Here is a 51459-nt window from a genome sequence, read left to right on the forward strand (position 1 = left end):
GGCCTTGCGTGCCCGGCCGGGGAGCCCCCTCACCCAGGCGACCGCTTCGAGCGCCTTCTGGATCGTCGCGGCGCGGAACTTCAGCCACGCCTCGAGCGCGCGCACGCCGAGAGAGGTGGCGAGCGAGGACAGGGCGGCCTTCGCCCTGCCCGGCAGGCCTCCGATCCAGGTGATCAGGGCCCGGCCGGTGTTGACCGTGGCGCGGTAGGCGTTCGAGAACCCCCTGCTGATCATCTTCCAGTGGGTGACGATGTACGCGACCGCGATCCCGATGGGCCCCGTGAGCAGCGTCAGGAGCATCGGCCAGTGCGCCTTGACGAAGTCGACGACCCAGCCGATGGCGGTGGTGATCGCCTTGAAGGCCCCGTTGCAGAAGTTCCGGAACCAGCCGATCTTGTTGTACGCCAGGATCAGCGCCCCGACGAGCGCAGCGATCGCGAGGACGACGAGCATGATCGGGTTCGCGGACATCGCCGCGTTGAGGACCCACTGCACGGCAGCAGCAGTCCGCGTCGCGATCGTCGACGCGACGAGCCGCGCTTTCTGCACCGTCCAGGCGATCGCGGATCGGGCCGCGGCGAGCGTCGCCTGGCCGACGGACCGCGCCAGCGTGAGCGCGGCGGTGCCCGCCGTCCGCATCGCTGCACCGGCGCCGCGGACCGCGCCGACCAGACCGGCCCAGGCAGCACGGCCCGCACTGGCGGCGGCGCGGCCCGCACTGCGGCTGAGCGTCACCGCGGCGCTGCCAGCGGCGCGCATCGCGCGCCCGGCGCCCTGGGCCCCGGCGACTACGCCCGACCACGCCGCCCGGCCGCCGCGGCCGATCGCCAGGCCCGCGGTGCGCCCGAACGATACTGCTGCGCTCCCGGCGCTCTTGATGCCGCGTCCGGCGGCCTTCGCCCCGCTGATGCCGCTGTTCCACGCTCTGCGCAGCGCGCCGCCGAAGCTGCCCGCCCGGCCGGAGAAAACGGATCCTGCGACCTGGGCGGAGCGGAAGCCCTGGACGATCCGTCCGCCCGCCTTCACGCCGGCCACGCCGAGCTTGGCGAGCGAGCCGATCGGCTTGACCACCGACATGGTCAGCTTGGCGGCGTACGCGACGACGGCCAGGGCGAGGACGCCGCCGATCACGGAGGCGAGCGCGACGGCTACCTTCTGGTGGCGTGCGAACCAGTCGGCGGCGGCGGTGACGACCGGGATGAGCTTGGTGCCGATCTCGATCGCCAGGACCGAGACGGTCTGCTTGGCCTTCGCGAGGCGGACGTTGAAGAGCTTCTGGGTCGCGTCCCAGCCCTCGACGTCCTTCGTCGCGTGATTGTAGGACTCGCGGACTTTGTGGACGCGCTCGTTATAGCCGTCGGTGTTCTCCCCGGTGAGCTGCAGCGCCGTATTGAGGCCGATCGCGCCGCCGAGCATTTTGCGCATGGCCTCGGTATAGGTCTGCGCCGCCGGGCCGCCCTTTTTCAGCTCGTCAGCGAAGCCGTGCGAGTTTTTGAAGAGCGTCTTGAACTGCGCGCCTAGCACCTGCTGACTGGCAGGCATTTTGCCGATGGCCTTGGAGAACTGGTTCCCGGTGAGCGTCCCTTTCTCCAGGCCGTGGGCAAGCTCCTGGAGTTTGGGCGGCATCAGCGAAATCATTTTGCGCATGTTCTGCGCAGCGAATTTCGTGTTGTTGAAGCTGGACAGCAGGACCGTGCCCGACTTGCCCATCTTCCCGAGGACGGTCTTCGACAGCAGGTCGAACGTCCCTGCGAGACCCCGGCCACCGTGGTCGACGTCCTTCATCTTCGTCGCGACGTCCGTCGACGACAGCCCCAGCCTGGCCATCTCCTTCACGGCCACCTGGTTGGGAGATGCCAGCGAGCGGATTGTGGAGGCCAGCTCCTGCGTGCCCTCGCGCGCGCTGGTGCCGTGCTGCGTCAGGGTCGCGAGAGCGCCTGAGACCTCGGAGAACGAGATCTTGTTGGCCGAGGCGATCGGAAGGACTGTTGACAGGGAGGAAGCGAATTCCTCCATTGTCATCTTGCCTTCACCGGCGGCCGTCTTCATGGCGTTCATCACCTGAACGCTCTTGTCGGCCTTCAGGTGATAAGAAGCCATGACCGAAGTCATTGCGTTGGTGACAGATTCGAGCGACGCGTTCTCTTCGCGCGCGCCCTGGGCTGCCGCCTTCAGTACTTTTAGACCGTTGGAGCCGCGAATACCGGCCTTTTCGATCTGGTACATGCCCTCAGTGAGGTTATGCCAGTCGGTGCCCGTATCTTTCGCGACGTCAAGAATGCCCTTTCGAACGGTTTTCAGGTTGGAAAGGGTTTCTCCGGCGGCGGTGTGCAGCACCATCGTGCCGGCCTCGAAATCGCCGGCCATCTTCATGGAGGCGACCGCCGCACCGGCACCGACCAGACTGACCGAGCGGCCCATCCGGGCCATGCCCGCCGCCACGGTCCCACTGGCCTGCCGCATCCCTGCGGCCGTGCCGTTTACCTGCGCGCGGGCCTCCCGCATCGTGGCGCGGAGCTGGGTGATGTCACCCATGAACCGCGCGACAACGGGAGGCAGCAGTCCCCCGCCACCGCCACCGCCGCTCATCCGAAACCGCCCTCCGGGCACAGCGAGCGGCCCCGTCCGCCGTGCACCCGGGACGGGCACAGCGCAGGGGCCGCTCAGTCAGTGGTGGGCGGCGAGGGCGGTTCGCCAGGCGCGGTGGTACACGGCGCCGATCTGGCCGGTCGTCACGAGGCGCTCGTACGCGGGCTGCACGTACGGGCGCGGCGGTAGTTCGGCGCCGCGGCCGACGGGACCGCCGAGCTCCTGCACGCGGCCGTAGACGGCGGTCGGGCCGACCTGGGCGACCCAGCGGCCGAAGCCGGCCGGGACGGGGCCGACGACCTTGATGGACCTGCGCAGGGTGCCGGTGACGAGCGAGGGCGGGTCACCCGGCGCGGACGGCGTCGGGGTCCCCTTGGGGTGGCTGCTCGTGGTGAGCATCTGCTTGATCGCGGCCTCGGCCAGGTGCGCGGCGTGCGCGGTCGCGACGCGGGTCGCGCGCTGGAGATCCCGCTCGAGGCCCTGCATCGCGGCGTTGAACTGGGCGAGGCCGGTGATGTGCACGGATCCGGCCACCAGCGTTCACCCCCTCTCGGCGTCGCGCTGTGCCTTCTCCTGGGCGTCCGCGCGGATCTCGTCGACGAGTTCGGCGAGGTCGGGGAGGCTGTGGAACACCTCGAGAGGCAGGGCGTCGACCTGGTCGGGGGTCCAGTGGTAGCGCTCGGCGTACCAGAGGTAGTCGAGCGACCGGTCCCAGCGGGTCTCCGGGTACCGGGTGCTCGAGCGGGCGTTGGCGGGGTCCTCCAGCCGTGCTTTCAGCCGGCGGAGGGTTCGGTAGGGGACTCCGGGTCAGCCACCTGCTCCGGCGTCGCCTCCGCCTGCTCCGGGAAGATCAGCTTGTGCGCGGCCTTGATCTCCGGGAGCTTCTCGACGGCGGCGCTGTCCGCCAGGGACAGAAGCCCCAGGGAGTCCGCGGTGGCCGGCATCGGGAGCTCGAAAGACCAGGCGGCGATCATCATGCAGATGACGCCGTCCGCCATCTCGACCTCGGTCGCGAGGGTCAGCTCGGACTCTTCCGCGAGTCCGACCAGCTTCAGCGCCCGCTTCTTGTCGGCGCGGCGCAGATCGGCGGGGTCGCGGAGTTCGACCCAGTTCCCGGAGGGCAGGGCGTGACGCATCGGTACTCCTTGAGGTGAGGGTGTGAGGGTGGGGTGGGCCCGGTCGGTCAGTAGGTGCCGGGGGCCACGTTGCAGGTGACGGAGATCTTGCAGGGGCTGTAGGAGCCGCTGCCGCCCGCGTTCGTCGTGTTCAGCACCGCCTTGAAGCTGTTGCTGTACTCGACGGCGGTCTTCGACCCGTCCGGCTCGGCCTCGACGAAAGCGACCTTCGCGAAGTCGAAGACGATGGCGCCCGCGTTGAGGCCGGCCAGGCCGTTGTTGATGGCCAGTTGGAGCTGGGGCTGCGAGTTGTTCAGCATGTACAGCAGCGGGCTCTCGTCGGCGGCCACGAAGTTGAGCTTGCCCTCGACGGTCAGGCCGGCGCGCTGGATCACGTACGGGACCTGCGAGCCGTTCCCCGTGAAGTACGGGTTGATCTCCCTCTTCAGGGAGATCTCGCCGTCGGTGACCGTGGAGATGAGCGTGCCGCCGGTGGCCGGGCCGCCGATCCCGACGGACATCCGCCACGAGGCGATCGGTGCGACCGTGCCGGGGTTCGAGGTCGGCGCGGAGCCGAGGACCACGGACGGCCACGAGGTGGCCTTCCCGTCCCACGTGAACAGCTCGCTCTCCGAGTTCCACTTGAAGCCCATCTCGGAGAACACCGCGCCGGGGTACTGGCGGGCGCCGCTTGTCGCGGTTGGGCCGAGCATGTGGGTCAGGGTGTGCGTGATCGGCTGCCCCGTGCCGGAGTTGAGGAGCGCCCACGCGTAGGTGTACGGGCCGGTGACGGGCTGCACTGCCTGGCTTGAGGCATGCGGGTAGACGAGACCGCCCGTGGGCGTGGTGAGCGGGATCGTGTACGGGCCGGACCCTGACGGGGTGCCGGTGGTGAAAACTTCCGCCGTGGCACCGGACCCGATCTGCACGACCGTCCCGGACGGGATCGTCGCCGTGGTGGAGATCGACGCGGCGCCCGCGACGGCGGACGCCGCCAGGGTGGTGGCGCCGGAGCCGGTGGACGTGCCCGTCGTGGACAGGTCGCCCATCAGGTTGCGCAGGAAGTAGCTGATCCCGTCCAGGAAGACCGGGCCGCCGAGGTCGAGGTCGGCGGTCGCCACGCCGGGGATCTGCGCGAAGGAGTCGGTGCCCATCGCGCCCCTCCACGCCTTGTCCTCGAGGAACTTCGGCTGGTCCTTGGGCTTGAAGTTGTCGACGAGGACCGTGGAGGTCATGGGCACCGGCGTGCCGGCCGTCGTCTCGTTGGCGATGCCGACGAACTGCTTCGCGGGTGCGTACGTGGTGGGCATCGGCTACTCCTTGCTGCTCAGGAGGCCGCCGGCGTTGTCCGCGGCCTGGTTGGGCTTCTTGCGGGTCTTCGCCCACCGGCCGTCTGCAGGCGGCCCGTCGGGCCAGTCGAAGACCGTGGCGGCCTGCTCGGGGATCTCCGGGCTGGTGTCGGTGGCGGGTACGAGCGGCTGGTGGGCGTAGCAGGTGAGGGGGACGTGCGGGTACACGCAGCCGATGCCGTGCACGTACTCGTAGACGCCCGGCGTCAGCTCGGGGCCCTCGTCCTGCCCGGCGCCCTGGCCGTCCGTCTCGGTCCCGGGCGCAGATTTGCTCTCCTCGGTAGCCGGCTCGTCGGGGGCTTCGTCGGTGGACGTGCGCGTGCTGGTCTTGGCCATGCGGGCCTCCTGGTCGTGGAAAAGGTGGGCCCGCGCGGGGGCCTGGGTCAGGCTTCGATGTACTCGACGGCCGCGAAGCGCACCTCGAAGTAGCCCTTGGTGAGTCCGGCCTTGGTGGCGGGTTGCGAGTACTCGACGTCGATGCCGTCACCGCCGGCCTCGGTGACGTGCTCACCGGCCTGGAAGACACAGCCGCCGAGGGTGCGGTCCCGCCGCATGTAGGCCACGAGCGCGTCCCGCAGCGCGTACGCGTCGTCTTGGGCTTCCTCCGCGTACGGGGTGTTGCTGCGCAGGAACGCGTGCAGGAGCACGTCGTAGACGATCAGCTTCATCCCGCTGTGTTCGCCGCCGAGTGCGACCCGGCGCTCGTGCTGGCGCGGGATGGTGACGAGGAGGACGCAGCCGGTGCGGGCGCCTGCCGGGAGCCCGTTGACGTAGTCGGCGATCTTGTCGTCCGTGGGGATGCCGCGCCGCACGACGCCGATGCCGGGGACGGGCGAGCTTCGGTAGGTGCGGGTGACCGGGTCGTACTCTCCGCCGAAGTAGCTGGCGATGCCGTCGAGAACGCTGGTGATCGACATCGTTCACCTGACCCGGGCGTAGTTGGCCAGGGTCCGGCGGGCCTCCTTGAGCAGGCCCATGCCGGTGGGGCGCGAGTCCTCCGTGCGGGTCGACGAGCTGGCGTTGTCCGGGTACTCGTCCTCGTCTTTGGTGCCCGGGCGCATCAACTGGCTCATCGTGTGCAGGACGACCGCCCGGCGCAGGTCCGCCGGCACGCCGGAGAAGTCGTGGTCTTCGGCGTGCGCGTTCCGAAGGGGCTGAAGGAGCGACACGACGGTGGTGTCGGGCAGGGTGCTGGGGGCGGGCGGGATCCAGGCCGGGTCGACGGTGACGGTCTCCTCGAGACCCGGGTCCCAGATCCGGTAGCGGCCGCCGGGCATGATCCCGGTCGGGTCGGCGACGGACAGGGTCGTGTCCCCCGCCTCCGCGCTGTCGGCGAGGACCGTGGCGGTGTGCCCGGCGACGTAGACGGCCTGGGTGAAGAGGTCGCCGCCCACGCCCGGGCTGCCGAACTGGAGGCTGCCGGACCAGGCCACGGTGCCGGCTGTGGCGAGCGAGACGACGATGTTCGTGTCCTGCTCCACCCACACGGTCGGGGTGGTGAGGACGGTCAGGGCGGTCGGCGCGTACCCGTAGCCGAAGCTGACGACCTGGAGGACGGGCCCGTGGTCGGCATGCAGCTTGAGGAGTTGGTCGGAGCCGACGAAGATCCGCTCGGTCTGCGTGTGCAGGTGGGCGCCGAGGGGCTGGTCGAGTTCGCTGTCGGCCCAGTCGGATGCGGCGAGGAGCAGGTTGGTGAGCTCGGCGGTCTGCGCGTCCGGATTGGTGCTGTCGACGTTGAGGCCCTGGGTGTCCAGGTAGGTCGGGTGGGCGCGGAATGCGGCGGCGGACACGTAGGGGACGGCGGGCACGTCACCTCCAGGGGGGCGGGGGCGGGCGGTCAGTCGGTTGCCGGTCCAGCGGCAGTCCGGGTCCAGGAGCCGTGCTCACAGCCGACTGCGGTGGTTCCGGGCCCGGTCGGCCAGCCGCCGGGGAAGCAGGTCGTGCACGGGGCGGGGGCGTCGGCCGCCCTCGGGGTGCTGCTGCTCTCGTCCCGGGGGTCTCCGACGGCAGGGACGTCGCTGTCGCCCGGCCCCGGCAGGGTGTCGGCGCCCGCCACCGGGCCGTCGCCGCTGTCCGGGGTTACGCCGGTGCTGGGGGCGCCGTCGTCCGGCGCGGACTCCTGGCTGCTGGTGGTGTCGGCTGCCGGGCCCTGGGTGTCGTCCGGGTTCGCGGTGCTGGTCTTCGGCGTCGTGGTCTTACGCGCAGCCATGATTGCCCTTTCAGTTCTGGTCAGTTGTCGCGGCGGCAGGTGCCGCCGCAGCGGGAGCAGGTCGTGAAGAAGGCGCCGAACCCACAGTCGGAGCAGCGGTATCCGCCACGGGTGTGACCCCCGAGAGCGGAAGGGAACGCGCCGTACTCGCGCAGGGCGCGTTCGTGCTGGGGGTTGTCGACGGTGACGGTGCCGTCGCGGCCGGCGGTGTAGGAGGTGACGGTGCCGGTCTGAGCGCCCTGGATGTCGATGCCGCGGACGGCGCCGTCGGGCAGGCAGAGCTTGGGGGCCATGAGGAACTCCGGGTGAGGGTGGGGAGCAGCGCCGGGGCCGCTCAGCGGCCGTAGGGCCCCGGCGCACGCGGGGCTGGTCAGGCCCGCTTGATGCCGGTGATCGCGCCGTTCCAGGCGGGGGCGTAGCAGACGAGGGTGCCCATCCAGTACGAGCTGGACTCGAAGGCGAACTGGGTGACGGGCCAGTCGACGCCCATCATGTCCTGGACGTTGTAGACCGCCCAGACGTCGCTGACCTCGGAGTCCGGGAGCGGGAGGGTGTCGGAGATGATCGGGGCGTTGCCCTGCGGGAGCCAGGGGTGGACTTCGACGTTGACGCCCTTGCCGGTGACCTCGTTGATGATCGTGTTGACGACGTCGCCGAGGGTGACCCCGGTGAGCTGGTCCTGGGTGATCGTCATCCGGTAGTTGCTGGACGTCGACGTCTTCAGCGAGTCGCTGAGCTGCTTGCGGTCGGAGCCGTTGAGCAGCGTGCGGTCGGGGTCGGCCTTCACGTTGTCGTACAGGGCCGCGAAGGCGTCCTGCCACTCCGAGCCCGGGTTCGATGTCGACAGGGCCGCGTTCAGACGCTTGACGTAGCCGGAGTCCGCGCCGGTGCAGATCGGCAGGATGCCGTCGTAGCCCGCGGTGTACGCCGTGGTGTCCCCGGTGACTGCCGAGGCCGCCGTGCCGGACGTCGGGAGTGCCCCCTGGAGGGTGAAGGTGTTCGTCCCCGTCCGGCCGGCGTACCAGCGGGCGGAGTCGCCGGGGTCCGAGGAGCCGGTGGACACGTACACCCGCATGCCGGTGGCGCCGGCGGGGAGGGTGACGGTGACGTCGACGACCTGGCTCGAGGGGGCGACGGTCGCCGCGCTGGAGAGCACGGACTGTCCGAAGTCGCCGGCGTCGGCGGTGACCTTGACGTAGATGTTCGTGCTGACGCCGGACAGCGCGGTCTCGCCGGTCGCCGCCGAGCGGGCGGTCAGGGTCACGTTCGAGGGCGCGGCCAGGGCCCCGAGGAAGCCTCGCCCGCTGGTGCCGCGGCCCAGGAGCAGCATCCGCTCCTCCAGCAGCATGCTCGAGTAGAGCAGGCTGGTGCGGGAGAGCTGCCGGATGTCCTGGTAGCCCTGGCCTGCGTACTGCGCGGACCAGGTGACCGCGTCCGACACGGAGAACTGGCTGTAGGGGACGGTCTTGTCGTAGCCCGCGTACGTGATCTTCGGGCCGCGCGCGTAGTACAGCGAGTTCGCCGCCCCGGACGGGGCGAAGTTCGTCTGCGTCGTGTCCTGGATACCGGGGTGGATGTTGGCGACGCCGCCGGTCGCCGTACCCGTGAACCCGGAGATGACCTTGAACTGGTGGGCCAGGCCGATGCCCTTGCGGCGCGGCAGCCGGTTGCGGATCGGGGTCGGCCGCGGTGTGAGCATCTTCGCCGGGGCCTCGAGGTCGTACGCGACCAGGCCGCTGGAGAGCGGGGACGTGGTGGTGATGTCCTTCATCAGGTCCGGCTGGTCCGCCTTCAGGGCGTCCAGGGCGGACGTGACGGACGCCAGGGCGTCCGGGGAGAGAGCCTTGGCCATCTCCGGCGAGATGGCCTTCGACAGGGCGTCGAAGGCCGTCGCCGGGCCGCTGGTGTCGAAGGAGATGCCGCGGCCTTCACCGAACGACTGGGCGATGACTGCCTGGTCCACCACGCGGGTGGGCGCCTGGTCGAGAGCCGACATCAGCTCGTCGAACCGGCGGGAAACTTCGGCCTTGGTCAGTGCCGGCGCCTCCGGGGAGTCCCCGAACAGCACCTGCGCCTTGGGCAGAGCCATAGCCCTGCTCCTTCCATGGGAAAGGCCCCACGCTGGGGGCCGGTTGAACGTGAGGGGGGTGCCGCAGGGGTCAGGCGTCGGCCTTGACGAGCAGCTCGCGGCGGCGCTCGAGGTAGCCCTCGCGCAGATCGCGGTCCTGGCACGCGTCTGCCTTGGCGAGGAGCGCGGCGGCGTCGGCGCGCATCTGGTCGGAGTCCGACTTGCGGGCCGCGGACGTCTCGGCCGCGGTCCGGGTCAGGGCCGGACCGCCGGGGACCGGCTGCGCCTGGAGCGCCTCGATCGTCTGCGTCGCCTTCGTCAGCTCGCCCGTGAGCGCCTGGATGCGCTCCTCCTGGGCGGTGCCGGCCTCTGCGAGCGCGGACGTCACGAGCTCGGCCACGTCGGCCTTCGTGAGGGGTGCCTCTGCCGTCGCAGACGCGGTCTTCTCCGGGGAGGCGCCGGCCTCGGGGGCCTCTTCCTTCTTCCCGGTGTCGGGCGCGTCGGCCTTGGCGGTGTCGGCCAGGGCCATCTGGTCGGCAGCGTCCTGCTCCCGCTTGAACCACTTCAGGGAGCGGACGGCATCGAGGAGGAGGCCGATGCTGATGGCCTTGCGGAGGTCGCCACCGGCGAGGCACTCGGCCTCGGCGATGATCAGCTTGGCGATGCAGGCGACGGCGGCGTCCGCCCCGTTGATCTCCGCCTCGCCCTCCTCCTCACCGTCATCGCCGTCGGCCTTGGTGAGCGCCGGCACCAGCGCGCGAAGGTCCCGGAGGATGCTCTCCGCCTGCTCCACGACCGCCGGCTGCTCACCGGCAGCACCGGTCTCCGAGGTGTCGGCCTTCTCGCTCTCCTTGAGCGAGCCGTTGCCGTTCCAGTTCTCGGGCACCATGCCCTCCAATCCGAGGGCTCGCGCCCGCTTGATGATGTGCTTACGGATGGCGTCGTGGTCCGAGCCGCTCCGGCCGACCGCCTTGATCGCCTTGCGCAGCTCAGCCTTGCTGCGGATCGGGTACGAGCCGTCATCCATCGCCGCACCCGTCTGCGCCGCCCGGCGACGGGCGGCCGCGGAGAGGTCGGCCTTCCCCAGCTCGGACAGCCGCCGCTCGACCCGGGCGTCGACCAAGCCCTGCACCATCTCCTCGGTCACCGGCTGGCCCGCGACCTTGAGGAGGAAGGACGGCGCAGCGATCGCCACACCGGCCTCGTCGGCCTTGACGGTCTCGGTGGTCACCGAAGCACCGGCGGCGGCGAGGCTGTTGAGCGCGGCCTGCACCGGGGCGGGGAGCTGCGCGTACAGCTCGTCGGCGATCCCGAACGAGGCGGCGTCCGACTTCTCGACGACCGTCCCCTCCACGGCCTCCAGCTCGCCGGCGCCGTCCGCCTTCGCGATCTCGAAGAGCGTGGTCGGGTTGCAGGGCCGGTCGACGATCGAGACCTCGACGATGTCCCCGCCCACGACCTCGCCGCCCGGGGCGTCCGCCTTGCCCAGGCGGACCTTCGGCCCCTTGATCCCGACCGAGTAGCCCTTGAGGACCTTGTGCTTGACCTTCAGACAGGCAACGGGGTCGACGATGTGCGAGGCGAGCATGTGCCCGCTGTCACCGTCCCCTTTCACGAGGCCCACTCCCACCCCGACGGCCCGCTTCGCGTCGTGCTGTTCGCGCACGTTCGCGCCCTCGGCGAACCACGCGGGCATGGCGGTGTCCAGCCACGCCGAGTTGAGGCGCTGCCGGTCCCGGTCCAGGTGGGAGGACGCGGCGGGCCCGTAGACCATGTACGTGCCGTCGTCCTGCTCCTCGGCCTTGGTGATCGGCGTCCACGCGTACGCAATGTCGTCCACCTGCTGCTCCTTTCAGTACCGCAGCGGACCGCGGAGGTTGGTCAGCCGAGGCCCTCCGGCATGAGGACGCAGCGGCAGGAGGGATGCCCCGGCGGGATGCCGTGCCCGCTGGGGAACTGCTGGCTGAGCGGGATCGCGCCCGCCGCCTCGTTGTTCATGCACACCGGGCAGACCCGCTCGTCGACCGCGGTGAACCACGACTTCTGCCGGACCCCGTTGGCCCGGTAGGTGTTGAGGCTCGCAGCGGACACGGCGCGCGCGATCTCGGTGACGGCGACGCGCTCGGCCCAGGCCGGGTCACGCAGCAGGTGCTGGATGGCCAGGGCCGTCGTGTCCGCGGAGTCGCCGCGGGCGAGGGCGTCGGAGAGCACCTTGGCGAGCCGGTTCATGCGGTTCGCGGCGACGCCCCGGATGACGATGCCGGACTCGTCCAGGAGCGCCTGCAGCCCGTTGAGGGGCCCGCCGGGGCGCAGGAGGCGGGCGGCGTCCGGGTCGCCGGGACTCCACTTCGACCAGTCGACGGTGCTGTGTCCGGCGAGGACGGCGAGGGCGGAGCGCTCGCCGATGACGTAGCCGTCGGTCTGGATCTCCCGGACGATCAGCAGGGCCCGGATCAGGCTGATGTTCTGTGCGGCCAGCCAGCCGACCGCGTCGTGCCAGGGCGTTCCCGGCATGCCCGCGCCGCCGCCTGCGGGCTGTACTCCGCCGAGGTCGGGCTCATCGGCCTTGGCGGTGATGCCGCGCTGGGCGATCCACCGCTCGGCGAGCGCCCGGGCGTCGAGGGCGCCGCCCATGGCCTTGATGATGCGCGGCTTCCAGTAGGCAGCGGCGCGCCGGTCCGCCGACCAGCCAGGCCAGTCCCGGACACGGTCAGTATCCGGGGAAGACGGTGCTTTTGGGACGGCACCACCACCGTCCACGGGCTCGGGCTCGGGCTCGGCGAAGAGGACGATCTCGCCGTTCACGTCGGGGGCGTCCGCCTTCGTGACCACGGTGAAGCGGAACGGCCGGCTCGGCGCGGGGTTGCGGCGGGCCCACCGGCGGAACGCCGCGAGCTCGACCTTGACGGCCTGCGCCCGCTCCGGGTCGGCAGCGCCCTCCTCGTCGATGTCGGCGTCGTCTTCGTCCGGCTCGTCGGCCTCCGGGGCTTCGTCGGTGCCCTTGGCCGGCCCGATGACTGCGCCCGGTGCCGCCTGGTCGGCCGCGCCCTCGAGGAAAACGACTCCGCGGGTGGTGACGAGGACCGGCTTGTCGGCCTCCGGGAAGTCGTACCGGGGCTTCCCCGCACGGTCGCGGGCCTCGTTCAGGGTGAGGCGGCCGGACTTGTAGCGGGCGTCGTCGACGGCGTCGGCGGCGGCCTCGTCCTCCTCCTCCAGGCCGAGGAACGCAAACTCGAGGTCGCGGTGCATCCGGAGGTGGAGGCGCAGGATGTCGGTGACGGTGTCCTGGAGCCAGCGGACGGTCGGCAGGGTGCCCTTGCGGCGCTGTACGGACGCCTGCCCTTCGTGCCAGCCCGTGCTGCCGAGGCCGCCCTGCTCCGTGAAGCCGAGCTCGGCGATGGTGGTGTCGAAGTGGGCCACCATCAGCTTGATCAGGAACAGGTCGTACTCCGGCCGGTACCGCTCGGCGGCATCCGACTGCTGCCCCAGCTCCATGCCGGGCGGGAGGATCCGCAACCGGTGGCGCGCCCCGGTCGGCCCGTACGCGTCGTTGAGGAACGTCTCGTATTCCTTGAGCTGCGCCGGACTCCACCCCGAGGCGCCTGAGTTGGTGACGAGCGCGGACGGGACGGTGCCGTCGGTGTACTCGGCCTTGATCCAGGAGCGGCGGCGCAGCCACACGTCCAGATCCTCGAGGCACTGCTCGACCGCGCTGTACCCGTACGGGGTGTGGGCGCGGACGTTGCGGCGCCGGTAGACGAGGTGGTCGGAGCGGTAGCCGTTGAGGACGGCCCCGTCGGCGTCGGTGTCGGCGATGAACTCGCCGCGGGGAAAGCCCCACAGGAGCTGCTGGTAGGCGGGGTTCGGGGGCTGGGGACGTCCGCCGCGGTGGTCGCGCAGCGGCTTGATCGTGGAGCCGTCCAGCACCTCGAAGGCGTAGAGGTCGCCGCCGAAGGTGCGCCGCGGGTAGATCGCGATGGCGTCGAGGACGAAGTGCTCCTCGAGGAGCTTGGTGAGCCAGTCGGTGGTGGTCTCGCCCTGGCCCCGGTCGGGGCGCTCGAGGAAGTCCATGACCCGGGTGATCTCGGCGGAGTGCTGCTGGCGCAGGGCCTTGGCGACTTCGTGGTCCGGCTGCTCCGAGCCTTCCTGGGCGCGTTCGATGGCCTGCTCGGTGAGGCGCACCGTCCAGCCCAGGCTCGCGACTTCGTTCTTGCGGATCTCGATGCAGCGGCGCGGCAGCCCGCCGGCGTCCGCAGCGTCTCGCAGCACCTTCCACGGCACCAGCCGGTCCGACATGCCCGGCAGGTTGGAGCTGACGGGGTACTCGTTGAGGCGGGGCTCAGGACGGCCGCTGTCCGGGCGCGGCGGGTCAATCGCGGCCGGGTACAGCGGCACCCCGGGCCCGAACGCGACCGGCGGGTCGGTGCGCGGGAGCGGCGGGAAGACGCCGGTGGTCTGGCCGCCGAGCCGGTTGGCGGCCATGAGCGCGGCGACCTGCTCGGTGGAGAACGTCACCGCCGAGCTGCTGGCGGCCTTGTTGAGGTGTGCCGGCTGCCGGGAGCGTCCGCGCTGCTTCTTACCCACGAGCACCCCCTTCTGCGGTTGTCGGGACGGGGGTTACAGGCCGGCCGCGGTGTAGAGGCCGGTCGGGCACAAGGCTTCGTGCGTGATGCGCTCGAGGTCGGCCGCCGCGTGGGCGGCGGGTCCCTGGGCGAGCCACCGGCGTGTGCACAGCAGGTGGCCGGGGTGGGCGCGGCAGAGCAGGACCCGGATGAGGGCGTGGGCCCGGTGGCAGGGGCAGCGGGGTGCGAGGCCGGGCGGCGGGGGCCGCCAGGCGGGACGGACGCGCATCGGGGTTCCTCCGGGTCAGGCGGTGGCGTACTCGCGCAGCCACGCCATCTGCTGGTCGATGCCGCCGGGCGGCGTGTAGAAGGCCAAGTTCAGGGCGTCGGCGTCGTCCGGAGACCGGCCGAGCCTCTTCTTCGTGTCCTCCTTGGGCTCGACGACCGTGCGGCCGGCGCTGTCGAGCGTGTACTTCGGGGCGGTGAGCTGCGTGACGAGCTGCTCGCGGTCGCTCTCCTCGAGCTCGGAGAGGTCCCAGGACCGGTCCTCGGAGAGCTGCCGGGCGACGCGCCACCAGATCTCCGACCGCAGCCTCGGGAACCGGTCCGGCTCCTCCGACTTCACCGAGACGTTGACGGGGACGATGACGGCCTGGTGCTCGCCCTTGAGTGCCTTCTCCTGGAGGTTGCCGGCGATGCCCCACCCGATCCCGATGGAGTCGATCTTCACGGCGGTCGGCTTGACCTCCTGGATGATCGCCAGGATCCGCGCGGTCGCCTTGACCGGATCCTTCTCCCTAAACCCCCACCGGCGCCCGACCACCATGCCGCGCCGCTCGCGGACCACGGTCTCGTCACCGCCGGCACCCATGTCGATGCCGAGTTCGTGCGGGAGCTGCTGGTCGGCCGGGCGCTTCTCCTCGCGCTCGGCGTGGCAGGCGCGCAGGGCCGAGAGGCGCACGACGCCGTCCTCGGCCTCGTTCGGGAACTCGCCCAAGACCTTGCTGATGTAGGTCGGGGAGGACTCGCCGAACTCGTCGCGCATGTCGTCGACGTACTCCTGGCTGACCAGGCTCGGCCGCAGCTCGTCCGGCACCGGCTCCCCGGTGAAGTTCGGGGTGTCGAACGTGCTGATGTGGATGGTGTGCCAGCGGGAGCCCGGCTGGCACACCCGCGCGAAGTGGGAGCCGGGGTCGTCCGGGTTCCCGATCGCGAGGATCCGGCAGTGCTCGCCCGTCGCGATCGACATAGCGGCGGTCCAGAACTGCTTGTTGATGCCGCACGCCTCGTCCAGGATCACCAGGACGTACTTGGCGTGGATGCCCTGGAAGGCGTGCGGGTTGTAGTCGGACGGCTTCCGGCCGAACGCGATCAGTTGCTTGTTGAGCTTCCAGTCGGTCTCGTTGACCCGGCCGATGAACTCCGTGCCGCGCGCTTCGGCCTTCACCCAGGCGGAGTTGATCTCGGACCAGAGGATCGCCTTGACCTGGTCGCCCGTCGGCGCCGTGGTGACGACCCGGGCCTCGCCGGGCGGGTGCGTGTCGAGCCACCAGCACGTCAACCGGGAAGCACTGAAGCTCTTGCCGCTGCCGTGGCAGGAGTGCACGGCGGTGAACCGGTTCGTTCTCACGGACTCGGCGATCTCGAGCTGTTTCGACCACAGGTGCTCGCCCAGCTTGTCCTTCGCCCACAGGCCCGGCTGCGTGACGTAGGACTGGGCCTGCTGCTCCCGCTCGATTCCCTCATCCAGCCAGTCCGCGGCGAGAGCGAGAGCATCCATCGCGGGCCCCCTGCCCTAGACCGCCCGCAGGTGACGGGCGGCAACCGCCTTGGCCGCCGACGCCTCCGGGCCGGTGACGCCGGCGTGCGCGAGCGCGGCCTCGATCGCGCCGATCACGACGGTCGCCTGCTGCTCGCTGATCGCCGCCAGCCGCTCGTCGATCCGCAGCCGCCCGATCGTGCCCAGCACGTTCACGCACCGGTCCAGCGCCCGCTCGTACAGGGCGACCTCCGAGCGGAGCTGTTCAGCACGCTTGTCGTCGGTGTACCGGATCTGCTGGAGCTCGTTGACGCGGTCGGCGAGGGCGTCCTTCCACGCGATGACCTGCCCGGCGAGCTGGGAGAGCGCGGTGAGCGGGTTCTCCACGGCCGGGACGTCCAGGCGGGCCAGCGCGCGGCGGGTATCCGCCTCCAGACGCTCCTCGGCAACACGGCGCTCCCCGGCCGCGCGGTTCTGGCGGGCGGCGCCGCCGTGGACCCGGCAGACCGTCTGCCCTTTGAGCGCCCAGGCCTGGCAGCGCTCGCCTTTCTCGCCGTTCTTGCCCTTCTTGTGGGCGGTGCAGCGCCTCTTCTCCGTCGGGGCGCGGAGGTTGCCGGTGAGGTTGGCCATCACTGGCCTGCCGGCATCCAGTGGTCCGGCAGCTCCACCAGCGGCGCCACTTCCAGGGGGGACGTGGGCAGTTGCTTCGGGGTGCAGTCGCAGTCCGGCAGGTCCGCTTCGTTCGGTGCGGTGCAGCCGCTCTGGTGGATGCGCGCGGCGGCCTCGAGGCTGATGGCGTGCTGGGCACAGGCGTATACGGCAACGAGGACGTCGTCGGCGGTCGGCAGCGGTCCGAAGTCGGGGGCAGGCTGCGAGAGCTTGACGGCCTCCGCGCGGCGCTTCTCTTCGAGGCCGCGGACGTCGGCCAGCTCGCTGTCGGTGGGGCGGCGCTGCCAGGAGACGACCGCTCGACGGCGGCAGGTGCCGCAGCCGTGGCCAGAAGTCCCCGGTTCCTGCAGCGAATCCGGGGCCGGGGAAGCGGTGGCGGGCCCGGGTGCTCCTTCGGCGGTCTGCGGTACGGGATCGGGCTGCGGCGGGCTGAGGGTGTCCACGTCGCCTCCTCTGGGTTCGGTGTCGGTTAGGTGACGGTGAGCTGCCCGAGAGGAATCACGGGCTGCTCGGGGGTGTCGGTGATGCGGATGAAAACTGCGTACCGGCCTCGGCTAAGGACGGGCCCCGGGCTGCCGGGGCCTACGAGGACCTGCGCCCGGTAGGTGTTGGTGCCGGGGATGGGATTGGTGCCGTCCCAGCCGCCCGTGTACCAGGTCGTGGGGCGCCCGCCGACGGCCGTGAACGCGAACTCCACTACATCGACAGTGGGGTTGTAGGGCTGCCCCTGGGAGGTGACGGTCACCTCTGCGCCGATGTACTCCCGGCTGTCGCGGTCGATGGTCTGCACCCGGCACCCCTTCGTCTACTCATCGACGCGCCAGCGGCTGCCGGTGAACCTGATCCGCCATCGGGTAACGCCCTCCTGCGCCGCCCACCGGCGCAGCGGCCCTGTCACCGTGACGGCCAGGTCCCTCAGCGCCCGAACGGTCTGCCACGCCCCGTACACGGCCGCGATCGCACCGGCCTCCAGGAGCAGCGCCGCGCCCCGCGACAGGCTGGTCTCCGTGCGGGCGGCAGCCGAGGAACTGGCTGTGCGTGCCGCGCGGCGCTGCAGCACCGCGGCGCAGAGCGCGTCGGCGCGCGCTGTCAGCGCTGCGGCGCGGGCCAGCCCGGCCGTGGTTGCGGCGGAGGCCAGTTGGACTGCCGCGGCACGGCGCAGCAGAACAGCACTCGCGACGGAGGCCGCCTGAAGGGTGATCGTCAGTGCCGAGCTCACCGTCCGGATGCTCGCGGCCGCCGCGGCGGCTGCAGCGGCGGCGCGCGCGACCGAGCGGGAAAGCGCACCGAGCCCGGAGGCTGCGGCCGAGCGCACGGTGGCGACACCACGACGCACAGCAGCGCCTGCGTGAACGGCAGTTGGGGCCACGATCCCGGCGCGGCGCGTCACGAAGGCGGTCGCGCTGCCGGTGGCGGTGAGGGGCCGGGCAAGCGTGCGCGCGGTGCTCGCGGTGCTGGTGGCACCGGTCGTCAGGGTGAGGAGCGTGCCGCGGCCGAGGGCCAGGGCGCGGGCGGCCACGCCGGAGGTCGCCAGGAGCAGGAAGAGCGCGGCGCCCGCCGACAGGACCGGTGTCCCGGAGGCCGCAGTCCGCAGCGCGAGCGCGACGAGGCGGCCGGACGCTCCGGCGCCGGTGCCTGCAGACGCGAAGGTCGGGCGCGCCGTACGGATGACGGCGGCCGTTCCGGTCGTGCCGGTGGCCTTGGTGCCGCCCAGGGCCCGGCGCACTGCGCCGGAGGCGAAGGCGGCCGTGGAGAGGACGAGGAGCGACGCCCGGCCGGGCACGGCTGCTGCCGTTCCGGTGCCGGACACCCGCAGGGCAACGCCGGCCCAACGGGACAGAGCTGCTGACGTGCTGCTGGGCGCTGCGAGGACGACGGTGAGCAGGCGGGTGGCCGAGCTGCCCACGGTGGCGACGGCGGCGAAGGCGCGCGCTCGCGCCGCCGACACGACGGTGGAGGCCGACGCCGCGGCGGAGAGCGGCAGCGCCCGGGCGCCCGCTCGGGCGAGAACTCCCAGCCCTGCCGCGGGAGCCGTGTAGGTGGCGATGACGGCGCGACCGACCTGCGACGCCGCGAGCCCGATGATCGCCGCCGAGCAGACCCGGCCGACCGTACGGCGCAGGGCTGCCGCGCCCGCCACGCTCGCCGTGTACGCGGCGAACAGCGCCCGGGTGAGCAGCACCGAGCAGCCGGCGGTGGCCGCGCTGGTCCAGGTGCGGGAGACGCCCCGCCGCAGGGAGGCGGCACTGCCCGCGCTCGAGCTGTAGCTGCGCGGCAGGGACCGGCCGCTGGTACCCGCACCGGACGCTGCCGCAGACAGACGCACCCCAGTCGCCCGGGTCAGGCCCCCGACCGCGCTCCGGGCGGATGCTGCGGTTGTCGTGAGGCCGCGCCGCAGCCCGGGAGTGGCCGCGACCGGCTGCGCGAGCACCCGGCCGATCCCCCGGCGCAGCACCGTTCCCGCCGCGACCGGCTGTGCGAGGGCGCGGACGAGGCTTCTGCCGAGCTCGGTTCCGGCGGTCACGGCGGCGGTGAGGACGAGCGTCTGCACGAGACGGACGGCCAGCGCCCGGGCGGACACCGCGGTCGCCGCCAGCACCACGGCGCCGGCGCGCCGCGCGGTGCCTGTGGCTGCGGCACCGGCCGTGCGGAGCAGGCCGGCCCGGCGCTGGAGAACGGGCGCCCCCGTCCCGCTGCCGGACTGGCGAACACCTGCCCCGCGGACCACCTTGCTCATTCCTGCGGAGGGCGTGGTGAGGGTCACGGCTCCAATGGCGCTGACGAGGACCCCGAGGGTCGCCGAGTTGCCCGCCGGGCTCTGCGTGCAGGCGGGCGTGGATGTGCTGGTGACAGCGGGGTTCCAGATGACCGCGTTGCCCGCGCCCGTGACGGTGTACGTGAAGCCCGGGGTGGATCCGGCCGCGCTGGTGTTGCTGACGTACGCGTACCCGACGTAGAGGCGTGCACCGGCGGTCGGGGTGAGAGCGGGGAAGGTGATCGCGGTGTTGCTGGTGGCGACGGTGTTCCCGCCGGTGCCGTCGGCCGCCCACACGGTGGAGGCGAGGCTCGAGGTGAACTGCTCGGCGCAGAGCTCGGTCGCGGTCAGCATCACGCTCGAGCTGAACGTGATGCTGACGGTGGTCGAGGCGGTCCCGGTGATGGTGCCTAGCCACCACTCAATCGTGCCGTTGACCGTGGCCTCGGACACGGAAGCGATCCGGGTCCAGGTCGTTGGCCCGCCGCCGGTCACGCTCGCCACGGTGACGGTGCGGTCGGCGACGCGCACGGCCAGGAGCCACGCGTTGCCGACGGTCGGGCCGGAGACCGTCAGGGTGGTGACGCCCGTGCCCCGGGCCGTCTGGAGGGACCCGACAGCGGTAATCGACACCGGGCGCCCTTTCAGCCGGCCGGACTGCTCAGGGTCAGGAGAACGACAGCTTCGTCGTCGCGGTGAGGCTGTCGCCGGAGTTGAGTGCGAGCCCGGTGAACGACGCGTGGAGCAGGAGCGAGCCGTTCGCGATGGCCGTGGAGCCGGGGGTGTTTCCGCCGGTGACGACCGCGCCGCTGGAGTGGGTGGCGGCGGTGGAGCCGTTGACGCCGCGGGTGACCGTCCACGTGGTGGTGCCCTGGCCGGCGGTTACGGTCATGACCTCCCCGTCGACCTGGATGTTGTAGTTACCCGAGCCGGGGAAACCCGAGGCGGACGCCACCGTCAGGGAGGTCGAGCTGGTCGAGGCGATCGCGGCGGACAGGGTCGTCGCGGCGGGCTTCGACGCGGAGTCGGACAGGAACGTTTCGGTGATGGTCTGACCGGATGCGGAGGTCAGGGTGCCCACGACCTGGTAGGTGTCGTTCGTCGAGGTCGTCGTCACCAGCGAACTCGTGCCCGCTACCCGGGATTCGGCGGCCTCGGCGAAGGGGGCGACGTCCGAGGCCGCGGCGGTCGGGGTGCCGATCCCCCAGCCGAGGTTCTTCGGCTCGGCCTGGGTGGGCGAGGTACCGATCAGGCGGCCGGCCACGATCTCCCGGCCCTTGGCGGTGAACACGACGGTCGTGGGCATGCCTACTCCTCCTGGGTGCTGGCGGACTGGGCCGCGCGGTTGGCCGCTCTGGCGCGGCGGTTGAAGCGGCGCTGGCCCCACACCCGCCACCAGGCGCGGCGCAGCGGGTTGCGATGCCAGTACACGCCGGTGCCGATGTCGACCGTGGTGCCGTCGGCGCGGGTGATCACGAAGTCCTGCGAGGCGGACTTGTGTGCCTTCGCGTTCTCGCTCACCCGTGGCCGCTCTCCGGCTGGTCACCCGCGGCGCGGGCGGCGGCGTGCTCGGCGCGGATCTCGGCGAGGCACTCGGTGTACGGGCGGCCGGTGGCCGCCTGCCGCTCCCGGGCAAGCCGCTTCACCTTCGCGTTGTTCTTCGGCACGGTCCCCTCCTGCTGCGCTCGCGTGGCCCGTTCCTTCTGCCGGGCTGCGGCCTTGCGCTGCCCGCAGACCGGCTCCTTCACCGGCCCGTCCAGGAGCCGCTTGACAACCTCCCGCTGCCGACGGCGCCGCTCAGCACGCCCGAACTTCGGCTGCTCCGGCATCAGCACCTCCCAGGCCGTGGGGAGCAGAAGGCTTCCGCCGCGCCCCGGGCCAGACCGAGCGCGAACTCAGCGGATTCTGGTGGTCGTTGGACGTGCACGACCACGTTCTGACCCGCGTCCTGGGGGTGCCCGGGAACGGCGACCGCCTCGAGGTGCGCGGTGCGGACGTGGGCTTTCAGCGGGTCGGCATCCACGGTGAGCGGCACGTACGGGCGCCCTGCGTTCGTCTCTACGTGGCCCGCCGACAGCGGGAGGTCGACGGGGGTTCCGCAGATCGGGCAGTCGACCGGGATCTTGGCGAGCAATGCAGTCATCTCAGGCCTCCGGAGCTGGCGTTGGCCACGCCCAGGTGCCGTCGGTGTCACCGTTGATGACGTGCTCGGCCCAGTACACGTCGGGGCCGTCCAGGAGCACCTTGAGGTTGACTGCGCCGGCCGCGCTGCCTGCGCGGACCACGATGGCCGGAAGCAGTTGGCCGGTGCGGACGTGCGGGGCGCGGGTCGGTGTGGCGGCGCGCTGTCGGGCGATGGCGCGGACGTCGGCGTGGCTGAGGCGGTAGAGAACCTGGCCCCCGAGTTGCGGGACGCGGGGCGGCCAGAACGTGCTGGGCCCCGGCGCGGGTGCGGGGCAGGGCTGGTCGGCGGGGTGGGACATCGGGCCCTCCTAGGGGCGGGTGGGCGGTGCCGGTTCGACAGCGATCAGTTCAGTGACCGTGAGAAGTCCGGCGCGGGAGGGGTGGGGGTCGTGGGACATGTGGTCGGCCTCCCAGCACACGGCGTGCCGGACGCCCCGCGGTGACAGCCCCCACGCCATCCCGTACGGGCAGGGGGCGCCGTCGGGGACGGTGTAGAGGGCGTAGCCGTGGCCGTGGCAGAAGCCGACGAGCCGCTCGAGCCAGTCCTCGCCGCCGGCGGCGAAGTGCGGGACGGTGTGCAGCGGCAGCTCAAGGAGGCTGGCGACGACGGCCTGGAGGCAGTTGCCGGGGCGCCCGGCGGGGTCGTCGTGGAGGATCGTCTGGGTCACCGGTCGCACGTCCGCGCCCCCGATCAGTTCCGTGGTGGTGGACAGCGGCCGGTGAGGCAACGGGACTGGCCCTCGGCCACGCGGCCTCGAGGGCGCTCGCAGCGCCGAAGGGGGTGTTGACCTCTGGGCAGAACCGCGCCCGCGGGCGGAGGCTGCGGGGGTCACCAGGAGCCCGTCCAGTCGCCGGGCCCGTCCCACATCGCCTCCACCGTCTGCCGGCTGCGGTGGGCGCCGCACAGGGGCCGGTAGAAGAGCAGCCCGGGGAGCGCGGCGACCTTGTCGGTCGGCTCCGCGCAGACGCCGGACGGCGTGGGGGCTTCGCAGCCCGACCAGCCCAGCACCTGCCGCTCCAAGTCCACGCGGTCGAGGAGTACTTCCCGCATGTGGGCGTACGCGCCGACAGGTGTGGGATGCCCGATGTCCCGCCACGCCTCGCTGCGCGCGCGACGGCCGCGGGGCTGGGCCATGACGCGCCTCGCTGCGTCCGCGCAGCACTCGATGTACCGGCCTGCGTACACCCATGTCCCGGCGCGTGGCCCGGTGGCGAGCTGCTTCACGGTGTGCTCCTGCACGGCAGCACCCCCTCGGTGGCGTGGTGGGCGTGGTGTTGCCCGCGCGCCCGCCCGGGCCTGCTTCACCGGAGGGCGCGCGGGAGGGGGTTCCTCACGCCGTGGGTCTGGGAGTGCCCGCGCGGTGAGGAGAAGGGTCCGCTGCCCGGGGGCGCGCCGCAGTCCCGGCGGCGTGCCCAGCGATCCGCCCAGATGCCGGTCCGGGCAGCGGAGATTGGGGGGTGGACCACCGCACGCGCGGCGACCCTCGGCGCCGTGCGTGCGGCGGTCCGTCTCCCCGTACCCGCGGCTCGCAGGCGGCAGGTGCGGGAAGAGCTCGAGGGGCGGTGCTTCAGACGGTGGTCGTGGCCGGCATGCCGTAGGTGCGGCGGGCGCGAGCCCGGGTGGTTCGCTCGGCGCGGATCACGTCTGTTGCGCGGAAGAGGGGCTGTCCGGCGGGGGTGGTCATCGGCCGGCCACTCTCGGTCCGGGCCTGCGGCAGGTGGCCGCGATATTTCCAGTTCCGGACGGTGTTCGGCTCGACGCCGGCGGCCTCGGCCGCCTCCTGGGCCGTCCAGAGTCGGGATTGCAGGTCTGACAGGTCCATCGCCGGGCCTCCGTCCGGTGTGGGAAACGTGAAAGGCCCCGCGCTGGCGAGGCCCTGGATGCGGACATGGTGATCCGGGATCAGCATCACGCGTGATGCGCAGGGCGTCAAGCAGCGGTTTCTCCGGGCGCGCCGTCCGGGTGAACCGGCGTGCGCCGTGCCGCGAGTTCGGTGGCCGCGAGTTCTTTCACGTAGTGGGCGTACTCGGCGTGGGTGAGGAGGAGGCCGCACTGGGGGTCCTGGCACTCGATGTACGGGGAGTCGTCGACGAGCCGGAGGTCTCGGGACTCGGCGAGCCACGGCCCCCCGCACCGCTTGCAGGGGGCGAATCGTTTCGCCTCGGGGGCGGTGTCGCGGCGGGTGAAGCGGGTGGCCGCCCGGTGCCAGGCGGCGATCTGCGCCGCCGGGTTCCCGGACGGCACCAGGACGCGGCCCAGGCGCCCCGGCTCGTGCGTCTCGGTCGCGCACGGGTGTTCCTGGAGGAGCCAGACGATGTGCGCGGACAGCAGCTTGACCGTGCCGCTGGCCCAGATCCCCTCCCGCTGCCCGGTCGGCCGGACCGGCCGCTCACGGAGGCGCCGGTGGAAGGCGACGTCGGCGGCCATCTCGCCCAGGCCGCCCACGATGTGGTCGATGAGAAGGCGGGCGGCCTGCCCGGGCCACGGGGTGGTGTCCGTCGGCGCTGACGTCGTCGACGCGGTCGGCACACCGCGCTGCCCATACACCGGCTCAAGGCTGACGGCCGCAAGGAGTTCGGGCAGTTCGGCGAGGTGCCGCCGCGCGCGGTCGACGCAGCCTTCGCAGTGGACGGGTTCACCCCAGACGACGGGCATGTCCTGCCCTGCTCCGCTGCGTTCGGCACGCCGCAGGGCGGTGTTGCAGACTCCGGGGCACGGGATCGAGGCGGCCATGAGGTCCCCCTTCGGGCATGGGCGGGGAAGAACTGTGCGGGCTCGGGAAAGCGAACTGCCCGCCTCCGTCTGGAGGCGGGCAGTTCACCGTGGACTCAACTCCATGCACATGCACATGCACAGCTACCCAGGCACGCACCATGATCCTGCACCACAAACCACCCGAATCGCAAGCAATACCGCCTACCGGGACCGGCACCAGCGGTGCCCGCACTCGATCAGCGCCGGATTCGTCCATGCGTGCACGAAGTCCGGCGGGCAAGCCGACGGCTCGACCTGCAACTCCTCCTCGAGCGCGCTGATCGCGGGGTACGACGGCCGGTCGTGAACCTCGCAGCGCCGAGCCGCGCGGCGCAGCAGCGCCTCCACGGGTCCGGGCAAGCCCCTCATCCGGCGGCTCCCCCGGGCCGGGGCTGCGGGGTGCACGGCTGGTGGGCAATCAGGTCCAGATGCGCCCTCCATTCGCCCTCTGGCGGAGGCGTGTACCAGTACACCCGGAGCTCCGAGCACTGCGGCCAGAAGTGGGCGTAGGCGCGGCGACCGTCCGCGACTGTCCCGTCGCAGACCCAGCGGGGTTCGTCGTTCCCGCAGGACGGACAGACCGGTCCTCCGCCCCCGCGCCCGCTGGAGTCGACCAGGTGCTCCTGCCACGCCGTCCAGTCGACGGACCGGTCCTCGTGAGCGGCCGGCAAGGAGACCGCGCTGAACGCCCACCGCGTGTACAGCCCGCGCCAGCGCTCGATGCCGACAGGGCTTTCACCATCGGCGGCCTCGTCCCAGAGGATCCAGCAGCCGGCCGCGCGGTACGCGGCGCGTACCGCCTCGAGGGCCGGAGCCAGCAGCTCGGGGCTGGCCTGGCCCCAGGAGCGTGGCGAGCCGTGGAGGAGCCGCCACACCTCGTACTCGGTTCCGTCCATCCAGCCCGCGCAGTAGGCGGTCTCAGACACCCCTGACATGGCGTCGGCCAGCGCGCTCTGCTCGGGAGCCAGGGCGGTCACGGTCGCTCCCGGAAAGCAGGGCAGACGCAGCGCCGTGACGACTGGACGCTCAGGCCGGCGATCGTCTCGGTGACGCGCACGGACAGGTTGCGCAGGCGAAGTCCCTCAACGGCGCACTGAGGCTCGGCGAACGCGGTCATGGAGCCAAGGGCCCGCAGCAAGTTGGCGGCTTCCTCGATCACGGCGGAGGACGGCGTCCCCTGGTCCTCCCACGGCTCGTGTCCGGCCTGTACGCGCCGGAGGACCGTGCGGGCCACGCCGTCTTCGACCCCCAGGCCCTTGGCGAGGTTCTGGTACCGGTCGAGGCCGGCTCTGGCCTGCCGCGCCGCGGCTTCAACTTCGGTGTGCTCTCTGGCCATCCGCTCGCGCAGTCCGGCGAAGGCTGAGAAGTCGAGGCCGGCAAATTCCGGCTCGCGGGAGGCGTGCCGTTGGAGAACGGGCGGGTTCGGCAGGCCATTGATCATGGCGTCCACCTTCCGCTCGGTACGAGTGCGGCTCGGATGGCGCGCGGCGTGACGATGAGGCGTCGGCCGAGCTCCATCATCCGCACCTCCATGGCGGACAGCAGTCGGTTCCTCTCGGAGAGGTCGCGCAGGGACCGCTGTTGGTCGCAGTGCCACAGCAGGTGCATCTCCTGGTCGGCGGCTGCCGCTACGGTCTCTGGCGAGGCGTCGGGGTCGACGAGCAGCCGGGCCCGCCACGGCGAGCCGATGTCGTCGCCGACTCCGTACGCGGTGTAGCCGCGGTCGAGGCGCCAAGACAGCCAGAACTCGGAGAACCGCATCGGGTGACTGGTCTCCGGGTCGGGAAAGGTGATCTTCGCTTCGCTGTTCGTGACGTACTCGGGATCCCAGCCTCGCCCCTCAAGGGTGGTGGAGAGCCGGCCGAGGAAGTCCTCCTGGTGATGAACGGCAGGGGTGAGCATGCGGGCCAGTATGACCCGTCACGCGTGGGACAGTTTGCCCTTTTGATCCGGGCAGTAGACGGCGACGGCGGCCGAGAGCAGCGCCGCTGACTCCCGGTCGGAGAATCCCTTCCTGGCGTAGGAGAGGGCGCTGGCGGCCGAGCCCGCTTTCAACTGGTCGCAGAGGTCGCGCCCCTCGGAGCCGAGCGTGCCGGCGAGCTTGTCGGTGGGGATCCCGCCGAAGTCGTCGGGGTCCGCCGCGGCCACGGCGTCGGCGTAGCGCTTGTCGCTCTCGGACGGGCTGCTGGAACAGCCGACGAGGACCAGGACGGCGAGGCCGGTTGCGGCTACGGCTGCGGGGAGTGTGTGTCGCATGCAGGCGATGGTGCAGCCACGTGAGGGGGCTTGCGGCCGGTATGGCCAAGTTGTGACCGCGCGTCCGCCGCGGGCGCCCGGCGACGGGGAGGCCGCCGGGCGCCCCTCTGCGGGGGGATGTTCAGCCTGACAGGACACCGGGCACGGCAGGAACGTTTCCGCCCCTGCTTCACCCGTCCGTGTCACCGGCCCCTGGCCACCCCGCGGGCTCTATGCGGCGACGAGTTCGATGAACCGGTCGCGGGCAACCCGCCAGTAGGTCGCGGACTGCTCGATCCCGATGAAGCTGCGGCCCTCGAGAAGTGCGGCGGTGCCGGTCGTGCCGCTGCCAGCGAACGGGTCCAGCACCAGTCCCGGCTCCGGGACGATGCGGACCAACTGCTGCATGACGTCGAGGGGCTTCTGGGTGATGTGCACGCGGGCGTTTCCCCGCGGCTGGCTGCCGGTGAAGTGGCCAGGCAGGTAGACCGGCTGGTTGCCCGGCACCATCGCGCCGTTGCTGCCCCAGACGATGAACTCGCACTCCTGGCGCAGGCGTCCGGGCTGGGGGCGGGCGATCGGCTTGTGCCAGACGGCGACGCCGCGCCAGGTGTAACCGGCGGCCTGGAGGGCGTCGGTGGTGGCTGGGAGCTGGCGCCAGTCCGTGAAGACGAGCGCAGCGCCGCCGGGCCGTGTGAGGCGGTAGGCATGGGCGAGGATGAGGGACAGCCACGCAGTGTAAGAGCGCTGGTCACGGTTCTCGCCAGTGAAGTCACCGAGGTCGAACCCGTGGTTGCGGCCGCCCTCAGTGAGGTACTTCTCGCGGGCTGTGCGGCTCGTGCGCTCATGCATGGTCCGGCCGCCGGAGTTGTAGGGCGGATCGCAGATCACCGCGTCCACCGGGTCTGTGAGCGCGGGCAGGACGGTGAGGGCATCGCCTCGGTGGAGCTGCCAGGAGGGCATGCGGTACTGCCTCTCGTGCGGTCGCGTACGCCGGTGGCGAGCGAGTCGGTGCACGGCCCCGGACGGGGCGCCCTCGAGCAGTTCCCGGTCATGATGCGGTTCAAGGTGCCCTGGTGAGCACTTCTCACCGCACGCGGGAGCGGGCGCCCAGCCAGGTGGCCAGGCGCCCGCTCCCCTGCCCTACGTTCAGGTACCCGCGACGGCGACCGGGTTGTCTCCGACCCAGCCGATCCGCGCGTCGACGTTGGCCTCCGCGGTGCGGCGCCGCACCTTGTGCGTCAGCTCCGCCAGGCGACCGGTCTTCGTCCGGCACCGCTGCTGCGCCCCGGCATCGCAGCTCTCGCACTCGATCCGCAGCTCCTCCTCCTGGACGGCTGCGTCCCGCTCCCGTCGGCGCCGTTCCTGCGCCGTCTTCGATTCCCATGACAACAGCAGGGACTTGCGCACGCCGGCCATCCCCTCGGGGTAGGTGACCGTGTTCTCCGCGTACGAGGCGTCGCGGGCCAGGAGGAGGAGCTGGTTCGCGGTGGGGATGATCGCCGGGCCCCCGTACGTCTCGCGGTCGGTGTTCATCGCGGCGGCACCCCATCGGTCGCCGGCCGCGAAGCCGGTGGCGAGGGGGACGTCGCCGTCGATGATGCGGGCGATGCGCTGCAGGCGCCCAGCGCGGTCCCGCAGGGTGGTTGCCTCGCGGCGCAGGCAGTCGATGTCGTCGGCGAGTTCGACCGGTGTGTCCGGGGTTTCGGCGGCGCGCGCGAGCTGGTCCAACCAGACCGCCGCAGCGGAACAGTGCACGGCCAGTTCGTCGAGCGTGATCCGGTCCCCCGCTGACAGATGGTCCGTTGAGGCGTCGGAGGTGTCCTGCTGGCCAGGCAGAGGACGGTCCGGTGCGTCGACGATGGCGTGAATCCGCATCCCCTCCTTTCCGCGGGCGCGCCGCTCGACCGGACGCCCCACTACACCGAGCGCAGTAGCTGCCGCCTCCCAGGTGCGCCGAGCGGCATCGATGTCGGCGGACGTGACGGAGAGTTCGGCGCGGCCGTCATCCGGCAGCGGACCGTACGAGGTAGTGATCATCAGGTTTCCCCTAGGTGAAGCAGTTCGGGTGTTCGATTGCGGTGTTCAGTCGTCCGGTGCCGTGTTGCCGGCGTCGAGCTGGAGATAGGTCCGCCCGCCGTCGTAGGGGCGTGGGTCGGTCGTGTGGAACGACGCCTCGAGGACGGCGAGGACGGCGCGGGTGGTGGCTTCGTCAGCCGTGATCCGGATGTCGGCGATGCCCGGCAGGAACGCGCGTTCCCGGCGGGGCCGCGGCTCCCGGGCCATCAGGCGGTTCGGTAGGGGTCGCTGGCGCTGATGCGGGCGAGCCACACCGTCAGGGTCGCCTCGTCGACGGCGTCGAGGGCCGCCAGCAGGGTGGCCAGGGACTGCCTCATCGCAGCCTCCTTGGCGGTCATCCCGGCGGGCGTGATGCGCATCCGGAGGCTGCCGAGGACGTCCTCGGCGCTGGGCCGGGCCTGACCGTCTACGGGGTCGGCGCTCCAGGCGCGCCCGCGGAGGGCGCCCCAGGCTGCGCGGGCGAGACCGGTGCGCATGTGGTGAACGTCGGTGCCCATGCGGGCGACGAGGTGGTGGAGTTCGTCCATCGAGCGGACGGTGCCGCCGTGGTCGACCCAGTCGGTGCGGTCGCTGGTGTGCTGGTGGTCCATGGTTCCTCGGTGTTCAGAGCGCCTTGATGATCAGGGCGAGGACAACGACTGCGACGATCGCTGCGAGGATCCGCGCCTGGACCAGGTCGAGCTGGTACGAGACGGGCTGGATGGTCTCGCCGATCGGGTGGTCGCCACCGTGAAACTCGTCGCGATGCCGCTGCCCGTGCTGCTGCGCGCCTGCCTCGAGCTCGTAGGGGCTCGACTCGGTGCGGCAGCCGGGGCAGACGTACTTGTGGGGCATCGTGTGCCTGCTCTCAAGGTCGGGTGCAGGTGGTAGACGAGGACGGTAGACGACCGGTAGATGAGGGCGGTAGATGGCGTCTGACCTGGGCTTCTACCTCCTTCCAGGGGTGGGGGCGAGAGCGGCCGGGAGCGGGGTGTGACTGGTGGTGCTGACGGGGGTCGAGGGGCGCCCCCCGTCGTCCTGCTGGAGCCGCCCCGCGAGCACCTCCACAGCGGCCTCCTCCTCGCCCCCGGCGGGGGCCCCGCTCTCGCCCCCAGCGGGGGCCTGCGGGGAGGCGTCCGTCCCCTCTCCCGAGGGGCCCGCGGGGAGGTCTGCGGCCGGTGCGTCAGCTGGGGTGCGGAGACGGTGCAGAGCATGCGCGACGGGCACCCCCAGAGCAGTAACCAGCTCGTCCACGTGGACGCCGTGGGTGGGCCCGGTCCCGGACCCCCGGATCTGCATCTGCTTCACCGGGATCCCCACCCGGCCACAGTGGGCGCGGAGCACGCTCACGTCCCACGTGTCGGGGACACCCGGTTCATCCAGCAGGTCTCGGAGGTGGATGCCCTTGCGACCGGCGGCGACCGCCGCGGCTACGCGTTCACACACCGTGCGCAGCAGCCAGTGGGCGCCGCCGCGCACCGCTGCTTCGTCCGGTGGCCCGTCCGGCTCGTCCACTTCTTCAGCGGCATCCGGCTCACCGTCCAGAGTCTCCTCGCCCCCGTCGTCTTCTCGGGCCTTGGAGCGCTTCTCGAGGCGGGCTGCGGCCACCGCGGCGGCGCACCAGGCGACGGGCATACCCGGGGCGACGGCGACGAGTTCAGGGACCAGCGCGTGAAGGCCGGCCTGGACGGGTCGGTGCAGGAAGCACCAGCCGACCCAGCCGACTCCGGCGACCAGAGCCGCCCGGTCCGCCGAAACGGCGAACAAGACGAACCCGCGCTTCGGCGCCTTCGGCTTCCCCTTCGCGGACTTCGACTTCTCACTCCCCGGCTTCTCGGCCTTCGGCTCCTCCGAGTCCGGCGGCCCCTGTCCGGGCTTCTCCGGCGCCTTGCTGGCCTCGGGCGCCGGGGCTTCTTGTTCCTTCGTCTCCTCCGAAGACCTGTCCTTCTTCACCGGCGTGGCCGTCGGGACACCGCGGGCCGCCTGGATGCCTTCGCGCGCGGCGTTGCGGGCGAGCCGGACCAGGATGCGGCTGCCGGTGCCGATGTCGAAGTACACGTCCAGGAGCCGCTGGTACGGCTCGGCCTCGGGCTCGGTCATGACGGGCTGCCGAGGTTGCCGAGGGTGGTCCGCGCCGCATTGAGGATGATCGCGCCGATGCCACCGGCCTCGACGAAGTACATGCTGGCGGCGAGGGCCAGCACAGCGGGGATCCACTTCCGCTTCCAGCCGGGCCCGACCGCCAGGAGCGTCAGGGCGATCGCCATGCCGCCGGCGCCGGGATCGTTGAATCCCGACTGCTGGACGGTCGACGCGGGGATGCTGCCGAGGCCAGTGATGACGTCGCGCCAGTTCCCGCCCGCGGCAAGGCACACCGACCCGGTGACCAGCGCCCAGCCGGTGATCCTCTCCTTCGTGTTGATGGGGATCCGGTTGGAGCCGCTCACGCCCAGGCACAGGGCGAGGAACATGATCAAGGCGATCCCGGACAGCGTGATCGTGCCGAGCCAGTTGCCCTTGGCCAAGGCGCCGGGGGCAGCGAGGGTGAACATGTGCAGGGGCCTTTCAGCGAGGTCCGGGAGCGTAGAGAACAACCGCGAGGAGCGCGGAGGCGAGCGGGATCCGTGCGAGCCACCGCAGGAACCAAGGCTGGTACCTGAAACGGCGGTCGATGGCCCAGTAGAGGCCGCCGCACATGCCGGTGGAGGCCACCAGGAGCGCGACGCCGGAGGGATCCAGGCCCGCGTAGTGCCCGTACTGGCCCAGGACGCCGACGAGTTCGTGGGCGATGCCGGGCGCGTAGCTGGCGCCCATCGCTGTGACGACGGCACGGCCTACGAGACCGCCGGGCAGGATGCTCGCCACGACGTGCGTACCCGAGAGCCGCCAGGCGCCGTACCCGCAGCCCAGCGCGAGGATCGCGCCAGCGATGCCCACGGCCCCGTGATCGGCCGTGTACAGGCACTCCCCGAGGACGTCGACCGCGCCGATGCTGTAGCCGACCGCGGCGGCGGTCCCGGTGAACAGGATCGGGCGCATGTAGTTGGTGGATGTGCTGCTCTTGCTGGAGGCCGGGGCCTTCCCCGTGGGGGCGACGGCGCCGGGGCGCACATCCGGCTCCTGGGCTGGGGTGCCAGCGGCGTCCGGGGGTTCCGGTTCGAGCTGCTCGTCGCAGATCACGCAGAGGTGAGCGACGAGTTCGCCGTACGGCTGGGCATGGACGGGCACCGTGCGCTCGTGCGTGCACTCTGGTTCGGGCGGGTTCGACGCGGGCTTCGGAAAGGGCAGCATGTCGCGTATCCGGAGGCGGGGCGTGTCGGTGGCGGCCTGCGCGCTCGGAGCCTTGGCCGCAGGGGGCGGTCCGGCCGGAGGCCGCAGTTCCTCGGTGCCCGTCGGCTCGTGGCGTGCCGGTTGCGAGGAAGGAGGGGCGTCCTCACGGTCCTCCTGGTGGTGCCCGTCGTTCTCGTCGAAGTCGAAGTTGTCCCAGTCGGACGGGAACGGGCGCGAGGGCGGCGGCGGGGGTGGCGCGATGAAGGTGTCGTCCGGGGCGGCGGACGTACCCGCCGAGCGCGGGGTGAGCTGCACCGGAGATTCGGGCCCGGTCGGTGTGCTCTCCCCGCCGCTGGTCTCCTCGGTGCCTGACGTGTGGGTCATGACGACCGCACCCAGGTGTCGAGGAAGGCGAATGCGAGGGCCGCGGCAGCGAGGGTGATCGTGGCCTTTGCCCCGTCCCGGCCGGGCGCCAGCACGGTCAGCGTGAGCGCTCCGGCCAGGCAGAGCATGTACAGGCCGGTCAGGGCGAGGTGGAGGGTGTGCACAGCGGGGTCCTCTTCGGGAATCGGGCGCGGGTCAGACCAGCGCGGCGATCTTGGGCAGGGTGTAGCCGCGCGCGATGAGGTCAGCGGCTTCGCGGCGGCGGTCGCTCGCGGTGGACACGGACACGGAGAGGGCCTCGGCGATCTCGGCGAGTTCGACCGCGTCCGGGAGACCGCCGGCGGTGAGGATCATCCGGGCGACGCGGCGGGTGTCCCGCTCCCGCGGGGTGAGCCGGGCGGCGTCTTCCGCTTCGACGGCGCGGAGTTCCGTTTCGGCGGCGCGGCGCCGCGCTTCGACCGCGTCGAGACGCTCCGTCTCGGCAGCGCGCCGGGCTTCAGCGGCGCGCCGCTCAGACACTGCGGCATCCTCGTTGATCTTGGCGGCGCGCAGCCGTTCTTCAGCGGTCCGCGCCTCCGTTCCGACCGCGCGCCGGTCCGTTTCGGCAGCAGCGGCACGCGCTTCGGCCGCGCACCGTTCCGCGTCGGCGGCGGCCGTCAGACGGCGGCTCCGCTCCTCGGCGGCCTCCACCGCGGCCTGCTGCGCGGCGGTGACGTCCTGCTCCGTTTCGAGCGCGCGTCGGCGCGTTTCGACAGCGGCCTTGTGGGCTTCGGCGGCGGCCTTCTCGTTCTGCGCGATCTCCTGCTCGCGGCGCGCGGTTTCGGCCAGGGCGGCGAGGGTCTCCGCGTCGCTGTCGGCGGCGGCGCGGCGGGCTGCCGCCGCTTCGGCCTCGAGCCGGTCGGCCTCGGCTGTCGCGGCGGCCGCCGCGGCACGGTCCTCGGCGGCCTGCCGCGCGGCGGCGGCGGCGAGCGCCGACTCGGTGGCCTCCGCTTCCTGGATCGCGACCCGCTCCTCCGCCTCCGCGACCGCGGACGCCTTGGCGTACGCGGCGCGGGAAGCGACCGAAGCGACCGACTTCCGAGCCTCGGCCCGCTCCTCCGCTTCGGCGACCTCGGCCTGCTTGGCCAGGAGACGGATCCGGGCGTCGGCCGCGCGGATCTGGGCATCGACTGCCTCCTGCTCAGCGGTCTCCTGCTGCTGCGCCGTCTGGTCTGCCTCGGCCTGGCGGGCCTGCTCCGGGATCGCGAGCGCCTCGGCGACCGTGAGCCCGTAGCGCGCCATCGTGATCGGCAGCAGCGCCTCCTTCGGCGCGGACTTCCAGCCGCGCGGGTACCGCTCCCCCTTGGGGTAGAGGCGGTCCAGCTCCGCTCGGTAGATGAGCTGGTCACAGCGCCTGTCTACCGCTTCCTGGTAGGAGCTGATGCGCAGCAGGACCATGTCCCGGAACAGCAGGTAGGCGCCGAGCGGGTTCAGGAGCCAGCGCTCGCGCGGGATGCTTTCCCGCGCCTCCTCACCGGCCTCGATGGCCTCGAGGCGGGTCACCTGCACGATGACCTTCCGCGCGGCCTCGACGGCGATGACGAACATCACCGGGATCACCGCGTGCATGCCGACACCGACCGGGTCCGCGGTCAGCGACCGTCCGCCGGACGCCGCGTTGAAGATGATCGTCGCGGCGGTGAAGGCGTGGGCGGTGAGGCGTACGAGGGGCCAGCGGATCCGGCGGCGGGTGAGGACGAGGTCGAGGGCGTAGAGGACGACGATGCCGACGTCGACGCCGATCGGGAAGACAGCGGCGAAGTCGCCGAAGCCTCGTTTTTCGGCCATGCGGACGAGGGCCCGGTAGGAGCCGTAGAAGCCGATCCCGGCGAGCCCGAGGCCGCCGAGGAGTGCGAGGAGGTTGAGGCCGTGGTGGGCTGCCCTCGGAACAGATTCCTGCGCGCTCGGAACGCCCGGGCGCGCGCCCGGAACGGCAACCGGTGCGCTCGGAACGGCCCGGGTACGCGTCTTCGCACTGCGGGTGCGGCGCTGCGCGAAGGGCAGCCACGGACGGCGCTGGACGTCTGCGCTCGGAACGCCCGGGCGCGCGCTCGGAATGGTGGGCGGTGCGCTCGGAACGCCCGGGCGCGCGGTCGGAATGGTGGGCGGTGCGCTCGGAACGGCGGCGGGTGTGCCCGGGGCGGGGCGGCGGCGCCGGGTCACGAAGCGCGGCAGGAGGGGCATCAGCGGGGGCCTTCCAGGAGCGAACCGAGCGGCTTCGGGCGGGCAGACCGACGCCCTCGGAACGGGGCGTCGGCCGGTGGGGCGGGTCAGTAGCGGTCGCCGACGTGGGTCCGGCGCCAACGGGAGCTGCTGACGCAGACCGTGGTGCCGGTGTCGAGCAGGAGCTGCCAGCACTCGGCGGTGCGGTGCGGTACACGGCGGGTTCCGGCGGGTACCTGGCGGCACGTGCGGACGGTTGTGGTCTTCCGCAGGCGGTGCTTGGTCTGGGTGGTGCACACGCTGCGGTTGCGGCGTTCGCTGGTCCACGTGGTGTGCGCCGCGGTGTGCGTCTTCTCGACGACCCGGCCGTGCGCCGGGCTGCTGGAGTGGCCCGGCGTGCAAGCGGTGAGCGCGACGGCGAGCACGACCGCGGCCGCCGCGCCCCGCGCGGCCCTGTTCATTCCTGCCCTCCGGAGGGCAGGAACTTGGTCGCGGTCGCATGGACCGTCAGCCCGTCGACGACGCTGCGGACATCGACGTAAAGCGAACTGGAGCTGAAGGGCGTCTCCGCGACGGGGGCGCCCCAGTGCTCCGCCCACTGCCGGACGTCCTCCGGGCTCTCACAGAGGATCTGGATCCAGCTCGAGTCGCCGGGCTTCTCTCGGCTCCCGAAGTGGACGTCGACCGAGGAGGGAAGGGGCAGATGAGTGGGGAGCGAGGGGATGAGGGCGCGCGCTCGCTGGCCGAAGCGGAACGCGGCAGCCTCGACCTGGTCGACGCCGTGCTGGAGCTGCGACTCGATTGCGGCCCATCCGGGTCCGGGGCTGGTCACAGGTCACCGTCCAGCTCGGCGCGCTGGTCGGCGGCGGCGAGGGTCTCACCGGCGCGGGCCAGGGCGTTGGAGACGCAGGTGGGGGTGCAGTACCAGCGGTAGACGTCGTCGGTGCCGGCGACCAGGAGCCGGGTCCAGCCGAACATGTCGACGGGGTCGAAGTCGTGGTCGGTCCCGCAGCCGCGGGTGGGGCAGACGGCGGCGAGGTCGCGGAGCTCCACGTCGAGGAGCGACGCGAGCCGGACCCGCTCCTCCGGCAGGATCTCGACGTTCACAGCGATGCCGGCGTCGCTGGCGCACCTGATGACGGCCCTTTCTGTGAGCGCGGTCCCGTCCGGGTAGTCGACGCTGCCCGCCCAGTCGAGGTTGAGGGCGACGGGTGTGGAGGACTGCGCCCACTGGCGCAGATGGAGGACAGCGTCGCCGCGGCCGGGGTCAAGCTCCCAGTCCTGCGGGAGGCTCTCGATCTGGTTGGCGGCGTCGGAGAGGACGCCGAGCCGAACGGCGCTGCCGAGGATCTTCCGCAGGGCCCGGTGACGGGCGGTGAAGAGGTGTTCGGGCGTGTGCTTCACGATCTGGTGCTCCCTGTCTGGGTCAGCGTCGCCGGAGAGCGAGCTGGAGGGTCGTTTCGTTGTCGGCGTGGGGGTCCAGGAGCTTCGCGACGGGCGGCAGTTGCTGGGTTGCGTCAGGGGCCGGGCGCGGGGCGGGGAGGGTGGGGCCGGCGTGAGCGTTGCCGCGGGTGACCCATCCGCGGTCGCGGAGCTTGGCGACGGCCCAGTACTTCGCCGGGTAGATCACGGCGACCTTGACGATGAGCTCGACCGGGGTGGCCCACAGCCACGTGAGCAGCTTGGTGGTCCAGTGCATGTGCGGCCGGCGGATCATGTACTGGGCGGTCTCGGCGTACCGGATGGCGAGGTAAGAGCCGAAGGCGATGGCCACGTACTCGGGGGCGGTGTGGAAGAAGACGCCGGACGCGGTCATGGTGAGCAGGACCGGCAGCATGATCCACTGGGTGACGGCGAGGAGGGGGAAGAGGAGCTTCTTCCACTCCAGGTTGATCACCGCGAACGGCAGAGCCTGCCAGGACGACTTGCCCCAGCGGAGACGCTGTTTGAAGAGGCCGCCCAGACTGTCGGGCATCGCGGAGTGGACGACGGCGTCGTTGACGACGACGACGTCTCCCCGCAGCAGCGCATACATGGTGAGGCGGCGGTCGTCGCCGTTGGTGCCGGAGGACACGTAGTCGGCCAAGTTGTCGAAGACCACGTGGGCCCGGTAGAGGGCCAGAGCGCCGGAGGTGGTCTCCACGGCACCCAGGACGGACCGGGACGAGCGGATCATCAGGCAGGACGTGCCGATGTTCAGGTCCGAGATCCGGGTGATCCAGTTGTCGGCGAAGTTCCGGGTCAGGATCAGGCCCGTCGCCGCCATGACGCGCCGCTTCGACATGGCGCGCATGAGGTGCTCGAGGGCGTCGTCCCCGGGCACGGAGTCGGAGTCGACGGTGAGGATGAAGTCCCAGTCCTGGCGGCGCAGCGTCTGCAGGACGCCGGCCTGCGCGCAGCGCTTACCGCCGTTGGGTTGCCGGTGCCAGCGGATCTTCGGGTGTGGAAACGGGCGGACCGGGGCCTTTGCGGAGCCGTCGTCCATGACGTGGATCTCGGTGACGGGGTAGGTCTGCCGCAGCAGCGCGTCGAGCGCGGCGCGCAGCAGCTCGGGTTCTTCCTCGAAGGCGGGGACGATCGCGACGACCCGCCCGGTCGCGATGCGGCGCCGCGACCAGTGCGAGTTGACCTCGAGGGAGGAGATGTAGAAGGTGATGAGCCCTGCGTCGAACAAGTACAGGGCGGTCAGGAAGTGCCGGTCGCTGTCGCCGATGGCGAGGTGGTAGGTGGCCGCCCAGGCGGCCACCCCCACCGCGCCAAAGACGCAGGCGGCGAGCCTGCTGTACCTCATCAGCCCGCGTACCTCTTTCCGCGGTTCGCGGCGCGGTAGATCAACGCACCGCCCACGACGAGCGCGATGATCGCGGCAATGGTCCAGCTGAATGCCGCGGTGCCTCCGAAGAGCGCGACGGACGCGCCGGTCTTCGCGAGGGTTCCTCTCCCGTACATGACCTGTTTCTCCTGTGAGTTGGGCGGCTAGAGCCGCTCGATGTGCGGGGCGACGGGCATGACGCCCCGCGTGTCCAGCACGTAGGCCGACCCGTCGGCGACGCGCTGGAGGTCGAACTCGTCGTGCGGTGTGAGCAGCACGACGGCGTCGTAGTGGCTCAGGTCGTCCGGCACCCGCGAGCCGGTGATCCCCACGTAGTTGGGCATCGGGCTCGGGTCGATGACGGTGACGAGCGCTCCCTTCGCAGTGAGGCGCCTGATGACCTCGAGCGCCGGGGACTGGCGCATGTCGGCGGTGCCGGGCTTGTAGGCCGCGCCGAGCGCGAGGATCCGGGCTCCGAACATGCCCAGGTGGTGGCGCTGGTTGATGCCGTCCTGAAGGCGCTGGACCACGTAGTCGGGCTGGACGCTGTTGATGTCCTGGGCGAGCTCGACGAGGCGGACGGCGTGGCCGTGGCGGGTGCGGGCGTGGTGGGTGAGGTAGACGGGATCAACCGGCAGGCAGTGCCCCCCGACGCCCGGCCCCGGCAGGAACTTGGCGAACCCGAACGGCTTGGTGCCCGCCAAGTCGAGGGTGCGCCAGACGTCGGCGCCCAGGACGTGCGCGAGCTGGGCGAGTTCGTTGACGAGGGCGATGTTGACGTGCCGGAACGTGTTCTCGAAGACCTTCGCGAGCTCGGCTTCCTCGAGGGTCTCGGCGAGGACGGTGCATTGGGTGATCCCGGCGTAGAAACGCTCGGCCAGGTCGCGGCAGCCGCGGGTGAGTCCGGACACGATCTTCGGGGTGTTCCCGAACGTCCACGCCGGATTGCCGGGGTCGATCCGCTCGGGGCTGAAGCCGACGTGGAAGTCCTCACCGGCGGTCCATCCGGTGGCCTTCTCCAGGATCGGGACGACGATGTCGCGGGTGGTGCCCGGGTACGTCGTGGACTCCAGCACGACCAGCGCACCGGCCTGCAGGTGTGCGGCGAGGGTGCGGGTCGCGTTCTCGACGAAGGACAGATCGGGCTGGCCGTTGGCGAGGGGCGTGGGCACGGTGATGACGGCGACGTCGTAGTCGGCGAGCTCTGCCGGGTGGCGGGTGGGCTCGTAGCGGCCGGTCAGCAGAGCTCCGGCCAGCGCCTGGTCGTCGACGTCGTCGACGTACGACTTGCCGTTCATGAGGTGGAGCAGTCGCTCCTCGGCGGGTTCGAACCCGATGACGGTGTGGCCGGCGGTGACGGCGGCCATGGCGAGGGGCAGGCCGACGTAGCCCTGCCCCATCACGGCGATCTTCACGAGTGGAGGTCCTTCCAGATACCGGAAGCTGGGGTCAGCGGAGGCGGGGCCTAGACGTGTCCGGTCGAGGGCGCCCAGTCGGCGGCGTGCTTCCGGGCGGGGCAGGGGCTGTTCCCCGGGAGAAGCCCCTCGCGGATTCCGGACTCTCCGGTCGTCTCGCGCTGCTGCTGGGCCGTGCGCGAGTTCCGGAGGTCGGCGGCGCAGCGCGCCAGGAGCTCGGGGGCCGTGGCGCCCAGGTCCTCGACGACGTCGGTGAGGTCGACGGGTCCCAGGTCGCGGCTCACTGCGCCACCGCCAGCGTGCGCAGCCGCGCCGCGTACTCGGCGATCGTTCCGTCCACCGGGGGCAGCGCCTGTGTGACGAGCGGGCCGACGAGGGCTCGGTGGTCGTAGGACACGGCGGGCAGGAGGCTGCCGATGATGCTGGGGGTGAGGGTGGCGAGGTAGCCGCTGGTCATGCAGGGCTGCCAGGTGCCGCCGAGGGGGTGCTGGCGGGTGGCGAGCTGGGCGAGCCGACCGGCGAGGGCGATGAAGGCGCGGGCGGTGGTGGTGCGGCGCCAGGTGGAGTCGTCGTGGGGTGCGGGCCCGTTGCCGGTGGTGTGGTCGGTACGGTTGGGCATGTCTGCCCTTTCGTCGCTGTCAGGGTGGACGCCCCCCGTCCCAATGGGCATGCAGGCCCGGGTCGGGGGGCTTTGTGCATCAGCAGCCATCGGGCTGCTTCCGCCACTGTATGGCATGCCATACGCTTGCGGAAGCGGCCTGCCCAAATCCCGAAGGAGCAGGTGTTGATCGAGGAGGAGGTCCAGCGGGTGGTCGACGCGGTGAACGCAGTGAGGGTCATCGAGGATCCCGAACGCCGGGGGCGAGCCATCACCCAGCTCCTCAAGGCGCAGTCCGAGGGGGAGCCGGACCTGCGCGAAGAGCGCCGCCGAATCGTGCTCGACTGGCGCGCGGAGGTTCCGCCCGTGTCTTTCCGTGTGATCGCGACGCGCCTCGGTGTGTCCCTGGGCACGGTGCAGGACATCGTGCGCGGACATTCCGGCCCCTGGGGCAACCGGAGGAAGCCGAAAAAGGGGGAGGCGGAACCCGAGGCGCCCGAAGGCGCCTGACCCCCCGCCGGGTTTGCCGCAGGCGGGGGATCCGTGTGGCCTCCCGTGGGGAGCCGGGAGGCGCGGCGGGTCCTGCCGCCATCAGTGCGGCAGGACCCGACTTGGGGGCTTCACCTGGGGGGCTCAACCACCAGGACCACCATGCACCACAAATCGGCCACACCGATAGACGTCGGCCGAAACTAACTCCCCGAGTGCCGGAGGCGGCCCCCCTTCAGCTCGCCGAGCGCGGGCCGACAGCCGACTCCTCCGTCCCGCCGCCGCGAGGACGTCACCCAGCCGCGCGAAGCGGCCGGGCAGCACCACAAGGTGTTCGGGTGCCCAGGACGTACGGCCGATAGGTAGTCAGGCGTCGGAGGCGGACGGTGAGGTCTCGTCTCCCGAGCGCGACTGGAGATCTTGTGTAAGCACCCATGCCTCGTGCTCCTGGCGGGCGTAGCTGCGGGGGTGGTCCGTCCAGCGGAGGTCCCCGGCCGGGATGGGCCCGCGGCTGGTGCCGTGGGCCAGGTCGTGAGCGAGGAGCGCGCGGGCGTACGTGTCGGCGTCGACGAGCTGCTGTGCGGCCTCGTCGGGATCGAGTGGGCTGTCCGCCAGGCGGTCGATGACGGCGGCGCGGCGGACCAGGAACTCGCGGGTGCGGTCTTCGCCGTCCGGCTCGGCAGAGGCGAGGTGGAGGCGCTGTACCTCGTAGATCTCGGATAGCAGGTCCATGCTGTCACTGTCGCCGTGACGTGGACCCGGCGGGGCGGGGTCCTTCCGCCTTGTCTGAATTGGGGTGGCGGGTGGCCTGTTGCGGTAGATGGCGGGGTTCTTCGTCACCCAGCCCGGGCCGCGGTCACCGTTCTCGAGGGGATGCTCGGCATCTGCTCGTAGCGGGTCAGGCAGCGGGTGCGCCCTGTGCCCGCTCCGTGGCCAGCGCCTGGTGCCGGTCGTTGCTGCGTCGGGCCCCATCAGGGCCTACTGCAGCAGTCAGGGCCCGGCATCGCAGTTCCGCCCACAGTGCGACGGCAGCCGGGTCGGCGGCACGCCACGCGGGTACGGTGCTGGCCCAAGCGCTGGCGCCGGCCGCAGTGTGGCCGTCCTCGATGAGCCGGATGGCGGTTTCGGCGGTGTCGGCCCAGGCGGGGCCGCGTGCGGCGAGCGCCCAGTCGACCAGCCAGATACGGGTGCTGTCGGCGAGGAGGTTGTGGGGGTTGATGTCGCCGTGGACGAGGTGGGTTCCGTGCAACTGCTCAAGCTCCCCTGGCGTGGCGTGTGCGGCCCACTGGTCGGACCAGGAGGGGAGGTGAGGTGTGCTGGGGGCCGGCAGCTCGGCGGCGGTGAGGAGGTCGGCGACGGCGGCGAGGTGCGGGGAGCCGGGGGTGAGGTCGGCGTGGAGGCCGTCGACGGCGTGGAAGGCGATCAGGTCCCAGTCCCAGGAGGAGCAGGAGGAGGTGGTGCGCCACAGGAGTGCGGGCGCCGCGGGGCCGGTGTGGGGTGCGACGGCGGCTTCTCGGTCATGGCCGGCGGAGTGCCCCCGGGTGGCCTTCACGAAGAGTGCTCCGCTGCCGGTGTCGAGGACGGCTGCAGCGTGGCAGTTGAACCCGGCGGTGATGTCGCGTACGGCGGTGATGGTCCCGTGCCGGGTCGTCACGGCGTCGTGGATGTGGGCCGGGAGCCCGGCCCACGGGATGTGGGTCACTGCTGGGTGGCCCCGCATTTGCGGCAGCGGTTCGCGCCGCTCCACTGGACCCATTCGTGATCGCATTCGGCCATGGCGGGCATCCTTTCGTGCTGGTACGGGCGGCACTGTAGTGGTGGCGGGGGCGTGCCGGGAGGGCGCACGGAGGCGTGGACGGCTCGGTCCGGCTCCCTGTTCGTTCGTCTCGAACGCTCGGCAACGCGAGCGCTACGGGTGTCACAGCCAGGTGACGAGGCACCGGTTCGTCGTCGACGGCTGGGGCTGCGGGTGGATGCTCGCTGCTCCGAAGTTGATCTGAATCGAGGGGGCGTCATGTTGACGAGACTGAGGGCCGCAGTTGCGGGAGCGCTGCTGGCGGGAGCGCTGCTGGCGCCGGTGGCCGTGGCGACGGATGCGGTGGCAGCTACCTGTGCCCGGCACACGACGGGGGTGTGCCGGGCGAACTCGCCGCACCCGCGCGGGGCGATGGCGCGGTGCAAGGACGGCAGCTACTCCTACAGCGCTCACGCGCGGGGGACCTGCTCGAGGCACCACGGCGTGCGGTACTGGTACCGGTAGCCGTCGCTGCTCGGGAAGTCTTCGGCCTGCTGCGCCCCGCCTCTTCGGGAGGACGGGGCGCAGCGGCGTTCGCAGGTACTCCTACTCCGTCATCTGCCTCTGCGCCGCCAGGAGGGTGGTCACCGTGGCGCCCTTGAGCGTGGTGGACATGGCCTCGACGAGGGCGTCCGCGGCCTCGGGCCCGTGCGTGGCCGCGACGTGCCGGACTCCGGCGACGATCGCCTCGGCGAAGGCCGCGGCGCCCGCGGCCAGGTTCGCTTTCCCTTGCGGGAGGTGGGCGGCGAGGGCGTGGTCGGTGGCGGTGCCCTGGTGGATCTGCATGGCCTGGATGAAGGCGCTGCGGCGGGGGTTGGTCATGCCGTCAGGGTCCCAGCCGGAGGGCGTGGGCATGCGCACTTCCAGGAGCTTCGGCACCTCAGAGCGGCCAGCCGGTGACGGGCGGGCGTTCGCCGACGGCCGCGACGTAGGAGATGACGTCGTCGACCTCGTCGGCCGACGTGTCGTCGAGGTCGACGGTGGCGGCGCCGAGGGCGGGGATGAGGCCGGGCTGGATTTCCCCGGTGGCGTAGAAGCGGCTGATGGGTCCGCCGTCGCGGATCGGGCGGACGATGGCGCGGATTTGGGTCTCGGTCACAGGTACTCCCCCGTGGTCGTGGTGGCGAGTTGGGTGGCGGCGGGGTCGGGTGGTCAGGCGGGGCCGACGTAGCGGTAGCCGGTGCTGGTCGGCCGGAAGCGGTCGAGGCGGATCCGCGTGCGTCGACCCGGCTTGGAGCCGCGGTGGCCGACGCTGCGGAGCACGACGAGTTCGACGATCGCGTGAGTGCCGTCGATCTCGGTGATGCGCACCTTGCGTCCGTGGCTGCGCGGGTCGTTGTCCTGCCAGATCTGGTCGATTGCGGGGGCGGGTGTGTCGGTCACGTGTTTCTCCTCGCTGGGGCCCGGCCGATGGGCCCAGTCAAGCGGTCGAGTGGTCAGACGGTGGGCTCGGTTCCGTCGAAGGCGCTCGGGGCTGGGGCCTCGTAGTTGCCGTCCGCTCCGTTGCGGTCGCGGACTCCGCAGCAGCGCTCGCGCACGCGCTTGATGGCTGCTTGCGCCGCCTCCAGCTCGGCGCGCTGCGCTTCCTCGTCGTCGGCCGGGCGCTGCTCCGGGATGGGCGGGGTCATGGGCCCTCCAGGGTTGTGCAGTGGTCGCCGTGGGTGATCTGGCGGTGCAGGGTGCGCACGCGGCGGACGGAGCGGGCGTAGCTGATGGCGGTGCAGAGGGCGATGACGCCCGCGGTGACGAACGTCAGTAGACCGCCTGCGATGCAGAGGAGGGCGGCCAGGACGAGGAGGCCGGGGCCGGCGGACAGGTCATGCATCGCGCACCACGTCCTCGCCCTCGCCCAGCGCCAGGAGTCGGACGTGCCCGCGCATCCGCTCGTACTTCTGCTCCGTGTCGTGCCCGTCCCACTGCGCCCGCTCATCGTCGGCGTTGACGGGCGTCACGTGCTGGACGAGGTCGGCGTCGCGCGGGTGGATGTGCCAGGACATCTGCCGTCCGCCGACGGTCAGGTAGAGGAGCTGCCAGCCCTCCTGGTCCTCGACGTCCAGGGCGGGGGTGCGGACGGCGTTCGCGGGGTGGAGGGCGGCGAGCCAGGCGAGGAGCTGCGCGCGCTCGCGGTATGCGGCGTCGCGCTCGGCCTCCGCGCGGCTGAGGTGGCAGGCGTAGCACCAGTCCGCGCAGGGGAGTTGCTCGGTGCTTCCGTCGGGGTTGCGGAGACTGAAGCGGATGTGGTTGTTCATGCCGCGGTCGATGAAGGCCAGCCAGTGAGCGGTCTCTGTGCGAGCGGCTTCGACGTCGCGGATCTCTGCGTCGATGAGGGTGCGCAGGAGGTGGCTGTCTTCGGGGGTGAGGCTGTGGGTGGCGCGAGCGGCGAGCAGCCGCATGGTGTGACGGCGGCCGTCGGGGTTGTCCTCGTCCGAGGGAAGCGGGGTGATCGCGGTGTGCAGCTCGGCGAGTCGGGCGTCCCACCACCGGGCCATGGAGACGCCGAGCGGCGGTGCTCCGGCGGCGATCCACCGCTCGTACAGGGCGACGACCCGGGCGTCCGGTGTCAGCGGTGTGGACGACGGGGGCGTGGCGTCGAGTTGGCGGACGAGCTCGAGGCGGGCCGCGTCATCGATGCCGGGGCGGGGAGTGACCAGAGACTCGCGGAGGGCGGCGAGGCGTTGTTCGGCGTCGCCGTCGCAGCGGTGCTCGGGGCCACCCCAGGTGCGGAGGCATGCCTTGCACCATGCCTCCGCGTCGTCGATGTCGAGGTACTCCTCCAGGACGGCGAGCGCCGTGGCGGAGGCCTTCTCCGCGTCGAATCCGGCTTCCTGTCCGTGGCCACTGCTGCAGGCCGTCTTCAGCGCGGTGGCAAGGCGATCCTGGAGGGGGTGCGTCGGGTCGGGTGCGGGGCGTGCCTGGATGGTGCAGGGGTCGATGGTGATGGTGCGGTGTTCCGTCTGTGGGGAGCCGCCGGTGGTGACCTTCCGCCAGGCGCTGCCGTCCTCGTCGTCGAGGTAGAAGGTGTGGCTTGCGTAGGTGACTTCGACGACATCGCGGAGGGTGCCGGTGAGGTGCCGGGCCCAGTAGGCGGGGAAGGCGGTGTTGTCGGTGACGACGGCTCGGAGGCGGCGAGCGGTGCAGGGGTCGCCGTTCCAGCGGGTCTCGGTCATGGTCATCCCTCGGTGCGGGGTGTGGTTGCTTCAGCGGCCGGCTCGGTGAGGATGTGCGGGGTGTGTCCCCATAGGGCTTCGACGTGGTTGGCGGTGACGGGGACGTCTCGGTAGGGCTTGCCGGGCAGTGGTTCGCCGGTCTGGGCAGCCCACCAGCCGGCGCAGACCATCGCGCCGAGGGGCAGCCCGCGGAACGTCGCGACGGGGGTGTATGCGCCGGTGGCGGAGATGGGCAGTCCCTGGTGGCAGAAGAACGGCTCGTTCTCGGGGAGCTGCGCGCCGAGGGCTTCGCGTTCGGGCGAGCCGGGCCGGTAGGCGCAGTCGGCGCACGGGGTGCGCATGACGGCGGGTGGGCGTGGGGCGCGGTCTGCGGGGCCGCACGGGTCGTCGGTGAGTCCCTCACCCGTGCAGTGGTGGCATCGCTCACCGAGGGACTCGTCGGGGTCGGGGAGTCGTCCGCCTACGCAGAAGGGGCACTTGAAGGGCGTGATCCGGAGGTCTGTCACCTGGCTGCTCCGCCGAAGCGGCTGGTGGTGCCGCAGTAGGGGCCGTTGGAGCCGTCTTCGTCATCGTCTTCGGGTACGGGCTCGCGGGTGATCATGAGGTCTCCTCGTCAGCGAAGTGGACGGTTCCCGCGTGGAGTTCGCCGACGTGGGTGATGTCGGTGGCTCCCCCGAGGCCCTGGTCGGGGAGGTCGAAGATGACGCGGCCGGAGGGGAACTCCACTCCGTGGAGGTCGGGTTGGTCCGGGGCGCGGATGACGAAGCGTCGGGCGTACTGGATCTGATCGGGCTGCTGCACAGTTCTGCTCCTGGTAGGTAGTGGCGGCGGCGTGGGGCTTTGCGGCTGATGAGGGTGGGCCGTCATCGGGCGCGGTTGCGCTGGATGGCTCGGGCGAGGAGGAATACCTCGGCGGGGATGGGTTTCTGGGTGTTGCGGTGGCTGCCGAGGATCTGCGCGAGGAGTCGCGCGGCGACGGGGTCGAGGAGGCCGGCGAGGACTCCTGGTGGGCCGCTGACGGCGTTGCCGACACCGTTCGTGAACCAGAGCCCCCGCTCGGCGTTCTCGGAGTGCCAGTAGGGGTTGGTGACGATCTCGTGGCTGGTGGCCGCTGCGAGGGTGCGGAGCTCCCTGGCTGCGGTGTCGCAGGTCTCGAGGGGCGTGGGACCTTCGGGAGCGCCCTGGTGCTGGGCAGGTCCGGCGGACTGGGTGAGGTAGAAGACGTTCGACGCCGGCGTCGGCGAGGTGCCGGAGTGGCCGGGGCAGAAGTCCTGGCCGCTGGGGTGGGTGCGCCAGCCGAGGCCGCGGCCGATCCCGCGTGCTTCCGTGATGCTGGGCGCGTCGGTGTAGAGGCGCACCGTGCAGGCGCCGTCGGCCCATGAGCGGTTGCAGTGGAGGGTGATGGTGGTGCTCACCGGCCGCCCTCCGTCTGCCGCCCGGCGGGCTGCACAGAGCCGTTGAGGGTGGCCCGGGAGTTGTCGACGATCACCGTGGAGGGGAGCTTTTCGAGCGTCTCCCGGTCCGGGTGCCGGTCCAGGACCGGGGTGGTGCCGAGGAGGGCTCGGGCGAACTGGACGGCGGGCTCGTCGTCGGGGCGATCGATCCGGGCGCCCAGGAGCGAGAGCCGTTCCTGTTCTTCCTCGAGCCAGGTCGTCAGCGGGTCACGGAGTCGCATGAGGGCGGCGAGGTAGATGAGGAGGTGCTCGCTGTTGCTGTCGACGCGTCCTCGGGGTTGGGGTGCTCGGAGGAGGGTGATCGCGTTGTCGATGTCGGCAAGTGGGTGCATCGGGTGGGCCTTTCACGCCGGGGAAGGGGCGGGGGCGCGGCTCGTGCGCGCCCCGCGAGAGGGGCTTTTGTCAGGCTCGGGGCGCGGCGGGCTGGAGGATGGCGAGGACGTCACGGGCCGCGGCGTGGTACGCCTCGTGGTCCACGGCCGTGAGGCTCGAGTACGGGATGGACTGACGTCCGGTTGCCTGGTCGTGGGCGGCGAGGGTGCGGGCGACGTCGTCGAGGGACGGCTGGGCGGGGCGCTCGCGCTCGTAGCTCACGATGATCTCGTCGACACCGGGCCAGAAGGCGACCGCGCCTTCGGGGATCGTGGCGTCCGCGGGGAGTTGGTGGTCGGCGCGGTAGGAGCGGATGGCGTCCTGCCAGGCGGCGTTGACGGCGGTGTGGTTGGCGCCGTGCGTTTGGTCGACGGGGACTACGAACTCACGCCGGGTGTACGAGATAGCACGCTGCGTGTGCGACTGAGGCATGGCAACTCCACTGTCAGATAGAGGTTGTTGGCGGTTTGGGTCAGGTGCGGGAGTGGTCTGGTCGAGGACGCGGCAGGGTCTGGGGCATCCTGCGGCGGGCGGCGCGGGCGGCGCGGGCGGCGAAGAAGAGAGCGAGAGCGCCCGCGGTGACGAGCAGCGCGATGGCGACGGTTGCGAGGGCGGCCCAGCCGATGAGCGCGCCGACGAAGATGAATAGGCCGTTCACTCGACGCTGCCGGATTCGTCGGTGATGCCCGGGCCGTTGTGGTCAAGCAGCTCGGGCCCGAGCCGGGCCGGATCGGCAGGCCTGGCGAGCAGGCGCTGCAGTCGGCCGACAACCGCGCGGGCCTCTTCGGGGCTGGCCACGAGGACGCGCACTTCGTCGACCAGGTCGACGGCGAGGTCACGCTCTCGGCGAAGCCGGGCCTGTTCAGCGTCCGCGACCTTGAGCACGGCGTCAGCGCACTGCACGTAGAGGTGTTGCTCCGGGTCACGGTCCCACCTCGAGACCGCTGTGGCGTACAACTCGCGGCGGGCAAAGGCGTCCGGTGTCCTGGGCTCTGGCTGTTCCGCCTCGGCGGCCAGGCTGTGCAGCATGGCGGCGGGGTCGCCGGTGTGCTGGGCTACGGCGTTGGCTGCCTCGTGGAGCATCGCCGCCTTGTAGGTGGGCAGCAGGGCCAGCAGCGCGGCGGCGGCCAGGCCGACGTCGACGGTGATGGTGCGGCAGGCGTCGGCCGCGCTCACCCCCAGGGCGTGGACGGGGCACTCGGGGTGTGTGACTGTGCCTCCGCATTCGCACGACCTGGCTTCATACCTGCGCCGCGCCGCGCGGACGATCTCCTGCACAAGGTCGGGGTCCTGACCGGGCAGGCCACTGACGGAGACTGGTTCGTCGTCGACGACGGTTCGGCACAGGTCCGGGATCTCCACCTCGGGCTGGGTGTCGGGCGTCAGAGCGAAGCCCGCCTGGCGGACCCCAGCCGCGCGCGACACGGCGTCGGTGATGATGCGTCCGGCCTGCTCGGTCCAGGCGCTGACGCAGGAGAGGACCGCGTCGATACCGCCGACCTGGGCTTCACGGGTGTCGGCGTAGAGGTGGAGGCGGTCGAGGATCTCGCGGTAGATGTCGGCGCGGACCGCGACCGCGTACGGCCGCTCCGCGGCGGCGGCCAGCGCGCGGATCGCGGCGTCGGCGTCGGCGCCGTAGGCCACCCGGTCGTGCGGGTGGGCGTCGGCCCAGGTACGGCCGCGGTTCCAGTGGGCGTAGAGGGTGCCGGCGACGAGGTCCCGCAGTTCCGCGTGCGGGCGGACAACCTGCGTGCGGGCGGCGTCGTACAGGTCACGGACCCAGCGGGCGTCTCCGAGCGCGGTGTGCGCGACGTCGTCGGCGGGCGGTTCGACTCCGAGGGTGCGGGAGAGGGTGCGGGAGGACCAGGGCAGGGGGCCTGCGGCCTCGAGGCCGGTGCGGGCCGCGGCGAGCTGGACGATGTCGTAGGGGCGGTAGTGCCACTGGGCGCGGCCGGGGCCGAGGAGGCGGCGCAGGTGCCGGTCGTCGAACCCGGGGTTGGAGCCGATGACCACGGTGCCGGACAGGAGGCTGGTGATGGCGGTGACCACCTCCGCGCGGGTCATGGCCACGAGGGCTTCGCTGCCGTCGCCGGTGTAGGCGGCCTCGGCGTGCGGGGGCACGGCGAAGCGCTCCAGGTAGCGGCCGATCTGAAGGGCCTCGCGGTCGGCGGTGGCGAGGCTGGGGCGGATCTGCCACACGTACTCGGTGTCGGTGTGGTGGCCACCCTCGAACTCTCTGAGGATCACGGCGACCTCCCAGGCGACACCGATCTCGGCGTCGAGGTGGGTGGTCTCGCAGTCCACGAAAGCCAGCGGCATCATGCTCGGCACAGGGAGAATTCCGTTTCATTCAGGGTGAGTTGACCGTCACCAGCGGGTGCGGGAGGCCAGGAGCAGACATCCGGCGGCGAGACCGAGACCGAGACCGGTCAGGGCCAGGAGGCCGGGGAGCTGCGGCACCGGCCTCACGGGCTGATCTCAATCCGGGTGAAGGGGACGCGGGCGGTCAGCAAGCCGGGGAACGCCAGCCGCAAGGTGGTCGGCGCGGTCGGCTGCGGCCAGAAGAGCCATCGCCAGACGCCGGGCATCCGAGGGGTGCATGGACACGAAGTCGAGTTCGCGTTCCCAGTCGTAGATGACGTAGGGATCGGGCTGCGCGACGTACACGCAGTCGCGGGTCTCAGCCTCATCCACGGCGCGCACGACCCAGAGCGGTGGCCGTGCGGCGAACGGCGCTTGCTGGTCGACACGCCATTCGAGTCCGGGCATCGAGTGGTCCGGCGGGTTGATGAGGTCCGGCTTCGGGCGTTCGGCGCTGTCGGCGATGGCTACGAGGTGGCGTAGTTCGCGGCGGAGTTGGGCGAGCGTCAGGTCGTCTGCGGCCACGGTCGAGCCTCCGTCTCGGGCGCAGGGAGGAACAGATGCTTGCCGTCGGCGGACTGGCAGTACGCCTCCGGGTGTCCGGCAGGGCGGTCGCAGGGCCGGTAGTAAATGCCGCTCACGCCCTTGGTCTTGCCGCAGTGGCGGGCCTCCGTCTCGGGCGCGGCGGGCCACGGGGCGAGGAGGTCGCGTCCGCAGCGCGGGTGCACGCAGATCCCGCCGTCGTCCAGCTCGTCGGCGGTCACCTCGTGGAAGTCGGCCCACCGGCTCGCGGGTACCGGCTTGTGGGCGAGGCAGTGCAGGAGGGTGCCCCGGCCCTGCCGGTAGCCGACGAGGCCGCTGGCCGCGCGCTCCGCGATCTCACGCTCGGTGGGCACCTCGGTGGCGCCCGCCCACGAGGTCGTCTCGGGCGCGGCCGAGGTCTCCGGCTCGGGCGCGGCGGCGACACCCGGGCAGTGGACCGGGCGCATACCGGGCTGCGGCTCCCAGGCGTGCGGCCCGTGGCCGCCACGGAGGAAGGCGAGGCTGCACGAGACGGTGGGCGCCGCCTCGTCCGGCTGCGCCACGGTGCGGGGCCCGCCCGCCTCGGCAGCCAGACGGCGCAGCAGAGCGGCGGCGGCCCGCATGCCCGCTTCCCGGCCCTCGTCCTCGTACCGACCCCACCGGTCCCGCCGGGACCACGAGTCGGCCTCGACGGCGTCGGCGGCCTCCTCCAGCGCGGCGGTTCGGGTGGCGGCCAGCTCCTGCGCGTGCAGGGCGAGCGCGCGGGCGGTCACGTCCTCGGGCAGCCCGTGCCGGTGCAGCACCGCGCGGGCGGTCTCGGTGCGCGGGCACTGCTCGGGCGGCCGGTGTGAGTTGTTGAAGCAGGTGTCCGGGCTGACGCCTTCGCAGTTGTCGCAGGTGTGCGTCTCGGCGTCTGCCGTCTCGTCGGCGAGCGCCAGCACATCGGCGTCCTCGTCTAGGTCGGCCAGGACACCGCCACCCTCCTGCTCGTTCAGCCCGCGGATGGCGGCGGCGATGCGGTCGCGGAGGGCGGCCCGGTCCTCAACGGCGAAGGCGGCGCAGGGCGTGGCCAGCGTGAGCGGCCCCTTGCGCGCGGCGGCCCGGTCGGCGGCAGGCGGCAGGGCGAGCGCGCGGGCGGTCTCGGTCGGGTCGGTCATGGTCAACTCCAGGTGAGGGTGTGGGAGGGTTCGGGCAGGCCGCCCGCCGCTGGCTCCAACAGCAGCGGGCGGCCGTTCTGGGCGCCGGACTGGCGGGGGTGGAACCGGGTCACGCCGCGGGCCGTGCGCAGCAGGCGGGGCAGAGGTGCGCGGTCACTCGACCCCCGCAGCGGCGGCCCGGAGCATCGCCGCCACATTCGTGCGGGTACGGCCAGGGGCCCGCTCCCACGGGACGGTGAGTTCCTCGCCGAGATGGGTGACTACGGCATCCCAGAGATCGACCTCATCGAGTCGCCCCTCCCGCGCGGCCTCGCTGAGGAGTGAGCAGATTCCGGGACCCGACGGTTCGGGTGTCCAGCAGGCGGTGGCTCGGTCGGCTGCTTGCCTCAGTGCCTCGCCGATGGGTGTGGTCACGGGTGTTCCTTCCTGCGGTGAGTTCTTGGTGGAGGCCCAGGCGGTGACGGCTTCACTCGCGGCCACGAAGTGCAGCCAGAGCCGCGGGTCGCCACCGGCCGGCACCGGCAGACCGGCCAGGAGGACCCGGACGACGTCCACGACGGCCGCCGGGTCGGCCCATCGGTGCAGCGGGAGCGGCTCCGGCTGCCGTTTCCGCGCCTCGGGCTTCTTGCAAGGCGCCCACTGCCACTGCTCGACCGGGTGCTCCCAAAGCAGGACAAACCCGGTCCTGTGTTTGCTCTCGTTCAGTCCCGGGGCGTCGACGTCCCAGGTGAGCAGGGACTGGAGCTGGGTGATGCATCCGGCGTCGGGGCCGGTCTCGTACCGGTTGGTCTCGGAGTCGGACGTCTCGGCACTGGTCGGCCCGAGACCGGCGGCGGCCAGGGCGTCGACCACCGCGGTGATGTACCGGTCGTGGGGCAGACGACGACTGTTCATCGGTTTCCCTCCGAGACGGGCGCGATGGTGGCGGGGGCCGGCGCGAGGGCGAAGGAGTGCACGGTCCGGCCGTTCGGGAGCTGGATGCTCCAGGGGCCGCCGATGAGGCCGTAAGCGGCCCAATCGCAGCCGCGCCCGCTGTACGGCGCGCGCCCGAGCGCGCCGAGGGTGCGGCCGATGCACTCCTGGCCGAGGACGTCCGAGGCGAGGACTTCCTCACCGGAGCGGTTGGCTCGGGGGGCGTCGGCCAGCGCCTGCTG

At 71.8% G+C, this 51459-nt stretch carries 71 protein-coding genes (2 of these 71 cut by a window edge); 2 read left to right on the forward strand and 69 right to left on the reverse strand.

Annotated features, from left to right (window positions below; all coding sequences use genetic code 11):
- The 50 genes from GA0115242_RS03370 to GA0115242_RS03600 all read right to left on the reverse strand — a co-directional run.
- Positions 1-2535, reverse strand: partial view of a phage tail tape measure protein gene (locus GA0115242_RS03370; RefSeq protein WP_161352983.1) — the 5' portion only. It extends 1311 nt beyond the left edge of the window; only the first 2535 of its 3846 coding nucleotides appear in the window; its start codon is at positions 2533-2535; its stop codon lies beyond the left edge, outside the window.
- A 132-nt stretch (positions 2536-2667) separates the two neighbouring features.
- On the reverse strand, positions 2668-3123 hold the full coding sequence (locus tag GA0115242_RS03375) for an HK97 gp10 family phage protein (RefSeq protein WP_256089361.1): 456 nt from the start codon (positions 3121-3123) through the stop codon (positions 2668-2670).
- Between the two features lie 239 nt (positions 3124-3362).
- Positions 3363-3725, reverse strand: a complete 363-nt coding sequence (locus GA0115242_RS03380; protein ID WP_093824321.1) for a hypothetical protein — start codon at positions 3723-3725, stop codon at positions 3363-3365.
- 47 nt (positions 3726-3772) lie between these two features.
- Positions 3773-5014 (reverse strand): phage tail tube protein, encoded by a 1242-nt coding sequence (locus tag GA0115242_RS03385; protein WP_093824323.1) that lies wholly within the window; start codon positions 5012-5014, stop codon positions 3773-3775.
- Between the two features lie 3 nt (positions 5015-5017).
- Complete coding sequence (locus GA0115242_RS03390) at positions 5018-5389, reverse strand: hypothetical protein (protein WP_093824325.1); 372 nt, start codon at positions 5387-5389, stop codon at positions 5018-5020.
- 47 nt (positions 5390-5436) lie between these two features.
- Positions 5437-5970, reverse strand: a complete 534-nt coding sequence (locus GA0115242_RS03395; protein ID WP_093824327.1) for a hypothetical protein — start codon at positions 5968-5970, stop codon at positions 5437-5439.
- A gap of 3 nt (positions 5971-5973) precedes the next feature.
- Complete coding sequence (locus GA0115242_RS03400; RefSeq protein WP_141721473.1) at positions 5974-6843, reverse strand: hypothetical protein; 870 nt, start codon at positions 6841-6843, stop codon at positions 5974-5976.
- Between the two features lie 47 nt (positions 6844-6890).
- Entirely contained in the window at positions 6891-7262 is a 372-nt protein-coding gene (locus tag GA0115242_RS03405) for a hypothetical protein (RefSeq protein ID WP_093824331.1), read from the reverse strand.
- 20 nt (positions 7263-7282) lie between these two features.
- Positions 7283-7555, reverse strand: coding sequence for a hypothetical protein (locus GA0115242_RS03410; RefSeq protein WP_093824333.1), 273 nt, complete (start codon positions 7553-7555; stop codon positions 7283-7285).
- 77 nt (positions 7556-7632) lie between these two features.
- The gene (locus GA0115242_RS03415) at positions 7633-9351 is read right to left on the reverse strand and encodes a hypothetical protein (RefSeq protein ID WP_093824335.1); all 1719 of its coding nucleotides are present in this window, start codon (positions 9349-9351) and stop codon (positions 7633-7635) included.
- 70 nt (positions 9352-9421) lie between these two features.
- Entirely contained in the window at positions 9422-11170 is a 1749-nt protein-coding gene (locus GA0115242_RS03420) for a hypothetical protein (protein WP_202554885.1), read from the reverse strand.
- A 41-nt stretch (positions 11171-11211) separates the two neighbouring features.
- Positions 11212-13914, reverse strand: coding sequence for a phage minor head protein (locus GA0115242_RS03425; protein ID WP_256089362.1), 2703 nt, complete (start codon positions 13912-13914; stop codon positions 11212-11214).
- A 33-nt stretch (positions 13915-13947) separates the two neighbouring features.
- Positions 13948-14181, reverse strand: a complete 234-nt coding sequence (locus tag GA0115242_RS03430; RefSeq protein ID WP_093824337.1) for a hypothetical protein — start codon at positions 14179-14181, stop codon at positions 13948-13950.
- A gap of 15 nt (positions 14182-14196) precedes the next feature.
- Complete coding sequence (locus GA0115242_RS03435; RefSeq protein WP_093824339.1) at positions 14197-15672, reverse strand: hypothetical protein; 1476 nt, start codon at positions 15670-15672, stop codon at positions 14197-14199.
- Between the two features lie 15 nt (positions 15673-15687).
- Positions 15688-16281, reverse strand: coding sequence for a hypothetical protein (locus tag GA0115242_RS40545; RefSeq protein ID WP_176729732.1), 594 nt, complete (start codon positions 16279-16281; stop codon positions 15688-15690).
- Positions 16281-16763, reverse strand: a complete 483-nt coding sequence (locus tag GA0115242_RS03445; RefSeq protein WP_093824341.1) for a hypothetical protein — start codon at positions 16761-16763, stop codon at positions 16281-16283. The genes GA0115242_RS40545 and GA0115242_RS03445 overlap by 1 nt, the downstream gene beginning before the upstream one ends.
- 26 nt (positions 16764-16789) lie before the next feature.
- Complete coding sequence (locus tag GA0115242_RS03450) at positions 16790-17110, reverse strand: hypothetical protein (RefSeq protein ID WP_093824343.1); 321 nt, start codon at positions 17108-17110, stop codon at positions 16790-16792.
- A 15-nt stretch (positions 17111-17125) separates the two neighbouring features.
- Positions 17126-19708 carry a hypothetical protein gene (locus tag GA0115242_RS03455; RefSeq protein ID WP_093824345.1) on the reverse strand — a complete coding sequence of 861 codons (2583 nt, stop codon included), beginning with the start codon at positions 19706-19708 and terminating at the stop codon, positions 17126-17128.
- A 34-nt stretch (positions 19709-19742) separates the two neighbouring features.
- Complete coding sequence (locus GA0115242_RS03460) at positions 19743-20381, reverse strand: hypothetical protein (protein ID WP_093824347.1); 639 nt, start codon at positions 20379-20381, stop codon at positions 19743-19745.
- 2 nt (positions 20382-20383) lie between these two features.
- Positions 20384-20596: a hypothetical protein gene (locus tag GA0115242_RS03465; RefSeq protein WP_093824349.1), complete on the reverse strand. Its 213-nt coding sequence runs from the start codon at positions 20594-20596 to the stop codon at positions 20384-20386.
- Positions 20593-20904: a hypothetical protein gene (locus GA0115242_RS03470; RefSeq protein ID WP_141721476.1), complete on the reverse strand. Its 312-nt coding sequence runs from the start codon at positions 20902-20904 to the stop codon at positions 20593-20595. Before GA0115242_RS03470 ends, GA0115242_RS03465 begins: the two co-directional genes overlap by 4 nt.
- Entirely contained in the window at positions 20904-21218 is a 315-nt protein-coding gene (locus GA0115242_RS03475; protein WP_093824353.1) for a hypothetical protein, read from the reverse strand. Before GA0115242_RS03475 ends, GA0115242_RS03470 begins: the two co-directional genes overlap by 1 nt.
- Before the next feature lies 1 nt (position 21219).
- Positions 21220-21558: a hypothetical protein gene (locus GA0115242_RS03480; RefSeq protein ID WP_093824355.1), complete on the reverse strand. Its 339-nt coding sequence runs from the start codon at positions 21556-21558 to the stop codon at positions 21220-21222.
- A gap of 9 nt (positions 21559-21567) precedes the next feature.
- Positions 21568-21927, reverse strand: a complete 360-nt coding sequence (locus GA0115242_RS03485; protein WP_141721478.1) for a hypothetical protein — start codon at positions 21925-21927, stop codon at positions 21568-21570.
- Between the two features lie 161 nt (positions 21928-22088).
- The gene (locus GA0115242_RS03490) at positions 22089-22499 is read right to left on the reverse strand and encodes a hypothetical protein (RefSeq protein WP_141721480.1); all 411 of its coding nucleotides are present in this window, start codon (positions 22497-22499) and stop codon (positions 22089-22091) included.
- A 328-nt stretch (positions 22500-22827) separates the two neighbouring features.
- Positions 22828-23172: a hypothetical protein gene (locus GA0115242_RS03495; protein ID WP_093824361.1), complete on the reverse strand. Its 345-nt coding sequence runs from the start codon at positions 23170-23172 to the stop codon at positions 22828-22830.
- Between the two features lie 17 nt (positions 23173-23189).
- Positions 23190-23993 (reverse strand): hypothetical protein, encoded by an 804-nt coding sequence (locus GA0115242_RS03500; protein ID WP_141721482.1) that lies wholly within the window; start codon positions 23991-23993, stop codon positions 23190-23192.
- Positions 23994-24176: 183 nt separating this feature from the next.
- The gene (locus GA0115242_RS03505; protein ID WP_093824365.1) at positions 24177-24383 is read right to left on the reverse strand and encodes a hypothetical protein; all 207 of its coding nucleotides are present in this window, start codon (positions 24381-24383) and stop codon (positions 24177-24179) included.
- Positions 24380-24991, reverse strand: coding sequence for a hypothetical protein (locus tag GA0115242_RS03510; protein ID WP_093824368.1), 612 nt, complete (start codon positions 24989-24991; stop codon positions 24380-24382). Before GA0115242_RS03510 ends, GA0115242_RS03505 begins: the two co-directional genes overlap by 4 nt.
- Positions 24988-25464: a hypothetical protein gene (locus GA0115242_RS03515; RefSeq protein WP_093824370.1), complete on the reverse strand. Its 477-nt coding sequence runs from the start codon at positions 25462-25464 to the stop codon at positions 24988-24990. The genes GA0115242_RS03510 and GA0115242_RS03515 overlap by 4 nt, the downstream gene beginning before the upstream one ends.
- On the reverse strand, positions 25452-25916 hold the full coding sequence (locus GA0115242_RS03520) for a hypothetical protein (protein WP_093824372.1): 465 nt from the start codon (positions 25914-25916) through the stop codon (positions 25452-25454). Before GA0115242_RS03520 ends, GA0115242_RS03515 begins: the two co-directional genes overlap by 13 nt.
- 18 nt (positions 25917-25934) lie before the next feature.
- Positions 25935-26270 (reverse strand): DUF732 domain-containing protein, encoded by a 336-nt coding sequence (locus GA0115242_RS03525; protein ID WP_093824374.1) that lies wholly within the window; start codon positions 26268-26270, stop codon positions 25935-25937.
- A gap of 210 nt (positions 26271-26480) precedes the next feature.
- On the reverse strand, positions 26481-27212 hold the full coding sequence (locus tag GA0115242_RS03530; RefSeq protein ID WP_093824376.1) for a DNA-methyltransferase: 732 nt from the start codon (positions 27210-27212) through the stop codon (positions 26481-26483).
- A gap of 186 nt (positions 27213-27398) precedes the next feature.
- On the reverse strand, positions 27399-28127 hold the full coding sequence (locus tag GA0115242_RS03535; RefSeq protein ID WP_093824378.1) for a zinc finger domain-containing protein: 729 nt from the start codon (positions 28125-28127) through the stop codon (positions 27399-27401).
- Between the two features lie 207 nt (positions 28128-28334).
- The gene (locus tag GA0115242_RS03540) at positions 28335-28535 is read right to left on the reverse strand and encodes a hypothetical protein (protein ID WP_093824380.1); all 201 of its coding nucleotides are present in this window, start codon (positions 28533-28535) and stop codon (positions 28335-28337) included.
- Positions 28535-28918 carry a hypothetical protein gene (locus GA0115242_RS03545; protein ID WP_093824382.1) on the reverse strand — a complete coding sequence of 128 codons (384 nt, stop codon included), beginning with the start codon at positions 28916-28918 and terminating at the stop codon, positions 28535-28537. The genes GA0115242_RS03540 and GA0115242_RS03545 overlap by 1 nt, the downstream gene beginning before the upstream one ends.
- A 13-nt stretch (positions 28919-28931) precedes the next feature.
- The gene (locus GA0115242_RS03550) at positions 28932-29162 is read right to left on the reverse strand and encodes a hypothetical protein (RefSeq protein ID WP_093824385.1); all 231 of its coding nucleotides are present in this window, start codon (positions 29160-29162) and stop codon (positions 28932-28934) included.
- A 93-nt stretch (positions 29163-29255) separates the two neighbouring features.
- Positions 29256-30407, reverse strand: a complete 1152-nt coding sequence (locus tag GA0115242_RS03555) for a hypothetical protein (protein WP_093824386.1) — start codon at positions 30405-30407, stop codon at positions 29256-29258.
- Positions 30404-30859 (reverse strand): hypothetical protein, encoded by a 456-nt coding sequence (locus GA0115242_RS03560; RefSeq protein WP_093824389.1) that lies wholly within the window; start codon positions 30857-30859, stop codon positions 30404-30406. The genes GA0115242_RS03555 and GA0115242_RS03560 overlap by 4 nt, the downstream gene beginning before the upstream one ends.
- Before the next feature lie 13 nt (positions 30860-30872).
- A complete protein-coding gene (locus GA0115242_RS03565) occupies positions 30873-31961 on the reverse strand; it encodes a hypothetical protein (protein WP_141721484.1) in 1089 nt (362 codons plus the stop codon).
- On the reverse strand, positions 31958-32125 hold the full coding sequence (locus GA0115242_RS40550) for a hypothetical protein (protein ID WP_161352985.1): 168 nt from the start codon (positions 32123-32125) through the stop codon (positions 31958-31960). Before GA0115242_RS40550 ends, GA0115242_RS03565 begins: the two co-directional genes overlap by 4 nt.
- 31 nt (positions 32126-32156) lie before the next feature.
- Entirely contained in the window at positions 32157-34184 is a 2028-nt protein-coding gene (locus GA0115242_RS03570) for a DUF2637 domain-containing protein (RefSeq protein WP_161352988.1), read from the reverse strand.
- 86 nt (positions 34185-34270) lie between these two features.
- Positions 34271-34624, reverse strand: coding sequence for a hypothetical protein (locus GA0115242_RS40555; RefSeq protein ID WP_161352990.1), 354 nt, complete (start codon positions 34622-34624; stop codon positions 34271-34273).
- A complete protein-coding gene (locus GA0115242_RS03575; protein WP_093824394.1) occupies positions 34621-34995 on the reverse strand; it encodes a hypothetical protein in 375 nt (124 codons plus the stop codon). Before GA0115242_RS03575 ends, GA0115242_RS40555 begins: the two co-directional genes overlap by 4 nt.
- Entirely contained in the window at positions 34992-35567 is a 576-nt protein-coding gene (locus GA0115242_RS03580; protein ID WP_093824397.1) for a hypothetical protein, read from the reverse strand. The genes GA0115242_RS03575 and GA0115242_RS03580 overlap by 4 nt, the downstream gene beginning before the upstream one ends.
- Positions 35568-35589: 22 nt before the next feature.
- Positions 35590-36954: a glycosyltransferase family 2 protein gene (locus GA0115242_RS03585; RefSeq protein WP_093824398.1), complete on the reverse strand. Its 1365-nt coding sequence runs from the start codon at positions 36952-36954 to the stop codon at positions 35590-35592.
- Entirely contained in the window at positions 36954-37112 is a 159-nt protein-coding gene (locus GA0115242_RS40560) for a hypothetical protein (protein WP_161352992.1), read from the reverse strand. The genes GA0115242_RS03585 and GA0115242_RS40560 overlap by 1 nt, the downstream gene beginning before the upstream one ends.
- A gap of 27 nt (positions 37113-37139) precedes the next feature.
- Positions 37140-38390: a nucleotide sugar dehydrogenase gene (locus GA0115242_RS03590; RefSeq protein WP_093824400.1), complete on the reverse strand. Its 1251-nt coding sequence runs from the start codon at positions 38388-38390 to the stop codon at positions 37140-37142.
- Positions 38391-38440: 50 nt separating this feature from the next.
- Positions 38441-38674 (reverse strand): hypothetical protein, encoded by a 234-nt coding sequence (locus GA0115242_RS03595; RefSeq protein WP_093824402.1) that lies wholly within the window; start codon positions 38672-38674, stop codon positions 38441-38443.
- Positions 38671-39009 (reverse strand): hypothetical protein, encoded by a 339-nt coding sequence (locus GA0115242_RS03600; protein ID WP_093824404.1) that lies wholly within the window; start codon positions 39007-39009, stop codon positions 38671-38673. Before GA0115242_RS03600 ends, GA0115242_RS03595 begins: the two co-directional genes overlap by 4 nt.
- 165 nt (positions 39010-39174) lie before the next feature.
- Here GA0115242_RS03600 and GA0115242_RS03605 point away from each other — a divergent pair, with 165 nt between their 5' ends.
- Entirely contained in the window at positions 39175-39498 is a 324-nt protein-coding gene (locus GA0115242_RS03605) for a hypothetical protein (RefSeq protein WP_202554886.1), read from the forward strand.
- Positions 39499-39843: 345 nt separating this feature from the next.
- Here the strand turns inward: GA0115242_RS03605 and GA0115242_RS03610 are convergent, their stop codons facing one another.
- Both GA0115242_RS03610 and GA0115242_RS03615 read right to left on the reverse strand, forming a co-directional pair.
- The gene (locus tag GA0115242_RS03610; RefSeq protein WP_093824408.1) at positions 39844-40209 is read right to left on the reverse strand and encodes a hypothetical protein; all 366 of its coding nucleotides are present in this window, start codon (positions 40207-40209) and stop codon (positions 39844-39846) included.
- Positions 40210-40375: 166 nt separating this feature from the next.
- Positions 40376-41179, reverse strand: coding sequence for a phosphotransferase (locus GA0115242_RS03615; protein WP_093824410.1), 804 nt, complete (start codon positions 41177-41179; stop codon positions 40376-40378).
- Positions 41180-41491: 312 nt separating this feature from the next.
- Here GA0115242_RS03615 and GA0115242_RS41450 point away from each other — a divergent pair, with 312 nt between their 5' ends.
- Positions 41492-41737 carry a DUF3761 domain-containing protein gene (locus GA0115242_RS41450; protein WP_093824412.1) on the forward strand — a complete coding sequence of 82 codons (246 nt, stop codon included), beginning with the start codon at positions 41492-41494 and terminating at the stop codon, positions 41735-41737.
- Between the two features lie 81 nt (positions 41738-41818).
- On the opposite strand, the gene GA0115242_RS03625 is transcribed toward GA0115242_RS41450, so the two are convergent.
- The 17 genes from GA0115242_RS03625 to GA0115242_RS03705 all read right to left on the reverse strand — a co-directional run.
- Positions 41819-42127 (reverse strand): hypothetical protein, encoded by a 309-nt coding sequence (locus tag GA0115242_RS03625; RefSeq protein WP_176729733.1) that lies wholly within the window; start codon positions 42125-42127, stop codon positions 41819-41821.
- A 25-nt stretch (positions 42128-42152) separates the two neighbouring features.
- Positions 42153-42371: a hypothetical protein gene (locus GA0115242_RS03630; protein ID WP_093824416.1), complete on the reverse strand. Its 219-nt coding sequence runs from the start codon at positions 42369-42371 to the stop codon at positions 42153-42155.
- A 53-nt stretch (positions 42372-42424) separates the two neighbouring features.
- Complete coding sequence (locus GA0115242_RS03635) at positions 42425-42655, reverse strand: hypothetical protein (RefSeq protein WP_093824418.1); 231 nt, start codon at positions 42653-42655, stop codon at positions 42425-42427.
- Positions 42656-42708: 53 nt separating this feature from the next.
- Complete coding sequence (locus GA0115242_RS03640) at positions 42709-42900, reverse strand: hypothetical protein (protein ID WP_093824420.1); 192 nt, start codon at positions 42898-42900, stop codon at positions 42709-42711.
- Positions 42897-43097, reverse strand: a complete 201-nt coding sequence (locus GA0115242_RS03645) for a hypothetical protein (RefSeq protein WP_093824422.1) — start codon at positions 43095-43097, stop codon at positions 42897-42899. The genes GA0115242_RS03640 and GA0115242_RS03645 overlap by 4 nt, the downstream gene beginning before the upstream one ends.
- On the reverse strand, positions 43090-44439 hold the full coding sequence (locus tag GA0115242_RS40565; protein ID WP_176729734.1) for a hypothetical protein: 1350 nt from the start codon (positions 44437-44439) through the stop codon (positions 43090-43092). The genes GA0115242_RS03645 and GA0115242_RS40565 overlap by 8 nt, the downstream gene beginning before the upstream one ends.
- A gap of 2 nt (positions 44440-44441) precedes the next feature.
- Entirely contained in the window at positions 44442-44780 is a 339-nt protein-coding gene (locus GA0115242_RS03655; RefSeq protein WP_093824424.1) for a hypothetical protein, read from the reverse strand.
- Between the two features lie 256 nt (positions 44781-45036).
- Entirely contained in the window at positions 45037-45240 is a 204-nt protein-coding gene (locus GA0115242_RS03660; protein WP_093824426.1) for a hypothetical protein, read from the reverse strand.
- Between the two features lie 62 nt (positions 45241-45302).
- Entirely contained in the window at positions 45303-45854 is a 552-nt protein-coding gene (locus GA0115242_RS03665; RefSeq protein WP_093824428.1) for a hypothetical protein, read from the reverse strand.
- The gene (locus GA0115242_RS03670) at positions 45851-46225 is read right to left on the reverse strand and encodes a hypothetical protein (protein ID WP_093824430.1); all 375 of its coding nucleotides are present in this window, start codon (positions 46223-46225) and stop codon (positions 45851-45853) included. Before GA0115242_RS03670 ends, GA0115242_RS03665 begins: the two co-directional genes overlap by 4 nt.
- A gap of 70 nt (positions 46226-46295) precedes the next feature.
- The gene (locus tag GA0115242_RS03675; RefSeq protein ID WP_093824433.1) at positions 46296-46697 is read right to left on the reverse strand and encodes a hypothetical protein; all 402 of its coding nucleotides are present in this window, start codon (positions 46695-46697) and stop codon (positions 46296-46298) included.
- A gap of 40 nt (positions 46698-46737) precedes the next feature.
- Complete coding sequence (locus GA0115242_RS03680; RefSeq protein ID WP_093824435.1) at positions 46738-46923, reverse strand: hypothetical protein; 186 nt, start codon at positions 46921-46923, stop codon at positions 46738-46740.
- A complete protein-coding gene (locus GA0115242_RS03685; RefSeq protein ID WP_093824437.1) occupies positions 46920-48587 on the reverse strand; it encodes a hypothetical protein in 1668 nt (555 codons plus the stop codon). Before GA0115242_RS03685 ends, GA0115242_RS03680 begins: the two co-directional genes overlap by 4 nt.
- Positions 48588-48743: 156 nt before the next feature.
- Complete coding sequence (locus GA0115242_RS03690) at positions 48744-49151, reverse strand: hypothetical protein (protein WP_093824440.1); 408 nt, start codon at positions 49149-49151, stop codon at positions 48744-48746.
- Positions 49133-50305: a hypothetical protein gene (locus GA0115242_RS03695; protein WP_093824442.1), complete on the reverse strand. Its 1173-nt coding sequence runs from the start codon at positions 50303-50305 to the stop codon at positions 49133-49135. The genes GA0115242_RS03690 and GA0115242_RS03695 overlap by 19 nt, the downstream gene beginning before the upstream one ends.
- Positions 50306-50458: 153 nt before the next feature.
- On the reverse strand, positions 50459-51199 hold the full coding sequence (locus GA0115242_RS03700; RefSeq protein WP_093824444.1) for a hypothetical protein: 741 nt from the start codon (positions 51197-51199) through the stop codon (positions 50459-50461).
- Positions 51196-51459 carry the 3' portion of a VVA0879 family protein gene (locus GA0115242_RS03705; RefSeq protein WP_093824446.1) on the reverse strand. Its footprint extends 132 nt past the window's final position, so only the last 264 of its 396 coding nucleotides appear in the window; its start codon lies beyond the right edge, outside the window — the gene reads right to left on this strand; it ends in the stop codon at positions 51196-51198. The genes GA0115242_RS03700 and GA0115242_RS03705 overlap by 4 nt, the downstream gene beginning before the upstream one ends.

The sequence above is a fragment of the Streptomyces sp. SolWspMP-5a-2 genome, assembly GCF_900091845.1.
In the GTDB taxonomy this organism is placed as follows: domain Bacteria; phylum Actinomycetota; class Actinomycetes; order Streptomycetales; family Streptomycetaceae; genus Streptomyces; species Streptomyces doudnae.

Coding starts and splice junctions, on each gene's coding strand:
- GA0115242_RS03380 (WP_093824321.1), bottom strand. CDS start 3,725: ATGCGTCACGCCCTGCCCTCCGGGAACTGGGTCGAACTCCGCGACCCC.
- GA0115242_RS03385 (WP_093824323.1), bottom strand. CDS start 5,014: ATGCCCACCACGTACGCACCCGCGAAGCAGTTCGTCGGCATCGCCAAC.
- GA0115242_RS03390 (WP_093824325.1), bottom strand. CDS start 5,389: ATGGCCAAGACCAGCACGCGCACGTCCACCGACGAAGCCCCCGACGAG.
- GA0115242_RS03395 (WP_093824327.1), bottom strand. CDS start 5,970: ATGTCGATCACCAGCGTTCTCGACGGCATCGCCAGCTACTTCGGCGGA.
- GA0115242_RS03405 (WP_093824331.1), bottom strand. CDS start 7,262: ATGGCTGCGCGTAAGACCACGACGCCGAAGACCAGCACCGCGAACCCG.
- GA0115242_RS03410 (WP_093824333.1), bottom strand. CDS start 7,555: ATGGCCCCCAAGCTCTGCCTGCCCGACGGCGCCGTCCGCGGCATCGAC.
- GA0115242_RS03415 (WP_093824335.1), bottom strand. CDS start 9,351: ATGGCTCTGCCCAAGGCGCAGGTGCTGTTCGGGGACTCCCCGGAGGCG.
- GA0115242_RS03430 (WP_093824337.1), bottom strand. CDS start 14,181: ATGCGCGTCCGTCCCGCCTGGCGGCCCCCGCCGCCCGGCCTCGCACCC.
- GA0115242_RS03435 (WP_093824339.1), bottom strand. CDS start 15,672: ATGGATGCTCTCGCTCTCGCCGCGGACTGGCTGGATGAGGGAATCGAG.
- GA0115242_RS40545 (WP_176729732.1), bottom strand. CDS start 16,281: ATGGCCAACCTCACCGGCAACCTCCGCGCCCCGACGGAGAAGAGGCGC.
- GA0115242_RS03460 (WP_093824347.1), bottom strand. CDS start 20,381: ATGCCCACGACCGTCGTGTTCACCGCCAAGGGCCGGGAGATCGTGGCC.
- GA0115242_RS03470 (WP_141721476.1), bottom strand. CDS start 20,904: ATGCCGGAGCAGCCGAAGTTCGGGCGTGCTGAGCGGCGCCGTCGGCAG.
- GA0115242_RS03475 (WP_093824353.1), bottom strand. CDS start 21,218: ATGACTGCATTGCTCGCCAAGATCCCGGTCGACTGCCCGATCTGCGGA.
- GA0115242_RS03480 (WP_093824355.1), bottom strand. CDS start 21,558: ATGTCCCACCCCGCCGACCAGCCCTGCCCCGCACCCGCGCCGGGGCCC.
- GA0115242_RS03500 (WP_141721482.1), bottom strand. CDS start 23,993: ATGGCCGCCTCGATCCCGTGCCCCGGAGTCTGCAACACCGCCCTGCGG.
- GA0115242_RS03505 (WP_093824365.1), bottom strand. CDS start 24,383: ATGAGGGGCTTGCCCGGACCCGTGGAGGCGCTGCTGCGCCGCGCGGCT.
- GA0115242_RS03520 (WP_093824372.1), bottom strand. CDS start 25,916: ATGCTCACCCCTGCCGTTCATCACCAGGAGGACTTCCTCGGCCGGCTC.
- GA0115242_RS03525 (WP_093824374.1), bottom strand. CDS start 26,270: ATGCGACACACACTCCCCGCAGCCGTAGCCGCAACCGGCCTCGCCGTC.
- GA0115242_RS03530 (WP_093824376.1), bottom strand. CDS start 27,212: ATGCCCTCCTGGCAGCTCCACCGAGGCGATGCCCTCACCGTCCTGCCC.
- GA0115242_RS03535 (WP_093824378.1), bottom strand. CDS start 28,127: ATGCGGATTCACGCCATCGTCGACGCACCGGACCGTCCTCTGCCTGGC.
- GA0115242_RS03540 (WP_093824380.1), bottom strand. CDS start 28,535: ATGGCCCGGGAGCCGCGGCCCCGCCGGGAACGCGCGTTCCTGCCGGGC.
- GA0115242_RS03545 (WP_093824382.1), bottom strand. CDS start 28,918: ATGGACCACCAGCACACCAGCGACCGCACCGACTGGGTCGACCACGGC.
- GA0115242_RS03550 (WP_093824385.1), bottom strand. CDS start 29,162: ATGCCCCACAAGTACGTCTGCCCCGGCTGCCGCACCGAGTCGAGCCCC.
- GA0115242_RS03555 (WP_093824386.1), bottom strand. CDS start 30,407: ATGACCGAGCCCGAGGCCGAGCCGTACCAGCGGCTCCTGGACGTGTAC.
- GA0115242_RS03560 (WP_093824389.1), bottom strand. CDS start 30,859: ATGTTCACCCTCGCTGCCCCCGGCGCCTTGGCCAAGGGCAACTGGCTC.
- GA0115242_RS03565 (WP_141721484.1), bottom strand. CDS start 31,961: ATGACCCACACGTCAGGCACCGAGGAGACCAGCGGCGGGGAGAGCACA.
- GA0115242_RS03570 (WP_161352988.1), bottom strand. CDS start 34,184: ATGCCCCTCCTGCCGCGCTTCGTGACCCGGCGCCGCCGCCCCGCCCCG.
- GA0115242_RS40555 (WP_161352990.1), bottom strand. CDS start 34,624: ATGAACAGGGCCGCGCGGGGCGCGGCGGCCGCGGTCGTGCTCGCCGTC.
- GA0115242_RS03585 (WP_093824398.1), bottom strand. CDS start 36,954: ATGAGGTACAGCAGGCTCGCCGCCTGCGTCTTTGGCGCGGTGGGGGTG.
- GA0115242_RS40560 (WP_161352992.1), bottom strand. CDS start 37,112: ATGTACGGGAGAGGAACCCTCGCGAAGACCGGCGCGTCCGTCGCGCTC.
- GA0115242_RS03600 (WP_093824404.1), bottom strand. CDS start 39,009: ATGCCCAACCGTACCGACCACACCACCGGCAACGGGCCCGCACCCCAC.
- GA0115242_RS03610 (WP_093824408.1), bottom strand. CDS start 40,209: ATGGACCTGCTATCCGAGATCTACGAGGTACAGCGCCTCCACCTCGCC.
- GA0115242_RS41450 (WP_093824412.1), top strand. CDS start 41,492: ATGTTGACGAGACTGAGGGCCGCAGTTGCGGGAGCGCTGCTGGCGGGA.
- GA0115242_RS03625 (WP_176729733.1), bottom strand. CDS start 42,127: ATGCCCACGCCCTCCGGCTGGGACCCTGACGGCATGACCAACCCCCGC.
- GA0115242_RS03640 (WP_093824420.1), bottom strand. CDS start 42,900: ATGACCCCGCCCATCCCGGAGCAGCGCCCGGCCGACGACGAGGAAGCG.
- GA0115242_RS03645 (WP_093824422.1), bottom strand. CDS start 43,097: ATGCATGACCTGTCCGCCGGCCCCGGCCTCCTCGTCCTGGCCGCCCTC.
- GA0115242_RS40565 (WP_176729734.1), bottom strand. CDS start 44,439: ATGACCGAGACCCGCTGGAACGGCGACCCCTGCACCGCTCGCCGCCTC.
- GA0115242_RS03655 (WP_093824424.1), bottom strand. CDS start 44,780: ATGCGCACCCCGTGCGCCGACTGCGCCTACCGGCCCGGCTCGCCCGAA.
- GA0115242_RS03670 (WP_093824430.1), bottom strand. CDS start 46,225: ATGCACCCACTTGCCGACATCGACAACGCGATCACCCTCCTCCGAGCA.
- GA0115242_RS03675 (WP_093824433.1), bottom strand. CDS start 46,697: ATGCCTCAGTCGCACACGCAGCGTGCTATCTCGTACACCCGGCGTGAG.
- GA0115242_RS03685 (WP_093824437.1), bottom strand. CDS start 48,587: ATGATGCCGCTGGCTTTCGTGGACTGCGAGACCACCCACCTCGACGCC.
- GA0115242_RS03695 (WP_093824442.1), bottom strand. CDS start 50,305: ATGACCGACCCGACCGAGACCGCCCGCGCGCTCGCCCTGCCGCCTGCC.
- GA0115242_RS03700 (WP_093824444.1), bottom strand. CDS start 51,199: ATGAACAGTCGTCGTCTGCCCCACGACCGGTACATCACCGCGGTGGTC.